This is a genomic window from Aureimonas altamirensis, from assembly GCF_001463885.1.
Classification (GTDB): Bacteria; Pseudomonadota; Alphaproteobacteria; order Rhizobiales; family Rhizobiaceae; genus Aureimonas; species Aureimonas altamirensis.
The window spans coordinates 1-56,422 of sequence record NZ_BBWQ01000009.1 but is presented as its reverse complement, the minus strand read 5'-3'; the positions used below and the strand labels follow the sequence as shown (position 1 = coordinate 56,422).

49 protein-coding genes and 1 riboswitch (1 of these 50 cut by a window edge) are annotated in these 56,422 nt (G+C 65.6%); of the genes, 23 read left to right on the top strand and 26 right to left on the bottom strand.

Features of this window, described 5'->3' with window-relative positions:
• The 6 genes in view from AUL31_RS05390 to AUL31_RS05365 are tightly spaced (at most 28 nt apart) and all read right to left on the bottom strand, a layout consistent with a single transcriptional unit that may run on beyond the window.
• A protein-coding gene (locus AUL31_RS05390) for an ABC transporter ATP-binding protein (protein ID WP_060602510.1) crosses the window boundary here: on the bottom strand, positions 1 to 690 show its start. Its footprint begins 819 nt before the window's first position; 690 of the gene's 1,509 nt are visible here — the first part of the coding sequence; the start codon lies at positions 688 to 690; its stop codon lies beyond the left edge, outside the window.
• The gene (gene biuH, locus AUL31_RS05385; protein WP_060602508.1) at positions 687 to 1,388 is read right to left on the bottom strand and encodes a biuret amidohydrolase; all 702 of its coding nucleotides are present in this window, start codon (positions 1,386 to 1,388) and stop codon (positions 687 to 689) included. The genes AUL31_RS05390 and biuH overlap by 4 nt, the downstream gene beginning before the upstream one ends.
• A 13-nt stretch (positions 1,389 to 1,401) precedes the next feature.
• A complete protein-coding gene (locus AUL31_RS05380; protein WP_060602505.1) occupies positions 1,402 to 2,418 on the bottom strand; it encodes a formamidase in 1,017 nt (338 codons plus the stop codon).
• 11 nt (positions 2,419 to 2,429) lie between these two features.
• Positions 2,430 to 3,353, bottom strand: coding sequence for an ABC transporter permease (locus AUL31_RS05375; protein ID WP_060602502.1), 924 nt, complete (start codon positions 3,351 to 3,353; stop codon positions 2,430 to 2,432).
• A complete protein-coding gene (locus tag AUL31_RS05370) occupies positions 3,350 to 4,447 on the bottom strand; it encodes an ABC transporter permease (protein ID WP_244489327.1) in 1,098 nt (365 codons plus the stop codon). The genes AUL31_RS05375 and AUL31_RS05370 overlap by 4 nt, the downstream gene beginning before the upstream one ends.
• 28 nt (positions 4,448 to 4,475) lie before the next feature.
• Complete coding sequence (locus AUL31_RS05365) at positions 4,476 to 5,588, bottom strand: BMP family ABC transporter substrate-binding protein (RefSeq protein ID WP_060602497.1); 1,113 nt, start codon at positions 5,586 to 5,588, stop codon at positions 4,476 to 4,478.
• Between the two features lie 290 nt (positions 5,589 to 5,878).
• On the opposite strand from AUL31_RS05365, the gene AUL31_RS05360 reads away from it, so the two are divergent.
• Positions 5,879 to 7,243: an MFS transporter gene (locus AUL31_RS05360; RefSeq protein WP_082646800.1), complete on the top strand. Its 1,365-nt coding sequence runs from the start codon at positions 5,879 to 5,881 to the stop codon at positions 7,241 to 7,243.
• 43 nt (positions 7,244 to 7,286) lie between these two features.
• Here the strand turns inward: AUL31_RS05360 and AUL31_RS05355 are convergent, their stop codons facing one another.
• The 4 genes from AUL31_RS05355 to AUL31_RS05340 form a co-directional block, all read right to left on the bottom strand.
• On the bottom strand, positions 7,287 to 7,595 hold the full coding sequence (locus tag AUL31_RS05355) for a GNAT family N-acetyltransferase (RefSeq protein ID WP_060602494.1): 309 nt from the start codon (positions 7,593 to 7,595) through the stop codon (positions 7,287 to 7,289).
• Positions 7,596 to 7,760: 165 nt separating this feature from the next.
• On the bottom strand, positions 7,761 to 9,284 hold the full coding sequence (locus AUL31_RS05350; RefSeq protein WP_082646799.1) for an argininosuccinate lyase: 1,524 nt from the start codon (positions 9,282 to 9,284) through the stop codon (positions 7,761 to 7,763).
• A gap of 24 nt (positions 9,285 to 9,308) precedes the next feature.
• Positions 9,309 to 10,217 carry a 3'-5' exonuclease gene (locus AUL31_RS05345; RefSeq protein ID WP_060602492.1) on the bottom strand — a complete coding sequence of 303 codons (909 nt, stop codon included), beginning with the start codon at positions 10,215 to 10,217 and terminating at the stop codon, positions 9,309 to 9,311.
• Positions 10,218 to 10,268: 51 nt separating this feature from the next.
• Positions 10,269 to 12,206 carry a TonB-dependent receptor plug domain-containing protein gene (locus AUL31_RS05340; RefSeq protein ID WP_060602487.1) on the bottom strand — a complete coding sequence of 646 codons (1,938 nt, stop codon included), beginning with the start codon at positions 12,204 to 12,206 and terminating at the stop codon, positions 10,269 to 10,271.
• A gap of 46 nt (positions 12,207 to 12,252) precedes the next feature.
• Positions 12,253 to 12,449: riboswitch (cobalamin riboswitch) on the bottom strand.
• Positions 12,450 to 12,571: 122 nt separating this feature from the next.
• Between AUL31_RS05340 and AUL31_RS05335 the strand changes: the two genes are divergently transcribed.
• Both AUL31_RS05335 and AUL31_RS05330 read left to right on the top strand, forming a co-directional pair.
• Positions 12,572 to 13,828, top strand: a complete 1,257-nt coding sequence (locus tag AUL31_RS05335; RefSeq protein ID WP_060602485.1) for a glycosyltransferase family protein — start codon at positions 12,572 to 12,574, stop codon at positions 13,826 to 13,828.
• Positions 13,829 to 13,835: 7 nt separating this feature from the next.
• Complete coding sequence (locus tag AUL31_RS05330; protein ID WP_060602482.1) at positions 13,836 to 15,077, top strand: glycosyltransferase family 4 protein; 1,242 nt, start codon at positions 13,836 to 13,838, stop codon at positions 15,075 to 15,077.
• Here the strand turns inward: AUL31_RS05330 and AUL31_RS05325 are convergent.
• From AUL31_RS05325 to AUL31_RS05305, 5 genes are all read right to left on the bottom strand, one after another.
• Complete coding sequence (locus tag AUL31_RS05325; RefSeq protein WP_039194021.1) at positions 15,050 to 15,259, bottom strand: hypothetical protein; 210 nt, start codon at positions 15,257 to 15,259, stop codon at positions 15,050 to 15,052. The genes AUL31_RS05330 and AUL31_RS05325 overlap by 28 nt on opposite strands.
• A gap of 145 nt (positions 15,260 to 15,404) precedes the next feature.
• Positions 15,405 to 16,277, bottom strand: coding sequence for a glutathione-dependent disulfide-bond oxidoreductase (gene yghU / locus AUL31_RS05320; protein WP_060602478.1), 873 nt, complete (start codon positions 16,275 to 16,277; stop codon positions 15,405 to 15,407).
• Positions 16,278 to 16,306: 29 nt separating this feature from the next.
• Complete coding sequence (locus AUL31_RS05315; RefSeq protein ID WP_060602475.1) at positions 16,307 to 17,641, bottom strand: nucleotide sugar dehydrogenase; 1,335 nt, start codon at positions 17,639 to 17,641, stop codon at positions 16,307 to 16,309.
• Positions 17,638 to 19,515 carry a glycosyltransferase gene (locus tag AUL31_RS20580; RefSeq protein WP_060602472.1) on the bottom strand — a complete coding sequence of 626 codons (1,878 nt, stop codon included), beginning with the start codon at positions 19,513 to 19,515 and terminating at the stop codon, positions 17,638 to 17,640. The genes AUL31_RS05315 and AUL31_RS20580 overlap by 4 nt, the downstream gene beginning before the upstream one ends.
• A complete protein-coding gene (locus tag AUL31_RS05305) occupies positions 19,503 to 20,573 on the bottom strand; it encodes a glycosyltransferase family 4 protein (RefSeq protein WP_159439789.1) in 1,071 nt (356 codons plus the stop codon). The genes AUL31_RS20580 and AUL31_RS05305 overlap by 13 nt, the downstream gene beginning before the upstream one ends.
• Before the next feature lie 135 nt (positions 20,574 to 20,708).
• Here AUL31_RS05305 and AUL31_RS05300 point away from each other — a divergent pair, with 135 nt between their 5' ends.
• The 5 genes from AUL31_RS05300 (at position 20,709) to AUL31_RS05280 (ending at position 27,487) form a co-directional block, all read left to right on the top strand.
• Positions 20,709 to 23,450 (top strand): ABC transporter transmembrane domain-containing protein, encoded by a 2,742-nt coding sequence (locus AUL31_RS05300; protein ID WP_073469030.1) that lies wholly within the window; start codon positions 20,709 to 20,711, stop codon positions 23,448 to 23,450.
• Positions 23,447 to 23,914, top strand: coding sequence for a cyclic nucleotide-binding domain-containing protein (locus tag AUL31_RS05295; protein ID WP_060602461.1), 468 nt, complete (start codon positions 23,447 to 23,449; stop codon positions 23,912 to 23,914). Before AUL31_RS05300 ends, AUL31_RS05295 begins: the two co-directional genes overlap by 4 nt.
• A gap of 10 nt (positions 23,915 to 23,924) precedes the next feature.
• Positions 23,925 to 24,800 (top strand): MBL fold metallo-hydrolase, encoded by an 876-nt coding sequence (locus AUL31_RS05290; protein ID WP_060602457.1) that lies wholly within the window; start codon positions 23,925 to 23,927, stop codon positions 24,798 to 24,800.
• Positions 24,797 to 26,035 (top strand): adenylate/guanylate cyclase domain-containing protein, encoded by a 1,239-nt coding sequence (locus AUL31_RS05285; protein WP_060602452.1) that lies wholly within the window; start codon positions 24,797 to 24,799, stop codon positions 26,033 to 26,035. The genes AUL31_RS05290 and AUL31_RS05285 overlap by 4 nt, the downstream gene beginning before the upstream one ends.
• A gap of 111 nt (positions 26,036 to 26,146) precedes the next feature.
• A complete protein-coding gene (locus tag AUL31_RS05280) occupies positions 26,147 to 27,487 on the top strand; it encodes a UDP-glucose dehydrogenase family protein (RefSeq protein ID WP_060602450.1) in 1,341 nt (446 codons plus the stop codon).
• Here the strand turns inward: AUL31_RS05280 and AUL31_RS05275 are convergent.
• Positions 27,478 to 28,482: an NAD-dependent epimerase/dehydratase family protein gene (locus tag AUL31_RS05275; RefSeq protein WP_060602931.1), complete on the bottom strand. Its 1,005-nt coding sequence runs from the start codon at positions 28,480 to 28,482 to the stop codon at positions 27,478 to 27,480. The two genes, AUL31_RS05280 and AUL31_RS05275, sit on opposite strands and share 10 nt — an antisense overlap.
• Here AUL31_RS05275 and AUL31_RS19900 point away from each other — a divergent pair.
• The 7 genes from AUL31_RS19900 (at position 28,481) to AUL31_RS05240 (ending at position 38,452) form a co-directional block, all read left to right on the top strand.
• A complete protein-coding gene (locus AUL31_RS19900; RefSeq protein WP_073469028.1) occupies positions 28,481 to 29,125 on the top strand; it encodes a histidine phosphatase family protein in 645 nt (214 codons plus the stop codon). The genes AUL31_RS05275 and AUL31_RS19900 overlap by 2 nt on opposite strands.
• A 42-nt stretch (positions 29,126 to 29,167) precedes the next feature.
• Positions 29,168 to 31,804: a dipeptide ABC transporter ATP-binding protein gene (locus AUL31_RS05265; RefSeq protein ID WP_073469026.1), complete on the top strand. Its 2,637-nt coding sequence runs from the start codon at positions 29,168 to 29,170 to the stop codon at positions 31,802 to 31,804.
• Positions 31,804 to 33,018, top strand: coding sequence for an FkbM family methyltransferase (locus AUL31_RS05260; protein WP_060602444.1), 1,215 nt, complete (start codon positions 31,804 to 31,806; stop codon positions 33,016 to 33,018). The genes AUL31_RS05265 and AUL31_RS05260 overlap by 1 nt, the downstream gene beginning before the upstream one ends.
• A 16-nt stretch (positions 33,019 to 33,034) precedes the next feature.
• Positions 33,035 to 34,951, top strand: a complete 1,917-nt coding sequence (locus AUL31_RS05255) for an ABC transporter substrate-binding protein (protein ID WP_060602440.1) — start codon at positions 33,035 to 33,037, stop codon at positions 34,949 to 34,951.
• A 6-nt stretch (positions 34,952 to 34,957) separates the two neighbouring features.
• Complete coding sequence (locus tag AUL31_RS05250) at positions 34,958 to 35,956, top strand: ABC transporter permease (protein ID WP_060602437.1); 999 nt, start codon at positions 34,958 to 34,960, stop codon at positions 35,954 to 35,956.
• The gene (locus AUL31_RS05245) at positions 35,953 to 37,116 is read left to right on the top strand and encodes an ABC transporter permease (RefSeq protein WP_060602434.1); all 1,164 of its coding nucleotides are present in this window, start codon (positions 35,953 to 35,955) and stop codon (positions 37,114 to 37,116) included. The genes AUL31_RS05250 and AUL31_RS05245 overlap by 4 nt, the downstream gene beginning before the upstream one ends.
• Positions 37,117 to 37,384: 268 nt before the next feature.
• Positions 37,385 to 38,452 carry a YeeE/YedE family protein gene (locus AUL31_RS05240; protein WP_409359941.1) on the top strand — a complete coding sequence of 356 codons (1,068 nt, stop codon included), beginning with the start codon at positions 37,385 to 37,387 and terminating at the stop codon, positions 38,450 to 38,452.
• A gap of 17 nt (positions 38,453 to 38,469) precedes the next feature.
• On the opposite strand, the gene AUL31_RS05235 is transcribed toward AUL31_RS05240, so the two are convergent.
• From AUL31_RS05235 to AUL31_RS05225, 3 genes are all read right to left on the bottom strand, one after another.
• Positions 38,470 to 38,790 (bottom strand): type II toxin-antitoxin system YafQ family toxin, encoded by a 321-nt coding sequence (locus tag AUL31_RS05235; protein ID WP_060602430.1) that lies wholly within the window; start codon positions 38,788 to 38,790, stop codon positions 38,470 to 38,472.
• On the bottom strand, positions 38,762 to 39,040 hold the full coding sequence (locus tag AUL31_RS05230; RefSeq protein ID WP_060602925.1) for a type II toxin-antitoxin system RelB/DinJ family antitoxin: 279 nt from the start codon (positions 39,038 to 39,040) through the stop codon (positions 38,762 to 38,764). Before AUL31_RS05230 ends, AUL31_RS05235 begins: the two co-directional genes overlap by 29 nt.
• A 94-nt stretch (positions 39,041 to 39,134) precedes the next feature.
• On the bottom strand, positions 39,135 to 39,869 hold the full coding sequence (locus AUL31_RS05225) for a sulfite exporter TauE/SafE family protein (protein WP_060602922.1): 735 nt from the start codon (positions 39,867 to 39,869) through the stop codon (positions 39,135 to 39,137).
• 98 nt (positions 39,870 to 39,967) lie between these two features.
• Between AUL31_RS05225 and AUL31_RS05220 the strand changes: the two genes are divergently transcribed.
• Complete coding sequence (locus AUL31_RS05220) at positions 39,968 to 41,389, top strand: MFS transporter (RefSeq protein WP_060602427.1); 1,422 nt, start codon at positions 39,968 to 39,970, stop codon at positions 41,387 to 41,389.
• On the opposite strand, the gene AUL31_RS05215 is transcribed toward AUL31_RS05220, so the two are convergent.
• On the bottom strand, positions 41,343 to 42,224 hold the full coding sequence (locus tag AUL31_RS05215) for a LysR family transcriptional regulator (RefSeq protein WP_060602421.1): 882 nt from the start codon (positions 42,222 to 42,224) through the stop codon (positions 41,343 to 41,345). The genes AUL31_RS05220 and AUL31_RS05215 overlap by 47 nt on opposite strands.
• A gap of 92 nt (positions 42,225 to 42,316) precedes the next feature.
• Here AUL31_RS05215 and AUL31_RS05210 point away from each other — a divergent pair, with 92 nt between their 5' ends.
• From AUL31_RS05210 to AUL31_RS05200, 3 genes are read left to right on the top strand one after another with little or no spacing between them, the layout of a single operon-like run.
• The gene (locus AUL31_RS05210; protein ID WP_060602418.1) at positions 42,317 to 43,483 is read left to right on the top strand and encodes a mandelate racemase/muconate lactonizing enzyme family protein; all 1,167 of its coding nucleotides are present in this window, start codon (positions 42,317 to 42,319) and stop codon (positions 43,481 to 43,483) included.
• Between the two features lie 34 nt (positions 43,484 to 43,517).
• Positions 43,518 to 44,492: a tripartite tricarboxylate transporter substrate-binding protein gene (locus AUL31_RS05205; protein WP_060602415.1), complete on the top strand. Its 975-nt coding sequence runs from the start codon at positions 43,518 to 43,520 to the stop codon at positions 44,490 to 44,492.
• Between the two features lie 22 nt (positions 44,493 to 44,514).
• Positions 44,515 to 45,594 carry a tartrate dehydrogenase gene (locus AUL31_RS05200; RefSeq protein WP_060602410.1) on the top strand — a complete coding sequence of 360 codons (1,080 nt, stop codon included), beginning with the start codon at positions 44,515 to 44,517 and terminating at the stop codon, positions 45,592 to 45,594.
• Between the two features lie 7 nt (positions 45,595 to 45,601).
• Here AUL31_RS05200 and AUL31_RS05195 read toward each other — a convergent pair whose 3' ends face one another.
• The 5 genes from AUL31_RS05195 to AUL31_RS05170 all read right to left on the bottom strand — a co-directional run bounded on the left by AUL31_RS05195 (position 45,602) and on the right by AUL31_RS05170 (position 50,829).
• Positions 45,602 to 46,366, bottom strand: coding sequence for a bestrophin-like domain (locus tag AUL31_RS05195; RefSeq protein WP_060602407.1), 765 nt, complete (start codon positions 46,364 to 46,366; stop codon positions 45,602 to 45,604).
• A 61-nt stretch (positions 46,367 to 46,427) separates the two neighbouring features.
• On the bottom strand, positions 46,428 to 48,482 hold the full coding sequence (locus tag AUL31_RS19895; RefSeq protein ID WP_244489324.1) for a bifunctional sugar-binding transcriptional regulator/dihydroxyacetone kinase subunit DhaK: 2,055 nt from the start codon (positions 48,480 to 48,482) through the stop codon (positions 46,428 to 46,430).
• A complete protein-coding gene (dhaL, locus tag AUL31_RS05180) occupies positions 48,479 to 49,150 on the bottom strand; it encodes a dihydroxyacetone kinase subunit DhaL (protein ID WP_060602402.1) in 672 nt (223 codons plus the stop codon). The genes AUL31_RS19895 and dhaL (AUL31_RS05180) overlap by 4 nt, the downstream gene beginning before the upstream one ends.
• Before the next feature lie 39 nt (positions 49,151 to 49,189).
• Positions 49,190 to 49,825: a dihydroxyacetone kinase subunit DhaL gene (gene dhaL / locus AUL31_RS05175; RefSeq protein WP_060602912.1), complete on the bottom strand. Its 636-nt coding sequence runs from the start codon at positions 49,823 to 49,825 to the stop codon at positions 49,190 to 49,192.
• A gap of 11 nt (positions 49,826 to 49,836) precedes the next feature.
• Entirely contained in the window at positions 49,837 to 50,829 is a 993-nt protein-coding gene (locus AUL31_RS05170) for a dihydroxyacetone kinase subunit DhaK (protein WP_060602400.1), read from the bottom strand.
• Positions 50,830 to 51,022: 193 nt separating this feature from the next.
• Between AUL31_RS05170 and AUL31_RS05165 the strand changes: the two genes are divergently transcribed.
• From AUL31_RS05165 to AUL31_RS05150, 4 genes are all read left to right on the top strand, one after another.
• Positions 51,023 to 52,006 carry an ABC transporter permease gene (locus AUL31_RS05165; protein ID WP_060602396.1) on the top strand — a complete coding sequence of 328 codons (984 nt, stop codon included), beginning with the start codon at positions 51,023 to 51,025 and terminating at the stop codon, positions 52,004 to 52,006.
• Between the two features lie 70 nt (positions 52,007 to 52,076).
• Positions 52,077 to 53,069, top strand: a complete 993-nt coding sequence (locus AUL31_RS05160; RefSeq protein ID WP_060602393.1) for a substrate-binding domain-containing protein — start codon at positions 52,077 to 52,079, stop codon at positions 53,067 to 53,069.
• Between the two features lie 74 nt (positions 53,070 to 53,143).
• Complete coding sequence (locus tag AUL31_RS05155; RefSeq protein WP_060602390.1) at positions 53,144 to 54,721, top strand: sugar ABC transporter ATP-binding protein; 1,578 nt, start codon at positions 53,144 to 53,146, stop codon at positions 54,719 to 54,721.
• 5 nt (positions 54,722 to 54,726) lie between these two features.
• Complete coding sequence (locus AUL31_RS05150) at positions 54,727 to 55,743, top strand: ABC transporter permease (protein ID WP_060602386.1); 1,017 nt, start codon at positions 54,727 to 54,729, stop codon at positions 55,741 to 55,743.
• Positions 55,744 to 55,800: 57 nt separating this feature from the next.
• Here the strand turns inward: AUL31_RS05150 and AUL31_RS05145 are convergent.
• Positions 55,801 to 56,422 (bottom strand): hypothetical protein (locus AUL31_RS05145; RefSeq protein WP_060602382.1); only part of this gene is annotated, 622 nt, incomplete at its 5' end.

The window sequence follows — 56,422 nt, the reverse complement described above, 5'->3', positions numbered from 1 at the left end:
CGCCACCGACAAGGCATCGACGCGGCCATGCCCGGCCAGCCGGCCCCGGCGCAGCACCGTCACCTCGTCGCAGAAGCCCGTGACCTCCGGAAACTTGTGGCTGATCAGAAGAACGCCCAACCCCTCTTCGGTGGCGCGGCGACGCAGAAACCCCAAAACGTCGCTTGCCTCGCCCGGCGTCAGCACGGATGTCGGCTCGTCGAGCACCAGGACCCGGGAGCCGAGATACAATTCCTTCAGGATTTCGGTCTTCTGCCGTTCACCCGCCGACAGGCGATGCACGGGCACGTCCATCGGCACTTTCAGCGGCATGTCGGCCATGAAGGCGGCCAGCTTTGCCCGCTCCTTGCGCCAATCCACAATGGCGGGCACATCCGGGCCGGCCATCACCAGATTCTCCAGAACGGTCATGGCCGGCACCAGGGTAAAATGCTGGTACACCATGCCGATGCCGAGGCGGCGCGCATCGCGCGGGCTGGCCACCTCGACCTCGCGGTCGTCCATCAGGACGCTGCCCTCGTCGGCGCGATAATAGCCGAGAACGCATTTGACGAGGGTGGATTTGCCGGCGCCGTTCTCGCCCAGAAGGGCGTGGAACGTGCCGCGCCGCAGGCGCAGCGATACGCTATCCAGCGCCGTGAAGGCGCCGAAGCGCTTGGTCAGCCCCACCACCTCGAGCAGCGTCGTCAACGCAGGGCCTCCAGCAGCGCGTCGCTGTGGGCCACGGCGCCGAAGACACCGCCTTGCATGGTCACCATGCGGATGGCCGCGTCGTGGTTGCTTCTGTCGGTGGCGCCGCAGCAATCTTCCAGGATCACACATTCGTAGCCGCGGTCGTTTGCTTCGCGCATGGTCGTATGCACGCAGACATCGGTGGTGATGCCCGTCAGCACGATGTTGCGGATGCCGCGCTGGTTCAGGATCAGCTCCAGATCCGTGGCGCAGAAGGAGCCCTTGCCCGGCTTGTCGATGACGACTTCGCCCGGCAAGGGCGCAAGCTCGGGGATGATTTCCCATCCCGGCTCGCCGCGCACCAGGATGCGCCCGCAGGGCCCCGGGTCGCCGATACCGGCGCCGATATTGCGCGAGCGCCAACGCTTGTTGGCCGGCAGGTCGGCAAGGTCCGGCCGGTGCCCCTCGCGCGTGTGGATGATGTGGTAGCCGCCTGCCCGCATGGCCGCCATGACCCGTGCGATGGGCTCGATGGGCGCGCGCGTCAGCGACAGGTCGTAGCCCATGGCATCGACATATCCGCCCTTGCCGCAAAAATCGGTCTGCATGTCGATGACGATCAGCGCCGTATTATCCGGGCGCAGGCTTGCGTCGTAGGGCCAGGCATAGGGCTGCGAGGCGATGGTGCCCGCGGTGGTGCTCGATGTCGTGTCCATTGCGGTAGCCTCCTTATTCCGCCGCTTCGCGGGCCGGGCCGCCATAGCGGCGCGTCGGCGCGGCAAAGCCGAAGCCGGTTCCGTCCGTCACCTTCACGTCGTCTTCCCACGGCAGGCGATAGGTGCCCGCGGCAAGGTCGTGCATGTATGTGTAGGGGCAATCGCCGGCACCGCCGGCCACGGCGACATAGCCGCGATGGCCGAGCTGGTAGATGTTGTTTTCCACGCCCCAGTTGCGCCTTGCCTCGCGCACGAGGTCGGGCCGCACCTCGGCCGTGATGATCTCGTCCACCCGGCCGGTCGTGCCATGGGCGATGACCGTGCCGTCGAAATTGACGATCATGCCCTCGCCCATGGAATCGAAGCTTCCGTCCGATCCGCACATGCAGACATTGGCGGTGACCATGAGATTGCAGAAAGCGTTGGCTTGGTTGGTGAACCGCCAGCTCTCCCGGATCGGCGCGGTGTAACCGGCCGTCCGCAGCATGATCTCGGCCCCCTTGTAGGCGCATTCGCGCGCCATTTCCGGAAACATGCCGTCATGACAGATGATGAGAGCCAGCTTGGCGCCCCGGGGCCCGTCGATGACGGGAATGCCGAGGTTTCCGGGCTCCCAAGGCTCCACCGGCACCCATGGGTGGAGCTTGCGGTAATTCAGCCGGATTTCGCCGGTGTCGTCGATGACAAGCCCGGTATTGTAGGGCATGCCGCCGGGGTTCAGCTCCATGATGGAGAAGCAGCCCCAGATGGAGTTGTCGCGGCAGGCCTGCCGGAAGGCGGCAACCTCCGGCCCGTCGATACGGCACATGATGTCCGGGTTGGTGTCCATCGAAAGCCCGTGCAACGCGTATTCGGGAAACACGACAAGATCCATCGTGCCGAGGTTGCGCCGGGCCTTTGCCACCATGTCGACGATGCGCTGCGTCTGCGCGGCCAGATCGTCCTTCGTCACCACGGTCGGCAATTGCAGTTGCACGCAGCCGATGACGACGCCGTTTTCCGATTTGTTGAGTCCTCCAAGGCCGTTCATGCCTGGTCTCCCTATCTGGTGATCGAAAGTTCGCGCGGGGCGCCGTCGAGGGCGCGGTCCGGCGAGGAAGTGAAGATGAGAATGGCGAGGGTGAGCACGTAAGGCGCCGCATAGAACAGGTAGTAGCCCTGCGTGACGCCGATGGACTGAAGCGCCGGGCCCAGCGCCCCGGCGCCGCCGAAGATCAGCGCTGCGCCGAGGCACGCCACGGGCCGCCACCTGGCGAAGATAACCAGCGCAACGGCGATCAGCCCCTGGCCGGATGAGATGCCCTCGTTCCAGCTTCCGGGGTAGTAGAGCGACAGATAGGCGCCGGCGACGCCGGCCATGAAGCCGCCGAAGGCCGTTGCCCCGATGCGCACCGGCAGGATCGGATAGCCCATCGCCCGGGCGGCGTCGCTGCTGTCGCCCACCATGCGCAGCACCAGACCCAGCCGCGTGCGGCGAAAGACGAAGGCAATCACGAAGGCCAGCGCGATACCGATCAGGAACAGCGGGTTCACCTGCAGCGCCGCGCGCAGTTGCGGGCTGCCGGCCCAGAAGCCGAGGTCGATGGATGGCAGCATGGGCGCCGCCGGCTGGATCAGCGGCTTGCCGAGGAAGAACGCCAGCCCGGTGCCGAAAAGCATCAGCGCAATGCCCACGGCAATGTCGTTGACCCGCGGCAGCGAGCATAGAGCGCCGTGAAGCAGGCCGAACAGCGTTCCGGCAAGCCCGGCCGCCAGCACTCCTGTCCAGGGCGAACCCGTCAGGAGCGAGCCGCCGTAGCCGGCCATGGCCCCGAAGACGAGTGTGCCTTCCAGGCCGAGATTGATGCGGCCGCTTTTCTCGGTCACGCATTCGCCGAGACTGACGAACAGGAATGGGGTGGAAACGCGGATTGCGCCGCCAAGAACCGCAATCAGCACACCCCACAGGCCGAGATCGCCGCTCATCGTCCGGCCTCCGTGGATGCGGCCCGGCGGGGTACCAGCCGGCCGGACAGGGTTTCGGAGGCCAGCATGGCGATGAACAGGATGCCCTGAAGCACCAGCATGGTCGCGTCGGGAAGCTGCATTCGGCGTTGAACCAGCCCACCGGCCGCGTCGATACCGCCGATCAGGATGGCCATCGGAATGATGGCAAGCGGGTTCTGTCGGGCCAGAAAGGCGACGAGGATGCCGGTATAGCCATAGCCGGCAATCAGCGCCGCATTGGCATTTCCGTGGATGGCAGCAACGTCGATCATGCCGGCGATGCCGGCCGCTGCCCCGCCCGCCATGCAGAACAGCACGATAAGCCGTCCGACGGGCAGGCCCTGTACGGCAGCGGCGCGCGGATTGCCGCCGGCGATGCGCGCCGCAAAACCGAAGCTCGTGCGCCCGATGACGAATGCCGAAACAAGGCAGGCCAGCGTTCCGACGACGAAGCCCCAATGCACGTCCAGTCCCGGCATCGCGCCGATGCGGAACTCGGCAGGCAAAGGCAGGGTCGACGGCTTGTTGAGGCTGGCGGGGTCGCGCAGCGGCCCTTCCACCATGTGGTTGAACAGCGCGATGGCGATATAGGCAAAGAGCAGGCTGGCGATCGTTTCATTCACGCCACGCCGCACGCGCAACAGGCCGACGCAGCCGATCCACAGGCCACCGGCCAGCGCTCCGGCCGTGGCCATCAGGGCAATCGCCGGCAAGGCCGGCATTCCGGAAAGGGCCGCCCCGGTGACGGCGGCGGCAAGGCCGCCCAGCACGAAGGCGCCCTCGCCGCCGATGACGATCAAGCCGAGCTGGGCCGGTAAGGCCACGCACAGGGCCGTCAGCAGCAGCGGCGCAGCACGTTGCAGCGTATTGGACACGGAAAACTGCGTGCCGAAACCGCCACGCCAGACCAGTTGGTAGAACTCGATCGGCGATTTGCCGAAGGCCAGCAGGAACAGGCCGAACAGAAGCAGCCCGGCCAGGAGTGCCAGCAGAGGCAGCAACACCGCCTCCACCCGTGCGGCCTGCCGCTCCGGCAAGGCAAAGCCGCGCCTTGCGGCCGTCGCGCTCTGCATGATGCTCGTCATCGCCGTGCCCCTGCCGTCAGGAGGTCGAGCCGACGACGCCTTCGACCAGATAGTCCATGCTTTCCAGCTCGATCGCCGTTTCCGGATAGTCAGTGCCTGCCGCGACGATCTCGTTGCCGCGATTGTCCTTCAGCGGACCCTTGATGATGGCGTAGCCGCCCTTCATCATCTCGTCGCGCACGGCGTCGGCCTGACGCCGCGCCGCATCGCCCACCATTGCGCCGTAGGGGCTGGATTTGACGAAGCCTTCGGCAAGGCCGCCCCGTACGAAGTTGGGCAGCGGCTCTCCGGCCATGGCCTTCTCGACGAAGGATCGGTAGACATTCGCCCAGTTCCACTCCGCGCCGGTCAGATAATGCTCCGGCGCCAGCGCCGCCTGGCTGGTGTGGTAGCCGCAGACGAAGACGCCGCGCGCGGCGGCGGCCTGCGTCAGCACCTTCGGCCCATCGACATGGCAGGTGATAACGTCCACGCCCTGGTCGGCCAGCGCGTTGACGGCCTCTGCCTCCTTCACCGGCATCGACCAGTCACCGGTAAAGATCACCTGGGTCTGAATGGAGGGGTCGACGCTGCGCGCACCAAGGGTAAACGAGTTGATGTTCAGCAGCACCTGCGGAATGGGCTTTGCGGCGATGAAGCCGAGCTTCTTCGATTTGGTCTGGTGCCCGGCAACGATGCCGGACAGATACTGCGCCATGCCGATATAGCCGAAATACGAGCCGGCGTTCGTGGGGTCGCTCTCGCTCCACAATCCACCGCAATGGCGGAACTGGACATCGGGGTTGGCCTCGGCCGCCTGCAGCACGAAGGGCTTGTAGTAACCGAAGGATGTCGGAAACAGGAGCTGCGCGCCGTCCAGCTCGATCATCGACTGCATCGACCGCACGACGGCGTCGCTTTCCGGTACGTTCTCTTCTTCCAGCACCGTTACGCCGGCAATGTCCTTCACCGCTGCGGCGCCCTCGGCATGCGCCTGGTTGTATCCGAAGTCGTCGCGCGGCCCGACATAGAGAAAGCCGACCGTCATGTCGGCGGCAAAGGCGGGCGCGATCCGGCCAAGCGCCGGCATCAGCGCCATCGAGCCGGCAGCGGTCAGAAGGCGGCGGCGATTGAGGATGAAGGATGACATGGGGCTCTCCGGCGGGTTTCGATCTCTCGCCCAGGATTGCATGCAATGCGCGTGCCAAAACCGCTCACTGTCGCTATAACAATGACTTAGGAACATCCATGTCCGTTGATCGGATTGCATAATGCCTATTTTATAGGCGGAATGTCGATAAATGTGCTGCCGCGCGCGGATAATTCGCGCGGCTTAGCAACAGCGATTGACTCGCGGAACCTGCGGCGCCTAAACGCCAACCTCAAGAGATCGTGAGCAAATGGTGTCATCTGCTCACGATAAACGGAGGTTTGTTTTACATGACGGTCAGCAAGGATGCCGAAGGGGCGGTCGCAGGCGATCGCCGTCCGGCTGCACGGGGAAAGGCGCCATCCGGCGCAACCAAGGTTCGATACTTCGTATTGTTCATGTGTTTCGTCGGCCTGACGATCAACTATCTGGACCGCGCCAATATGAGCGTCGCCTTGCCGTTCATCGACGACGAGCTCGGCCTTAACCTGACGAACACGGAAAAGGGGCTGATCCTCGGCGCGTTCTTCTGGGCCTATGACGGGATGATGCTGCTGGCCGGCTGGCTGACGGACAAGCTGGGTGCACGCAAGAGCTTTTCGCTGGCCGCCGTCTGGTGGTCGGTGTTCACCGCGCTCACGCCGCTGGCCAACAGCTTCTGGAGCTTTTTCGCGGTACGCTTCATGCTGGGCGCAGGCGAAGCCCCTGCCTACCCGTCATCCACCAAGGCGGCATCGCGCTGGTTTCCCACCAGCGAGCGCGCCTTCGCCACGGCCGTCATCGATTCCGGCTCGCGCGTCGGCACGGTGCTGGCCCTGCCCATCGTAACCGCCATCATGGCTTTCGCCACATGGCATTACTCCTTCATCATTCTGGGCGCGGTCGGCATTATCTGGGCCCTGGTCTGGTACGTGACCTACCGCGATCCGGAGGAGCAGCCCCGCGCCAACGCGCTGGAGCTCCAATACATCGCCGACAATGGCGGGCGCTCGGAAAAGAACGATGACGCAGCGGCGCTTGCCGTGCGTTGGGGCGATCTGTTCCGCTACCGGACCGTCTGGGGCATGATGATCGGCTTCTTCTGCCTGAACTTCGTGATCTACTTCTTCCTGACCTGGTTTCCCAGCTACCTGAGGACGGCGCGTGGGCTGAACCTCGCAGAACTCGGCCTGTACGGCATGTTGCCGGGCCTTGCCGCCGTCGTCACCGCATGGGGCGCCGGCCTTCTGGCCGACAGGGCGATCCGCAACGGCGCCGATGTGACGCTGGTGCGCAAGACGGTCATGGTGGGCGGCATGCTGGGCGGCGCCGCTATCCTGCCTGCGGCGCTGGTGGAGTCGCTCGCCGCGGCACTGTTCTTTCTGGCGGTATCCTACAGCAGCCTCGCCATCGCAGCCACCGGCATCTGGTCCTTGCCGGCGGACATCGCGCCCAGTTCCAGGCATGTCGCCTCCATCGGCGGCATCCAGAACTTCGCCTCCAACATTGCGGGCATCATCAGCCCGTTCCTGTTCGGGTGGCTGCTCGACATGTTCGGCGGCAGCTACACGCCGTCCTTCCTGATGGCGGCGGTCATGGCCCTTGTCGGCGCGTTTTCCTACGCCTTCGTCGTCGGGCGTGCGGAGCCCCTGCCCGCTCTGGCCCCGCGCCATTGACCCGGTTGGCGTCCGGCCCGTCGGGCCGGACGCGGCATCCCGATCAGGACTTGCGCAGAACGTCCTGCCACTCCGGATGGCGGGCGATCTGCGCCTTCGCAAAGGGGCATAGCGGCAGGATGGTAATTCCCTCGCGGCGTGCGTCCTCTACTGCGCGTTGCACCAGCCGCTGCCCCACATGACGGCCACGAAGGGCATCGGGAACGCCCGTATGGTCGATGATGATCATCGTTTCGCCTGCGCGGCTGTAGGTCATTTCCGCCTCGACGCCATCGACGACAAGGACGTACCGCCCCTTGGAGGGCCCATCCTGCCGTTCGATCTGCCCGGCCTCAGCCCTATCCTCGCTCATGGTGTCTCCTTCGCTTTGCCTAAATTCGGGTGCTGACCGCCAAGATATGAAGCCGCCCCGGCCCCGGAAAGAGCCGCGATCCGCTACGCAGCGTCCCATGGCGGGGAACGGCCTGCTTGTGCCGGACCGTCCCACCTTCCGCTGACCGCAATCGACCGGCAGTCGCTACCGGGTCAGCAGCGACTGGAAATCCGCATCCAGCTTGCCGAGGGCGGCGTCTATATGGGCCCTCTGCTCGGCAGCCCAGCTTTCCTGCCCATCCAGCCGTGCCGTCGCTTCGTCCAGCATGCGCTTCATCTCTTCCGGCTGCGGACCTCCGGACGTCGCACGGCCCCGTACGATGGCGACGGGGTCCAGCGCGGCGCGGAACTCGGCCTCGCTCAACGGGAGTTCCTGCGCAAAATCGGTATCCTTGACCGTTTCCGCGTAGATTTTCCTTGCCTTCTCATAGGGAAAGTCGAGGGGCCCGATGCCCTCGGCCCTGGCATAGGTGACGATCTCGGACGCGACATGGTGGCCTTCGCGGAACGGCAGTCCGTGATCGCGCATCAGTATATCGGCGATTTCCTGCGAGGCGGTCCAGTCGGCGTTGAGCTCTTCCAGCGCGCGCTCCGGGCTGATCACCAGCGCCTTCAACACCTTGTCGAGATCGGCAAGCGTCTTTACGCCGGCATCGACCATCTCCGAATTGGCCTCGACATCCTTGGGGTCGGGCATGCCGGGGGTGATGTTGTGAGCCTGGATCATCGGTCCGATGGCCAGCGTAATGGCCGTCGATGCCTGGCTGCGGGTGTTGTTGAGCAGGCCGGGATTGCGCTTCTGCGGCATCGCCGATGAAACGTAGGTGTTGCCGCCACCTTCCTGCAGCAAAATCCATGGCCGTGTCTGCGCATACTGGGTCATGACATCTTCGACGAAATTGCCGCTGTGCAGGGCAATCGCGGTCACGATGGAGCCGATCTCCACCGGCTGATCCATGGATGCGATCTGCGAAGCGTCGTAGGCATTGTCCACCACGCCGGCAAAGCCGAGATAATCCGCCATCCGCTGCCGGTTCAGCGGCCAGCCCGTGCCGTTCAGTACCGTCGTGCCCATGGCAGAGCGGTCCACCCGCGCATAGGCCTCCCGGATGCGGTCCGCATCGCGTGCGAAGCCGGCGGCGTGGCCCAGAAGGTAATGGCCATAGCTGTTGGGCTGTGCCGCGACACCATTGGTGTAGTTGGGAACGATCGTGTCGGCATGCGTGGCCGCAAGATCGACCAGCGTGCGGGAGGTGACATTGAGTTGCGTGGCAAGGTCCAGCAGCCTGTCGCGCAGGATGGCCGCCCGGTAGGTTGCGTGCATGTCCTGGCTGGAACGGCCGGCATGCAGCAGCGTCACCTCTACCCCGCCCTCCTCTATAAGCAGCGGCTCGAAGGTAATGACGGTGGCAGGGCGCTTTGCCCCCGGCTCGTTACCGGCCTTGATGACGCTGTCGATCGCCTTTGCGATCCCAGGCGTCTTCTCCTTGTCGAGCAGGCCTTCCTGGGTGTTGATGACGGCGGTCGCCTTGTTGATCTGTCCCAGCCAGAAAAACTCGTCGCGCACGCCATCCTGTGCCGATGCGGGGCCGCACAGTATCGCGGCAAGGCCTGTGACGCAGCCAAGCGCATACAGTGGCCGCAGGCCCCGATCCCAAACTTCGACCATGACTTCCTCCCATGATGCCGCGTTTCAGGCGGCCTTGAACCTGTCCAGCGCCGTCAGGGTGACGGTTACCGGGTCGGCTTCCTCGCGCCGGTAGATCTCCTGGCGCAGAAACGACAGCTCCGAATCGTAGGCCCCCTCGTCGACCTCGACCCACCAGCATTTCGGGCGGCCGTCGCTGCCATCGGACCAGCGATAGCCGCGACGCTTCAAGACATCCTTCAGGTCGAAGGGAGTATGCTCGGCATAGATGCGCCGGCGGGTGCGGCCGCTGGAGTCCAGAAGATGGGCGAAGGCGCTGCGCCCATCCGCCCCGGCAGGGCGCGCCAGCACTTCCAGAAGCGCGTGGCAATCATCCACCGCGCGATGGCCATCGTGGAACAGGCCGCATTGCGACAGAAGATAGGACAGCTTGCTGCCCTCGAAACCGAGGTCGCGCCAGGGGATCTCGGCATGCGAGCAGGCCCATGCCTTGACTTCGAAGCAGGCGGACAACCCCTCGCAGAAACGCCGGTCGAAGGCGGCATTATGGGCGATCACAAGGTCCGCCGTGTCGGTCAGCCGCTCCAGGGCGGCAAGGTCGATCTGCTGCCCCGCCACCATGGCATCGGTGATACCCGTCAGTTGCGTGATCTCGGGCGGAATCGGCACGGAGGGCTGCTGCAGGCCGCCGAACACGCCGACGACGTCGCCGATCGTGCCATGGTCATCATAGGTGAAGGCAACGGCCCCCACCTCGATCACTTCGTCTATGCCATGGCGAAGGCCGGTCGTTTCGGTGTCGATCAGCAGGGCGACATGAGGAAACGAGCTATCTTCGCGCGCCACCACAGGGCGCGGCATGAGCTTGCGCAGAATGCGGAACCGGCCCGTCGCCTCCAGCCGGCGCGCCATGCGCTCCTCTTCGTCGAAGCTGAACAGATCGAGTTGGTCCATGCGAAATTCCTGCGTGCGTCAAACATCAACTACCCGCAAGGATGGGCTGCGTCAAAAGCTGAGCTTCACGCCGGCGACGGCCAGACGCCCCATGCCGCCATAGCCGTAGACATCCTCGTAGCGCTCGTCGAACAGGTTTTCGACCCGGGCGAAGGCTTCCGCGTGGTCGTTGAAGCGATACGATCCGGCCAGGTTCACCAGCGTATAGGAGTCGAGCTCGACGCGTGACTGGTTGTAGAAGGCATCGAAGGCGATATCCTGCTGTCCGCCGGTATAGACGATGCCGAGGTTGAGCGCCGCCGCACCGTCCAGGAAACTGTAGCCTATGTCGAGGCTGGCGACGTTTTCCGGCCGGCGCGCCAGGGTGATGCCGTCCGCATCTTCCCCATCGAGGAAGGTGTAGGCCGCGCGCACGGTCAGCCCATCCATAAGGTAAGCCGTCGCCCCCAGCTCGATGCCATGGATGCTGGAAGTGCCGTCCAAATTGATGGACGTGGTGCCCGCACCCTGGATCAGGTCGGTGATGCGCTGGTCGAAATAGGTCGCTTCCACCGACAGCGCATCGCGCACGATCCACTGGTCCACGCCGATGTCCCAGCCCTTTGCCCTTTCCGGTTTCAGGCCGGGGTTGCCGCGATAGGTGCCGTCATAGCCGAACAGTTCGAACAAGGACGGGTTCTTGATACCGGTGCCGTACGAGCCGCGCAGTTTGGTGCCGGTCCGCGACAAATCGTAGGCCGCGGTGCCGCGCCATGTGGTTGCGTCGGCGAAACGATCGTTCATATCGTGGCGGACCGCCCCGGTTAGGAAGAGCGCGTCCGCGATACCGAGTTGATACTGGCCCACCAGACCGGTCTGGCCGGTCGAGCGGTCGAAGCTGGAGTAGGCACCGTCCACATCGGCGGATTCTTCCTCGTGTTCGGCAAGGACGGTGAACGTATGGTCCAGCCGCGCAGCCTCCTGCGTGATAAAGACGTTGGACTGATAATCCACCTTGGTCCGGTCGCCGACATACGCGTCGGTGCGCACGCCATTGGTAAGATAGCGCAGCGTCGAATGGCTGCGGCTGATGCCGGCCACATGCTGCCAGCGCCCATCCAGCGTATCCAGCCGCGCCTGCACACGTCCGTACATCTGCCGGCCGCGTGTCGCGGCGTCCGCGTCGGCCGGCAGGCCGTCGGCAAATCCATCCGCGTCGGCCCGATAGTCCGTCACACGGCCAACCATGTCGAACCGCAGATCCTCGGTGGCATCGAAGCCGAACTTGGCGAAGCCCGTGACGTTGTCGTAGCCGTCGCGCTCGGGGTTGCCGCGCCATTGCGACGCGCTCGATTCGCCATCCGTGCGGTAGCCGCCCAGGCTGCCGAAGAAGTCGGCGTTGCCCGCAGCGCCGCCGATGGAAACGAGCCCACTGGCGGTGCCCAGGCTTCCGCCTTCCATCCGGGCCGAGGCGGACGTCTTGCCTTCGCCCTTGCGGGTGACGATGTTGATGACGCCGCCGATGGCGTCCGACCCAAAAAGCGCACTCTGCGGACCGCGCAGCACCTCGATCCGCTCCACATCGTCGGCAAGCAGGTTGGCGAAATCGTACTCGCCGCCACTGGCGGGGTCGTTCACCTCGATGCCGTCGATGAGCACCAGCGTCTGGTTGCCCTCGGCCCCGCGCAGGCGAACCTGCGTCAGGCCGCCCGCGCCGCCCGTGCGGCTCAGCCCCACCCCCGGAACCGTGCGCAACGCATCGGCCACGAAGCGCACCTGCCGCCGCTCCAGTTCGGCCCTGTCGATGACGGTGACGGCGCTGCCGACGGCGCGCGCCGGCGTCGACGTGCGGTTGGCCGTGACGATGACGGGGTCCAGTGCGATTGCCGCCGGCAGCATGGTGGACTGCGCCCTGGCGGCGGACGAAATGGCGAGAAGGGCCGAGCCTGTCAGGCAGGCGGCAAGGCGGATGGACAAGGCAACCTCGTTACGATCGTTTTCCGGTTGCATCGAACGAGGTCCAACCCTGTCGAGGCACCCCGCCCGACATGTTCGCGTGCAACCACGGCTGACGGCAGGTCTCCTGGCTCGCGGGTCTTTCCGCCGTGCCGCCTTCCCGGGGCGCGTGGCCCCAGTGGCATGATGGCAAGGCAGTCTCCGCCTACAGTTGCGGGGGCAGCCGCAGCATGGCCGGATGGCGCACTGCGTTCCCTTTGAAGCCCCTTGCGGGGCACCGTCGCGTGGGACAATAGAGACGGCACGCCAGCCCCACAAGCATCCACAGGGCAAGGGTGGACCGACTTTCCGGTTGTGCTGCAGCAACGCAACTGTAACAAGGAGGTTAGGGGCCGGTCCGGTCAGCGCGGAGTGCAAGGATGGCGCAACATTTTCGGCAAGACCGTCCGACGGGGCGTGGCGGACCGAGAATCCTGATCTACAGCCACGACACGTTCGGCCTCGGCCATCTTCGGCGCTGCCGCGCCATCGCCAACCGGCTGGCCGGGTCGATGGACGACGCCTCGATCGTCATCATTTCCGGCTCTCCCATCATCGGCCGCTTCGACTTCGAAGACGGCGTCGACTACGTACGCGTGCCGGGCGTGGTGAAGCTGCCGAATGGCGGGTACACAACCTCCAATCTGCGCCTGTCGCTGGACGAGACCGTGCAGATCCGCCGCTCCGTCATCATGGCGACGGCGCGCAGCCTGAACCCCGACCTCATCATCGTCGACAAGGAGCCCGCCGGCTTCCGCGACGAGTTGCTGCCGACGCTGGAACACCTGAAGGCGACGGGCGCGCGCATCGTGCTGGGCCTGCGCGACGTTCTGGACGATGCCGCGGTGATCGTGCCCGAATGGGAGCGCAAGGGCGCCACCGAGGCGCTGTCTGCCTTCTACGACAACGTCTGGGTCTACGGCCTTCCCGAAATCCACGAGCCGCTGGCTCCCTTCGCGCTGCCCGAGCGGCTGCAGAACGAGATCATCTATACCGGCTATCTCCGGCGCGACCTGCCCCAGGTTTCCGCGACGGCGGCCTACCCATCCATCATGCGCAAACCCTATGTGCTCGTTACGACGGGCGGTGGTGGCGACGGCGAAGGGCTGATCGACTGGACCCTTTCGGCCTACGAGGCCGACCGGTCCCTGCCCCTCGGCGCTTTGATCGTGTTCGGCCCCTTCGTGCCGCCCGAGCAGCGCGCCGCCTTCATGGAGCGTGTGGCCCGCCTGCCCGACGTGGAGGCGATCACCTTCGATTCCCGGATCGAGCATTTGATCGCCAACTCCGAAGGCGTCATCGCCATGGGTGGCTACAACACCTTCTGCGAGATCCTGTCCTTCGACAAACGATCCGTCATCGTGCCGCGCCGCACGCCGCGCATGGAACAGACCATCCGCGCCGAGCGCGCCGCCGAACTGGGACTCATCTCGTGCCTGGACGGTGCCGGGCTGGAAGACGGCGCCCACCGCAACCCGCATCTGATGGCAGAAGCCATCCGCGCCCTACCCGGACGCCCGAAACCTTCGGAAAAGACCCTGCCAAGGCTGCTTGATGGACTCGATACGATCGACGCAACGGTGCGAGGCTGGTTCTCCAGCCCCTCTGAAGAAACGGCCCGAACCGCAAGTCGGTAGGATCGCCGTGGTCCTGAAGGGCTATCCACGGCTTTCGGAAACCTTCATCGCGCAGGAAATACTGGGGCTTGAGCGCCTGGGCTTTCGCCTGGACATCTGGTCGCTGCGCCGCCCGACGGACCGCGCGCGCCATCCGATGCACGAGCAGATCGTGGCGCCTGTCGCCTACCTGCCCGAGTATCTGAAAGACGATCCGCTGCGCGTCTTGCGCGGCGTGCTGGCTTTGCCACGCCAGAAGGGCTTTGGCGGCTTTGTCCGCACGGCGCTTGCCGACCTTCGCCGAGACCCGAGCCCCAACCGGATGCGGCGCATAGGACAGGCAGCGGTTCTGGCACGGGAACTGGCGCCGGAGATCACGCTGATCTACGCGCATTTCCTGCATACGCCCGCTTCCGTCGCCCGCTACGCGGCGCAGCTTCGCCGACTGCCCTTCAGCTTTTCCGCGCATGCCAAGGATATCTGGACGACGCCGGACTGGGAAAAGCGCGAAAAGATCGCCGACAGCATCTGGGGCACCACCTGCACGCGGCAGGGCCACGACGAGCTGGTGCGCCTGTCACCGGACGGCGACAAGGGCCGCGTGCGCCTTGTCTATCACGGGCTGGATCTTGGTCGCTTTCCGGCGCCGCCCGTGCGCGAAGGCGGCGGCAACGGACAAGGCGCTCCGGTCAAACTGGTCAGCATCGGGCGTCTGGTGGCCAAGAAGGGCTATGACGATCTGTTGCAGGCTCTTGCCTTGCTGCCCGCCGGGCTGAACTGGCACCTGACGCAGATCGGTGGCGGAGAGCTGGCAAAGCCGCTTGCCGAAACGGCACAGCGGCTGGGCCTTGCCAGCCGGATCGACTGGTTGGGCGCGCGCCCTCAAGGACAGGTCATCGAGGCGCTGCGCGCGGCCGACCTGTTCGTGCTGGCATGCCGCGAAGGCGATGGCGGAGACCGCGACGGCCTGCCCAACGTCTTGATGGAGGCGGCCACGCAGGGCCTGCCCATCCTGTCGACAGACTTTGCCGGCGTGCCCGAATTCGTGACCGATGGTGTGGAGGGGCTGCTGGTGCCGCCACGCAACCCGGCGGCGCTGGCCAAGGGGCTGTCGCGGCTGATCGGGCAGCCTGCATTGCGTTTGCAATTGGGGGCGGCGGCCCTTGCCCGTGTGACGGGCGACTTTTCCGCCGATGCCGGCATCGGCAGGATCGCCGCGCATCTATCGCAAGGCGATGTCGATCAGCGGGCGGAAACGCGGGTCAGATAGGCTTCGGCCAGACGCGCATTCTCGCACTCGTCGGCGCGGTGGTGGCCAGCCACGCAGGAGGCCGTAACCTCGGCCCGCATCGGCTCGTTGGCCACCAGGCTGGCGACGCTTTCCGGAGGCGATTTCAGGAAGAGAAGGCACAGGACACCCGCGCCGATTGCCAGGCGGCAGCCTGTTTTCATTACCGTTGCAGAACCAGTCATCGTATCTTTTCGATCGCCAGATGTTGCTTGCGGCGGGCTATATGTCACCACTTTTTAACCATTGCAAGCCCCCCGGGCGGCGGAGCCTTTCCGGGCCTGAACCAGGCCCGGAAAGCGTTTTAGATCAAAGCTTTGCGCGTGCGGCCAATACGGCGTCGATATCCGAGGCGGCATGCCTTTCCCGCAATCCCGGCCCCTTTTCGCCGTCATTGCTGTTCACGATCCGGCCGCGCTGGACACCGGGCCGCGCCCCGATCTCATCCACCCAGCGGCGCAGATTTGTATAGGCGTCCACACCCAGGAAACGGCCGGCCTTGTAAGCCTCGTTGTTCATGAGTGCACCCAGCCACGGCCATGCCGCGATATCGGCAATAGTGTAGGATTCCCCTCCCAGATACTGCGCCTCGCCAAGCCGCCTGTCGGCGACATCCAGCAGCCGCTTGGTTTCCATGGCGTATCGGTTGATGGGGTATTCCTGGGGGAAAGGTGCATAGGCGTAGAAATGGCCGAAGCCCCCGCCGATGAACGGCGCCGAACCCTGCAGCCAGAACAGCCAGTTCAGCGCCTCGGTGCGCTCGGGGCCAAAGGCCGGCAGGAACTTGCCGAACTTGTCGGCAAGATGCAGCAGGATCGCCCCGGATTCGAAAACGCGAACCGGTGTTTCACCCATGTAGTCCACAAGCGCCGGGATTTTGGAGTTGGGATTTACCGCAACGAAGCCGCTGGAAAACTGGTCTCCCTTGCCGATATCGATCATCCAGGCGTCGTATTCGGCACCGCTTTCGCCGGCGGCCAGCAGCTCTTCCAGCATGATGCCAGCCTTCTGGCCGTTGGGCGTTGCAAGGGAGTAGAGCTGCAAGGCATGGCTGCCGCGCGGAAGCTCGGCCTCGTGGCGCGCGCCGGCGGTGGGGCGATTGATGGACGACCAGCGCCCCGCGTCCCCGGCGGGCGGGCTCCAGACCTCGGGCGGGATATATCCGGCGTTTTCGTCGCTCATTGCTTTATCGTCCTTCCGTTCGTCGGTCTTCAGGCCTTGACGACGCGGCTCATGTCCGCGCCGGCCTTTTCAAAGGCGTTCCGCGTATCGATGCCCAGCTTCATCACCGAGGCGATCCGCGCATAATCGATGCCGCCATGGTCTGTCGCCACAAGCACAGCGTCATAGGACGCGATGCCGTGATCGTTGAGCAACCTTGAGGCGCGCCCCGCAAGATGGGGATGCTCCCGCGTCTTCGGCAACACCGGGACATGCGGATCGTGATAATCGACACGCGCGCCGCGCTCTTCCAGAAGGTCGATCAGGCGCAGCGATGCGCTTTCGCGCGTATCCTCCACGTCGCGCTTGTAGGCGACCCCGAGCACCAGGATCGACGCGCCGTTGAGGCCGCGCCCGAAATGCCTGTCCAGCGCCTCGGCGGTGGCCCGCACCACATGGCGCGGCATATCGGTGTTGATCTCTCCGGCCAGTTCGATGAACCGGGTGGCGATCTCGTATTCCCGTGCCTTCCACGTCAGGTAGAAGGGGTCGATGGGGATGCAGTGCCCGCCGAGCCCGGGGCCGGGATAAAAGGGCATGAATCCGAAGGGCTTGGTCTTCGCGGCCTCGATCACTTCCCAGATGTCGATGCCCATTGCGCCGTAGACGAGCTTGAGCTCGTTCATCAGGGCGATATTGACCGAGCGGAAGATGTTCTCCGTCAGCTTGACCGCTTCCGCCACGCCCGGCGAGGAAACCGGCACCACCGACTGCATCGCCGCCCCGTACAGGGCGCTTGCCAGCCGCAGCGCCTCCGGCCCGTCGCCACCCACCACCTTCGGTATATCGCGCGTTCCGTAATCCCGGTTGCCGGGGTCTTCCCGCTCCGGCGAGAAGGCCAGGAAGAAGTCCTGCCCCGACAGCATGCCGCCCTTTTCGAGAATGGGCTTGACCAGCTCGAGCGTCGTTCCGGGCCATGTGGTGGATTCCAGCACGATCAACTGGCCCGGCCGCAGCGATTTCGTGATCTGGCGGACCGACTGTTCGACGAAAGACAGGTCCGGCTCGCGGTGGCGCGTCAGCGGGGTGGGCACGCAGATCAGGATCGCGTCCGCCTCGCCCGCTCTGGCAAAGTCTACCGTCGCTTCGAAGCGTCCCTCGCTCAACGCCTCGCCGAGCGCTTCGCCGGGAATATGCGTGAAGCCGCTTTCACCCCGGTTCAGAAGCGCGACACGGTCCGGGTTTATGTCGAAGCCGAGCACCGGAAAGCCCGCCCGGCACATGGCCAGCGCCAAGGGCAGTCCGACATAGCCGAGCCCGATGATGCCCACTGTCGCGCGGCGCGCTTTCAGAGCCTGCGCAAGCGCACCCGCACTATCCGTCATCGCCTGCTCCATAGGCCGTGCGCCGGGCGAAACCGCACGGCGGGGTGCCCGGCCAAAAGGGCCAGCAACCTGTCGACGAAGCGCCATGTCGCTCCGTCATGAATGAGATGATGGGTCAGAAGTCCCACCGGTTCGCCCGCTTCGGCCAGTGCCGCTACCTGCGAGGCAAGCGATGCCGGATCGCCCAGCCGCTTGCCCCCGAGCCAATCCACCGGGTCTATATGGGTATTGTGCACGCAAAGCCCGGCAAGCTGCGCCGACGCGCGAAGGCCGAATGTCGAAAGACCTTCGAAACCAATATCATGGAGCGCCGTGATAATGTTCTGGTCGATCCTGTTCCAGGGCGGAACCATGACCGGCAGGGCCTTGTCGCCGAAGGCGTCGCGGTGGTGGGCGAGCCCTTCCGAAAGCGGCGCCACGAATGTATCCGCCGGCGCATAACCCAGCTCCTGCCGCTTTGCGCCGGCCGGCGCATTATTGCGATGCTCCAGGCCATGCATCAGCACATCGACCCCGGCCTCGCCCCGCAAAAGCTGCGGCAAAGCCGGCTGGATCAGGAAGGGACTGACGGCCAGCGCCAGCGGCACATCGTGCCTTTGCCGCAGGGCCAGCAGGCGGCGGAGCTGCGGCGTATCGTCGGCCGCGTCATCGTCGCGCCACCAGACGTCCATGACGCCCCCTTGCGCATGGAGGGCATCGAGCCTGCCCGACAAAGCCGCAAAAGACGCCTCCGCCGCATCGCGCCCATGCACCGCCACCTCGGCGATCCGCACCGACTGCCGGGCGCCGTCCGGCGGCGCACCTGGCGCCCTGCGTGGCAGCTCCACAAGGCCTGTGCGCACGCAGGCCAGAAGGGCTTGGCCATTCAAGCCCGCAGCATCCAGCAGCATGGCGACGCCATCCGCGGCCAAGGCTTCGGCACGCAAACGTTGCTCCTGCTCGCCCCCGTCTTCGAATGGCACCAGAACGGCCGGCGTTCCGGCAGCGGCCAGATCGGCGGCCGTATTGTACCCGGCCTGACTGACGGACAGTCGGGCCGCAGCCAGCAGCGCCGGGAAATCCGGCCGCGCCCGCTCGACCCGCGCATTGGACGGTGCGCCGGCCACAAGACCCTGCATGTCGCCTTCGCTGACGCCGGCCCCGACAAGGATATGCCAGGCAAGGTCCGGCGCGGCGTGCGCCGCCTCGATGGCAGCACGGAACAGCGGCAACGCCGCCGCACTGCCGCCGCCCGAAACCAGTATTGCGCCGTCTTCACCGGTCGCAGCCGCCGCTTTGCGCGCTCTTGCGACGTATCCCGTATAGGAAAGGAAGGGCTCCAGCCGGTCACTGACCGGCCAGGAGCGGGACAAGGGTGTCCGTGCGGCATCGCCGTGCACCAGCACTCCATCGTAATGCTCTACGATGCAGGCTTCCGCGCGTTCCGCCTTTCGCGGCTTCGATGGAGGGTTCAGGATATCGCGGATCGAGGCCAGCAGCACGGGACGAGGCAGAGCACCGTCCACATAATCAAGCAAAGCCTGAAATTCTCGCCGCAACGCATTGCGGCCGAAAGGAAATGTCTCGGTTACGATGCAGTCCGGCTTGAAGTCGGCGGCGTATCGTACGAGGTGTCTGGCGCGGTCTTCCAGATAGGCCGGGGTAACGGGCTCGTCCTTATCATCGCGCAGGTTCACGAAGTCCGCGCCCAGGGCGTGGACTGCCGGCAATTGTGCGGTCCGCACGCCCTTTCCCGGCAGGTGGTGGGGGTGCGGCCGGCCGCCCGACACCAGCAGCACGTCATGCCCTGCATCGGCGAAGGCTTCGGCAAGGGCGGCCGCCCGCGCGAGATGTCCGACGCCGAGAAGGTGGGTAACGGCAATCAGGACACGCAAGACCGGCTCCCATGCCCCGCAAAGCGTTGCAGGCAATCCGACACCAGCGATGCGGCGGCCTGGATGTCGTGGCGACGGCGCGCCAACTGTGCCGCGCCGCGCCCAAGCGCGGCCAACCGCGCCGGGTGAGACAAAAGTTGACTAAGGGTTTGCGCATAGGCGGCCGTGTCGCCGGAAGTGACGAGATGGCCGCTCACGCCGTCGGCAACCACTTCCCCGACGCCGCCATACGCCATGGCAAGGCTGGGACAGCCGCTGGCGGCGGCCTCCAGATAGGCCATGCCGAAGGCTTCGTTGACGCCGGGCCAGACCATAAGGTCGCTCCGGCGGTACAGTGCGCCGAGCATGGCGGCGTCCCCCTGGCCCAGAAAAGCCACCCTGTCGCCGAATGGCCGGAACAGGTCCTCGACCTGCGCTCGCGCGGGCCCGTCACCGGCGATCTCAAGATGCCAGCCGTCCGGCACATGCCGCAGCGCTTCGGCCAGCAGGCCATAGGAGGCAAGCTTGTCGCCCGGCCGCATCATGGCTGCAGCGGCCAGCCGAACCGGTGTTGCGATGTGCCAGCCGGCCCTGCACGGCCATTGCGACGTCTCGATGAAGGGCGGGAGGGCAAGAATGTCCCGCGCGCCGACGGCCTCCAGCCCGGCGCGGTCTTGGCCGTTCAGCATCAGATGAAGATCGGCGGCACGGTTGGCCTCGTCCGCCAAGGCCGAGAAGCGCGCATATCGCCCACTGCCCCGCTTGCCGGCGCTGGAGCCTTCGGCAATCACGTAGGGAATGCCGAAATGGGCAGCGATGCGGGGGCCGATCAGGTCCGGCGCCTTGTAGTAATTGTGATAGGTGAACCAGACGGCAGGGGCCGGCCCGGCCACGAGGCGCTGCACCTCACGCTCGGCACCGGCCAAGATGTCGTCCTGCGCATCGGCCGCGCCGACACCGTCGCGGCTGCAAAAGCTGGTCGCCAGCACGGGCGATGCCCCGGCCAGCTCCAGCGCACGCAGCCACAGGCGCGCCATGGTCCGGTCGCCCGAGGGCACCGGATGGTCCGGATCCTTCATTGGTGCATGAAAGGCGACCGGACCGTTTCGAGACGCTGATAAACGCATGCTCGCACTTCGCACAAGAAACCACTACCTGTCGTACTTCTCCGCTGCTAGCGTTGGCAAGGCAGCTCGGCAGGTAACGAACCGTTCATGGCGCCATCCCTTTACAGCTACCTATGGAAGCACACGAAACGCCAGCAGCTCTGGATGCTGGTGATCGTCATCGTTTCGGTGGTGCCGCTTTATCTGTCGCTCAACCTGCCCAAGCTCATCATCAACGGCCCCATTCAGGGCTCGGGCTTCGAGAATGGCAGTACCGATACCTATTTCCGCTGGAGCCTGCCGGATTTCCTGCCCTCCTTCGGCGGGGCGGATGTCTACTCCGGCCTGGAGCTGGAGCGGCTGGAGGCGCTCTACATCCTGTCGGCGCTGTTCCTGGGCCTCGTCATCGTCAATGGCGCGTTCAAATACTATCTGAACATCTACAAGGGCCGGCTGGGCGAGCGGATGCTGCGTCGTCTGCGCTTCGAGATGGTGGACCGGGTGCTGCGCTTCCCCATGCGGCGGCTGCGGCGGGTACGCCCGGCCGAGATCGCCAGCATGGTCAAGGACGAGTTGGAGCCGATCGGCGGCTTCATCGGCGATGCCGTCATCCAGCCGATCTACCTGATGAGCCAGATCCTGACGGCGATGGTGTTCATCTTCGTCCAGAGCTTCACGCTAGGTCTCGTGGCGCTGGCCGTGATGGGCCTGCAGGTTGTGGTGATTCCACGCATGCGCCGCCGGCTGCTGATACTCGGCAGGCAACGCCAGCTTGCCGCACGGCGCCTTGCCGGCACCGTGGGCGAAATCGTGGAGGGCATGCCGGCCATCCGCACCAACGACGTGTCCAACTTCGTGCGGGCCCGCATCTCCGACGAATTGGGACACATCTTCCTGATCCGCTTCGATATCTACCAGTGGAAGTTTTTCGTCAAATTTCTCAATAACTTCCTGTCACAGGCCACCCCGTTCATCTTCTATCTGTTCGGCGGCTATTTCGCCATTACGGGGCAGATGGACATCGGTGCGCTGGTGGCCACCATTGCCGCCTACCGCGAGCTTCCCTCACCGCTGAAAGACCTGATCGACTGGGACCTGACGCGTCTGGACGTCAACGTCAAATACGAACAGGTGATGGACCAGTTCTATGTGGACGGGCTTTTGAACCCGCGCTCGCAGGCGCAGGTCGACGGAGAGGTACCGCACCTTACCGGCCCCCTGCGCCTTGAGGGCGTAACCATCCGCGACGAAACCGGCATCTCGCTGGCCACCGCCATCGACCTTGCCCTGCCGCTGACCCAGCAGGTCGCGGCAACCGGCCCTGTCGGCGACGGCGCGGAAAGCGTGGCCGAGGCCCTGGCGCTCCTGTCGCAGCCTTCGGAAGGCGCGGTCACCGATGGCGGACGGGCCCTGGCGGACCTGCCGGAGCGCATCACCGGACGGCGCATCGCCTTTGTCGACACCACGACCTACTTCCCGCAATCCAGCCTCAGGGCCGCCCTCTTCTACCCGCTGATGCACCGGCTGGAAGACAAGCTCCCACCGGCCGTCAGCCGACGAGAGCAGCTTGCGCGCGCCGAATCCATCGCATCGGGCAACAGTGTGGAGACGCCCGAAGGCGATTGGGTGGACCATACCGCCATCGGCGCCAGCCACGAGGAAAGGCTGGCCGCGATCAGGGAGGTTCTGGACATCACGCAGTTGACGCGCGACATCAAGCGCATCGGCCTCGGCTCGACCGTGCCGGACGCGCTTGTGTCCGCTGCGGAAGGGCCCATTCTGCGGGCCCGCGCCGATTTCAGCGCGCGGCTGCAGGAGCGTGGGCTTGCCAAGGCGGTCCAGCTTTTCACGCCGGATGCCTTTCTTTCCGATGCGACCATCATCGAAAACATCGTCTTCGGCGCGATGCGCGGCGAAGAATCCATGGCCGTCCAGCTTATCGCACTGTCCGAGGTGCGCGACATCATCCTGTCCACGGGTCTCGATGCCCCATTGGCCGAAATGGGGCGCAAGATGGCCGAGACGCTGGTGGAGGTGTTCGGTGGAATGGGCGAAGGCAACCCCTTGTTCCGGCGCATGTCCATCGGCTCTGCCGAAGAAATCGAGGCGCTCCGCGCCCTCCTTGCGCGCATCGAAGGGCGCCCCACCGGGGCGGCCGAGCTGGACGACCGGCGACAGCTCATCCGGCTGGCGCTCGGCTATGCCGAACCGCGCTACAGGCTGGGCCTTCTCGATGCCGGCTTGAAGCAGCGCATCATCGAGGCGCGCCGCGCGCTGCATGCGGGGGCGTCGGAAACGCTGCTGGCGGAGGTGGATCTTTACGAGCCGGGCGAGTTCAACCCGTCGGCCACGATCCGCGACAATATCGTGTTCGGCCGCGTCGGCGAGGTTACGTCCGCCACGAGCGACGCGCTGGATGAAATCCTGGTCGACGTCATCAATGGCAACGGCCTGTCGGACATCGTGCTGGAAGCGGCGCTGGATTTCGACATCGGGTCGGGCGCCAAGCGACTGACGGTCAGCCAGCAGCAGCGCCTGTCGCTGGCGCGCGCCATCCTGAAGGCGCCGGACTACCTTGTCGCCAACCGCTGCCTGTCTTCGCTGGACGGCAATCTGCAGCAGAAGATCGTTCAGGCCACCTTGGCGCGCGGCCGTGACGCCAAGCGGCCCTTCGGCGTATTCTGGGTGGTCGGCAACCTTGCCGTCACCAGCCAGTTCGAGCGGCTGATAAGCTTCAAGGGCGGACGCGTGGTGGAGGACAAGGCCCTTGCCGAGGATGCGGCATTGGGCCAATCTCCAGTAGAGGCCCTACGCGGAGAGCCGCGTCAAGCAAGGGGAGCCACCCCATGAGCCTGTTGACGGACGAAGTCGAAGTTCTTCGACGCAGCCCCATGTTTGCCGGCGTGGAAACGCCGCAGTTGAAGCTGCTTGCCTATACCGGCGAGATGGTCCGCTTCGACGCCGGGGAAGTCCTGTTTCGACAGGGAGACCCTGGCGACAGCGCCTATGTGATCCTGTCCGGAGAGGTTGTCGTGCTGGCAGAGTCGCCCATCGGCCCTATCCAGCTTGCCCGCCTTGGGCAGCATGAGATCGTCGGAGAAATCGGCATTCTGTGCGACGTCTCCCGCACCGCCACGGTGCAGGCGGCAACGTCGCTGCGCACCCTGCGCATCGCCAAGGACTGCCTTGCCGAGATGCTGGAAAGCTTCCCCGGCATGGCGCTTGCCATGCTGCGCGAGCTGGCGCAGCGCCTGTCCCGCACGTCCGCCGAGCTGGTGATGCTGCGCGGCGAAGGCGAGCGGCCGGACATGTAAAGCAGGTACCATGACATCCAGACAGCGGATCGGGGCCTTCGACGGATTGCGCCTCACCATATTCGGTGCGCGCGGAACGATCCCCTCCGCGCCTGACGACCCAAGCGAATTCGGCGCCCGTAGCTGCTGCGTGCTGGTGGAGGCCGACGGCCGGCCGCTTGTGTTCGATGCCGGTTCGGGCATCGTGGAATGCGGACGGGCCTTGGCGGCCGACGGCTGGAACGACGTGGACCTGTTCTTCGGCCACATGCATTACGACCACATCATCGGCCTGCCCTACTTCATGCCGATGTACGATCCGGCAGCCTCGGTCCGCATCCATGCAGGGCACATGTTGGATGGCGCCTCGTGCGAGGCGCTTGTACGCGACTTCATGCGCGCGCCCTTCCACCCCGTCGGCATCGAGGCGCTGAAAGCGCGGCTGAGCTTCATGACCTTCAAGCCGGGGGACAGGCTGCAACCGACGCCGCGCACCACGATCGCCACCTACAGGCTGACCCACCCCAACGGCGCCGTCGCCTATCGCATCGAGCATGGGGGGCGCTGCCTCGTCTATGCCACCGACCATGAACACACGCCCGGCACCGTCGACGAGGCGCTCACCGACTTCGTCCGGAATGCCGATCTTCTGGTCTACGACACGACGTATTCGGATGCCGAGATGGAGCGCTTTCGCGGCTACGGCCATTCCTCGCACGAGGAAGGGGTACGCCTTTGCAAGCGGGCCGGCGTTGGCCAGCTCGTGCTTTTCCATCACTCGTTCAAGCATTCAGACGCCGTCCTGCGCGAAACGGAAGCAGCCTGCCGCGCGGTCTTCCCCGGCACGACGGCGGCACGCATCGGGCAGGTGTTCGAACTTCCCGCCCGCACTGGCGCATCCGCATGAGCATCGACCGCAAAAGCCTGCACGAGCTGGGCGAATGGATGGTCGGCGAGATGCTGGCCGATGCGCCGCTGAAATCGGTGGTGCCCGAACTGGCACGCCGCCTGACGGCGCTGGGCGTACCGGTCGACCGCTGCCGGCTGACCTGGCCGACGCTTCACCCCCTGTTCGAAGCCGAGACATTGCTGTGGACGACCGAATTCGGCGTCACCAGCCAACGCTTCGACCGCGAGCGCGTGGACGATACGGCCTGGCAGCAGAGCACCGTCAAATGGATGCTGGAGAATGGCTCCAACCTTCTGCGCGCGCGGCTCGACGGACCGACCCCCAACCCGACATTTCCACTGTACGACGAGTTGCGCGCCGAGGCTTTCGTGGACTTCGTTGCCCTGCGGACGCAACTCTTCGCCGACGGCTCCATGCTGCGGCAGGGCAGTTCGGACCTCGATTTCGGGCTCTACGTCGCCTGGGCGACAAAGGATCCGGCCGGTTTTTCGGACGACGCCGCCGAGCTTCTGGAGCATATCCAGCGCTATGTCGCCATGGTGTGCAAGTCGCTGGCGCTGCCCCGTCTGATCTTCGGCGTCGCCAACACCTATCTCGGCCCCACCATCGCGCGCGAGGTGCTGGGCGGGCGCATAACCTTGGGTAGCGGCAGCCAGGTGCGAGCCCTGATCTGGTATTCGGACCTGCGCGATTCCACCGCGCTGGCTGAATCGATGGGCAGCGAGCCCTATCTGGCATTGCTGAACGACTACTTCGACAGCACGGGACGCGCCGTGGTGGAGGCCGGCGGGGAAATCCTCGCCTTTATCGGCGATGCCGTCATGGCGATCTTTCCGATTTCGGAAGCCGCCTTCAGCGAAAGCCAGGCATCGCTTCTGGGCATGCAGGCCGCGGACGCCGCCCTCGAGGTGGCAGAGCACGTCAATGCAAGGCGCATCACCAAGGGCCAGCCGCCCATCCACTTCGGCATCGCCATGTGTGTCGGCGAAGTCCGGCTCGGCAATATCGGCATTCGCCAACGCCTGTCCTTTTCGGTCATCGGCCCCAGCGCCAACGAGGTCGAGCGCATGGAAAAGATGACGAAGACCCTGCGCGTTCGCGTCTTGGCCACCGAAGAGATCGCCCAGGCCGCCCCGCAGCGATGGCAAGCCATGGGGCCTGTGCCGTTGCGCGGCTTCCGCGACTCCGTCCCGTTATTCGCGCTCGTGCCGGAGCGAACCACCACCGGTTGAGCTCTCTCGTCGCCGTTTCGGAAACGGACCGTAGCCCGCCGGCATCATACAACTGCAATTGACGCGACTTATGGTTTGCCTGCCTATGATCCGGCAGAAAGGTGGGCAGTCATGCGCATAGCTATGATCGGTTGTGGTTACGTCGGGCTCGTTTCCGGCGCATGCCTTGCGGATTTCGGACATGACGTGACCGCCGTCGACCGGGATTCCGCACGCATCCAGGCGCTGGAAGCCGGCATCATGCCGATCTTCGAGCCCGGGCTGGACCAGCTCGTGGCAACCAACGTTTCCGCCGGCCGCCTGCGATTCTCACAGGATATGCAAGCGTCGGTTGCAGACGCCGATGTCGTCTTCATTGCGGTCGGCACCCCTTCCAGGCGCGGCGACGGCCATGCTGACATCAGCTTCGTGGAAGCAGCGGTTGAAGGCATTGCCCGGCATCTCAAGCCGGGCGCGGTCGTGGCCACCAAGTCCACCGTGCCGGTGGGCACCGGAGACAGGATCGCCGTTCAACTGTCCCGTCTGGCGCCGGCACGCCCCGTTTCCGTTGTTTCCAACCCGGAGTTCCTGCGCCAGGGCGCGGCCATCGAGGATTTCTGCCGCCCGGACCGGATCGTCGTCGGCACCGAAGACGCGCACGGACGGGCGGTCTTGGAGGCCGTCTACGGCCCGCTGTCGATCAACCGGGCGCCGCTTCTGTTCACCGGCCGGCGCGATGCCGAGCTGGTGAAATATGCCGGCAACGCCTTTCTGGCGATGAAGATCGAGTTCATCAACGAAATGGCCGATCTGTGCGAGAGGATTGGTGCGGACGTGCAGGAGGTTGCGCGCGGCATCGGGCTGGACAACAGGATCGGCCCGAAGTTCCTGCATGCCGGCCCCGGCTATGGCGGCTCGTGCTTCCCCAAGGATACGCAGGCGCTTCTGGAAACGGCGCGCGCCCATGGCACGCCGCTGGCGCTCGTGGAGGCCACCGTTGCGGGCAATCTGGCGCGCAAGGAAGGGCTTGCCGCCCGCGTCGCCCATGCCTTCGGCGGCAGCGTGGAGGGCCTGCGCGTGGCGCTGCTGGGCCTGTCCTTCAAGCCGAATACCGACGACATGCGCGAAGCCCCGTCCATCCATCTTGCGCAGGCCCTGCAGGCCGCAGGGGCGGAGGTTACGGCAACCGACCCGCGCGCCATGGACAATGCGCGCGCCCTGTTGCCGGGCGTACGGCTGGTGGAGGATGCCTACGAGGCGGCAAAAGGCGCCGACGCGGTGGTTCTGGTGACAGAGTGGAACGCCTACCGCGCGCTTGATCTGGCAGCCCTGTCGACCCGCATGCGCGGCAATGTCTTCATCGACCTGCGCAACGTCTACAGCCATGCGGCGATGGCCGAGCACGGGCTGATCCACCATGGGGTGGGACGCGGCCCGGCGGCAAGCGCCCTGCCCCTGCAGCGTCAGGCGTAGCGGAAACCTTGCGCGCGATACCATTCGACGAATTTCGGGATGCCATCCGCAATCGGCGTTTGCGGTGCGTACCCGGTCAGGCTGCGGAGCAGCCGCGTATCGGCAAAAGTGGCATCGGAATCGCCCGCCGGCAGCGCACGATACAGCTTCTGCGCCGTCACGCCGGCCGCCTTCTCGATTTCTGCGACGAAGTCCATCAGCCCCACCGGCTGGCCTCCGCCCGCATTGACGACGCGATAGGGCGCGACAGCGCTCAGCGTATCGCCTTCGACGCGGCCCTCCGCACCGGGGACGGCGTCCATCAGGCGGGCCATCGCCTCTACGAGGTCGTCTATGTAGGTGAAGTCCCGCAGACTGCAGCCGTTATTGTTGATCTCCAGCGGCTCGCCGGACAGGATGCGCCGGGCGAAGATGTAATAGGCCATGTCGGGACGCCCCCACGGCCCGTAAACGGTGAAGAAGCGTACCGCCGTGGTGGGTATGGCATACAGATGGGCATAGGAATGCGCCATCAGCTCGCCCGCGCCCTTGCTGGCGGCATAGATGGTGAGCGGCTCGGCGGTCCGGACGCGCTCGTCGAAGGGCATGGTCGTGCTGGCGCCGTAGATGCTGCTGGTGGATGCGAGCACCAGATGCGCGGGCGTATGGGCGCGACAGGCTTCCAGCATGTTGAACGTGCCGACGATGTTGGCCCCCACATAGGCCTGCGGATGCGAGAGCGAGTGCCGCACCCCGGCCTGCGCCGCCAGATGGAAGACGATTTCGGGCTGCTCCATCTCGAAAAGCGAAACAAGCTCCGCCGCGTTCTCGACATCCAAGTCGACGAAGCGAAAGCCGTTGCGGCCTTCGATCTCGGCCAGCCGGGCGCGTTTCAGCGCGGGGTCGTAATAGGGCGACAGATTGTCGAGCCCCGTCACCGCGTGCCCCGCGTCCAGCAGCCGGCGGGCCAGATGGAACCCGATGAAACCGGCGCAACCGGTGATGAGAATACGCATGAACGGTCCCGCGCGGATGGTGGCGATGCTTCCCGATAGCGCGGCCACGAACAAAGGCATAGGGCGGCGCCGTCGCTTTCTGGTTTTGCGCCACGCCCCCACCGCCTGGAATGCGGCGGGCCGTATACAGGGCCGGACCGATTGTCCGCTGTCGCCCGAAGGGGTGGAACGCGCCCGGGCCTGGCAGGTGCCGGCAAGCTTTCGCCACGTCCCCTGTTTCAGCAGCCCATTGCGGCGCTGCCTAGACACGGCACGCGCGATGGGCCTGTCGCCCCTTGTCGACGACAGGCTGGTGGAGATGGACTGGGGAACGCTCGAAGGGGCAACGCTTGCCGCCATGCGCGCCGAAGGCGGCGCGGAGTTTGCCCGCCGCGAGGCCGCCGGCCTCGATTTCCGGCCACCGGGCGGCGAAACGCCGCGCGAAGCCGGCGCGCGCGCCTTGGCGGTCTTGTCCGAAGCAACCTCCGACGCCGTCATCGTGACGCACAAGGGCGTCATGCGCGCGCTGCTGGCCCTGGCGACGGGCTGGGACATGGTGGGCAAGCCGCCGATCCGCTTTCCGGCAGAGGGCCACGCGCTGATCCTGGAATGGCAGGAGGGCGTTCTGTACCTGCAACCAGACAGTGTGGATATGCGCAACTGAAGCGCGCTATGCTGGATCGCCGATCGTTTCCGCCAAGGGCCTATGGACGACCTTCTCAAGATTGAAGACCTGATCGTCGATTTTCATGCGCCATCCGGCCGGGTGCGCGCCGTGGGCGGCGTATCCTTCCGCGTGCCGCGGGGCGGCACGGTTGCGCTGGTGGGCGAATCGGGCTCCGGCAAATCGGTCACGGCGCACGCCATCATGGGCCTTCTACCGGGCGCGGCCCGCATGGAGGCCGGGCGCATCCTGTTCGATGACGGCCTGTCCAGGCCTCTCGACCTTGCCGCCATGCCGCCGCTGTCGAACAGTTTCACGGCGCTGCGCGGCGCGCGCATATCCATGATCTTCCAAGAGCCTTCGACCTCCTTCTCGGCCTTCCACACCATCGGCGCGCAGATCGTCGAAGCGCTGATGCTGCATGAGAAGGTCGATGCGGCACAGGCCCGCAAACGGGCGATCGACGCTCTGGCGGCCGTGGGCTTCCGGCAGCCGGAACGGCAGATCGACGCCTATCCCTTCGAACTGTCCGGCGGCCTGAACCAGCGCGCGATGATAGCGATGGCCACCATAACCCGCCCGGCCCTGTTGATTGCCGATGAGCCGACGACCGCCCTGGACGTGACGGTACAGGCCGAGATTTTGCGCCTGCTGCGCGATCTGCAGCGCGACCATGGCACGGCCATCCTGTTGATCGCGCACGATCTTGGCGTTGTCGCCAACCTCGCCGACGAGATGGTGGTGATGCACCATGGACGGGTGATGGAAAGCGGCATGGCCGACGAGCTTTTCGCCCAGCCGCGCCACCCTTACCTGAAGGCGCTGGTGGGCGCGGTACCGCGTATCGGCATGCCGCGCGACGAACGGCTGAAACCGCTGCGCGACATTCCGGTTTCGCTGCCGGCCACCGCCCGGCCGCCGGCCGCCGCCCAGGCGGTGCTGCTGCGGGCCGAAGGCCTGCAGAAGCGCTTTGCCGGGCGCAAGGCGGGACTGTGGCCCGGCAGCAAGAGCGAGCCCGCGCCGCTGGCGGTCAACGACGTATCCTTCGAAATCCGGCGCGGCGAGTGCCTCGGCCTTGTGGGAGAAAGCGGCAGCGGCAAGACCACCGTTACGCGCATCCTGGCGCGCAGCATCGAGGCGGATGCCGGAAGCATCCGCATGGCAGGCCCGGACGGTAACGACATCGATGTGCTGGCGCTTGAGGGAGAAGCCTTGCGCCAATGGCGACGGCGCATCCAGTTCGTGTTCCAGAACCCCTATTCGGCGCTCAATCCACGCATGACCGTCGGCTCCATCGTTGCCGAGCCGCTGAAGATCCACGGCATCGGCACGCCGGCCAGCCGACAGGACAAGGCGCTGGACCTGCTGCGGCTGGTGGGCCTGGACGAAAGCCACATGGCCCGATACCCGCACAGCTTTTCCGGCGGGCAGCGGCAGCGCATCGGCATCGCCCGCGCGCTGGCATTGGAGCCGGAATTGCTGGTGCTGGACGAGCCGGTCTCAGCACTGGACGTATCCGTGCAGGCGCAGATCCTGAACCTGTTGCGCGACCTGAAGGACAGGCTCGGCATCACCTGCCTGTTCATCTCGCACAATCTGGCGGTGGTGGACTATCTGGCCGACCGCATCGCCGTGATGTCGGGCGGGCGGCTGGTGGAAACGGCGCCGCGCGCCGCCCTCTTCGCCGATCCGCGCCACCCCTATACGCGGTCGCTGATCCGCGCCGTGCCGGAGCCGGACCCCAACAACCGGCTGGATCTGGATGCCATCGGCCTGACGCAATCGGGGCCGTCGCAATGGGGGCCTGATTTCCTGCCCGACGCTACGGGCGCAGAGCCGGGCATGGTGACGGTGGGCCCGGACCATGCCGTGCGCGCGCATCATGTACCGACGGATGCAGAGCTTGGCGGACGCAGCCCGGCCGAACACGAGGAGATCGCGCGCGCCATCGCCACCGATCCGAAGGGCGAGGCGACGGTGCATCTGGATTTCGAGAATGGCACGCTGGACGGCTGGAGCACGCGGCGCCTCGTCGGCCCATGGTCGGCCCGGGCAGACACGTCGCGCGCCCGCACCGGGCGCTTTTCGTGCCGCTTCGAGCTTCGGCCGCAGGATACCGTCAGCCAGGGCAACCGCGCCGAGTTGCGCGATTGGTGGAACGCGCCCCCCGGCGCCGAGTGCTGGTATGGCTTCTCCACATTCCTGCCGGTCGATTTCGCGCCGCCCCCGGACACCTCCATCGTGCTGGCGCAATGGCATGACCAGGCCCGGCTGGGCGAGCCATCCGGCAAGCCGCCCATAGCCCTGCGCTATCGGGGCGGTGTGCTGCGCTTTACCGGTGCCGCCGGCGCCATCGCATCGCCGACACCGGAGATCGTCCATCTGTTCGGGGAAACGGCGGCGACGGCCGGCACATGGATGGACTTTATCCTGCGCGTCCAATGGCCCAGCGGCGGCGACGGCGCCGTGGAATGCTTCGTGAACGGCGAAAGCCTGTTCCGGTTCAACGGGACGCTTGGCTACCGCAACCAGACCCTTGGCCCTTACTTCAAGCTCGGCCTGTATGCGAGCGGCCCCTTTACCGATCCGCTCATTGCCTGGCACGACAATTACAGCCGCGGCGGCACCTATGCCGCCGTGGACCCATCCATCCATCATACAGAACGGGAATCCGCCTGATGCGCCTTGCGGCCAACGACGCCGCTTTGGCGGCGGCGGGACCTTTCATAACCGTCGAGGCGGTACCTGTCCCGGAGGCGGCGGCATTCGGCATGCGCCTTGCCATCCTTGCAAAGGCAGCAAGGGAGCGCGGCTGCGAATGGCTGTTCCATACGCCGCCGCAGGAGACACCGTCCCCGGAGGCGCTGGACAGGGCCGCATTGGCGAGCCTGCATTACGACATCATCTTCGGGGCGCTGGCTACGGGGGCCCCGCCTGCCCTTTGGCGGCCGTCGCGCCTGGCCTTCGACGAGGCGGCGCGGCTGCCCCACGCGCTGCTCAACTGGTGGGTGGGCGAGACGGTGTTGGCCCGCACCGATACGATCTGCCGGCTTGCCGAGGCCGGCCATCTCGACGACGTTGACAAGGTCGCCACCCTGTTCGCGCTGTGGCTCCATGCGCGCACCGTCAAGCTGGCGCAACCCCTGAGCGAGCGGCCTGCCGAGCCGGAGCCGCTGAGCGCCATTGAACGCACCGCCATCCTGGCGCGTCTTCACCTGGACCCGGCAAGGCTTACCGTCGACTGGGGCGACAGCCGGTATTTTCTGCCCTATACGGGCCGGAATGCCGGCATCGAACGAGAGCAGACGCGCGGACTGTTCTTTGAGGCTGACGAGCTGGCGTGGCTCGGACGCCGGCTTGGGCCGGGGCGCGTGATCGCCGATATCGGGGCCAACACCGGCAACCACACGATCTTCTTTGCCGGGCCGATGCAGGCGGCCCGCGTCATTCCGTTCGAGCCCCTGCCCGAGGCAGCCGACATGCTGGCACGCGCGGTGGCGTGGAACCGGCTTGCCAATGTGGATCTTTCGATGCTGCATCATGGCGTCGGCGCACGGCCGGTCGTTATGCGTGCCGAAAAATCGGAGCGCGGCGGGCTTGGGGCAACCCGGCTGGTGGAGGATGTTGCCGGCGACATAAAGGTTCAACCACTCGATGCCCTCTTGACCGGGCCGGTGGACTTTCTGAAGATCGATGTCGAGGCGATGGAGATGGACGTCCTGTCCGGCGCAAGGGGCGTGATCGCACGCAACCGCCCCGCCATCTTCATCGAGGTGGCCGAGACCACGGCGGAGGCTTTCCGCCTCTGGCTCGGCGAAAACGATTACGGTGTCGAGCGCGTCTTTTCCGACAAGGGGCACACCAACCTTCTGGTATTGCCTCGTGCTGCCTGAGCGGAGATTGCATCGCATGCGGCTGCCCGCGATCCTCCTTTTTCTGGCCGCCATGGCCGCGCCGGCCCTGGCGCAGGATTGGCGTGAGCCGCCTGCCTTGGCCCAGCGGGTTGCGGATGGCAGCCTTCCGCCCGTCTCGGAGCGGATTCCCGTTGAGCCGCTGGTCTACGATCCGCGCGCCCATGGCGGCGAGATCGGCTCTTATGGCGGCACGCTGCGGCTGATCGAAGGCCAGGCCAAGGATACGCGGCGCATGGTCGTGTACGGCTACGCCCGCCTTGTCGGCTACACGCCCGAGGGCACCCTGGCACCGGACATCGCCAGGGCCGTGGAGGTGGAGGACGGTCGCATCTTCACCTTCCGCCTGCGGCCGGGGCACCGCTGGTCGGACGGCGCACCCTTCACCGCCGACGATTTCCGCTACTACTGGGAAGACATCGCCAACAATGTCGAACTTGCCCCCTATGGCCCGCCGCGCGAGCTGCTGGTAGACGGCAAGCCGCCGCGCGTCACCTTTCCCGATGCCGTGACCGTGCGCTACGAATGGGATGCGCCGAACCCCTATTTCCTGCCGGCGATCGCTGGCGCGCAACCGCTCTACATCTTCCGCCCGGCCCATTACCTGAAGCAGTTTCATGCCCGCTACGCAGAGCCGGAGCAGTTAGAACGCGCCGTAGCCGAAGCCGGCCAGCGCAACTGGGTCGCGCTGCATTTCAAGTTCGACCAGGCCTACAAGAACAGCAATCCCGACATGCCCTCGCTGGAGCCGTGGGTTCTGAGGACGTATCCGCCATCGGATCGGTTCATCTTCGCCCGCAATCCGTTTTTCCATCGCGTCGACCCGGACGGACATCAGCTTCCCTATATCGACGAGGTGGCGATGAGCATCGCCGCCCCGCGCCTGATCCCCGCCAAGACGGGCGCCGGCGAGGCGGACCTGCAGGCCAGCTATCTGGGGCTCGCCAATTTCGCCTTCCTGAACCGGGCCGAAAAGATCGAGGATTTCGAAGTGCGGCGCTGGCAAAGCGGACGCGGCTCGCGGCTGGTGCTGTTTCCCAACCTCAACGCGCAGGACGCGGTCTGGGCCGACCTCTTCCGGCAGGCGGATTTCCGCCGCGCCTTGTCGCTGTCCATCAACCGCGAAGACATCAACAAGGCCATCTATTACGGGCTGGGGCGGCCGGGCATCGATACGGTGGAGCCGCAATCGCCCCTTTACGACGCGCGCACGGCCAACCTTTATGCGGGCTACGACCCCGCCTATGCGCAAAGGCTTCTGGACGGGCTGGGCCTCGACAAGCGCGGACCCGGAGGGGTTCGCCTTCTGCCCGACGGGCGGCCGATGATCATCGTGGTCGAGACGGCCGGCGAGGATACCGAGCAGGTCGACGTGCTGGAGCTGGTGGCCGAAGATTTGGGCAAGATCGGCATCACGCTCATCACCCGCACCGGCGAGCGCGAAACCATGGAGCGCCGGATATCGGCAGGCCTGACGCTGATGTCGGTATGGACGGGCCTCGAGAATGCCCTGCCCATCGCGAAATCAGACCCGGCCGAGCTTGCACCCACCAACTCGCGCCAGCCGGAATGGCCCGCCTGGGGTGCCTGGTACGAAACCAAGGGCTCGTCGGGAGCGGAGCCCGACATGCCCGCCGCGCGGCAGCTTCTGGCGCTCAACGCCGAGTGGAGCGAAACGACTGACGAAGCCCGCAAGGCCGAGATCTGGCGCGAGATGCTGCGCATCAACGCCGACGAGGCGCTGCGGATCGGCATCGTTTCCAATATCGACCAGATCGTCGTCGTATCCGACCGGCTGAAGAACGTTCCGCAACGGGGTATCTACAACTGGAATCCCGGCGCCTTCTTCGGCATGTACCGGCCGGACAGCTTCTTCCTGACGCGGCCCGCGCAGGTGGCCGAAGGGCGGGGCTGAGCGCCGATGCTGTCATACATTGCGCGAAGGCTGGCAACGATGGCAGGCACGCTCCTGGCCATCAGCGTCATCGTGTTCGTCATCATCCAGTTGCCGCCGGGCGATTACCTCACCACCACCATCGCCGAAATGCAGGCATCGGGCGAAACGGTGGACCAGGACAGGATCGAGTTCCTGCGCCAGCAGTACGGCCTCGACAAGCCCATGCCGCTTCAATACCTGACCTGGGTGGGCGGGTTGCTGCATGGCGATCTCGGCTATTCCTTCGAATACGGCATGCCCGTCAGCGACGTCGTCGGTGACCGCCTCTTCCTGTCGCTGGTGCTGAACTTCGCCACCATCCTGTTCATCTATGCCGTGTCCTTTCCCATCGGCATCTATGTGGCCACCCGCCCATACGGCCTTGCCGACCATGGGCTCTCGTTTCTCGGCTATCTCGGCCTGGCAACACCGAACTTCCTGCTGGCGCTGATCCTGTTGTATCTGTCGAACCGATATTTCGGGCTGTCGATCGGCGGATTGACGGACCCGGAATATGTCGATGCGCCCTGGAGCACGGCCAAGGCGGGATCGCTGCTGGCGCATCTGGTGGTGCCGGTGGTCGTCATCGGCACGGCGGGCACTGCCGGAATGATCCGCCGCCTGCGCGCCAATCTGATGGACGAGCTGCACCGCCCTTATGTGGTCGCCGCGCGGGCACGCGGCGTGCCCGAGGGGCGGCTGCTGCGCCGCTATCCGCTGCGCGCCGTGCTGAACCCCTTCATCTCGGATATCGGCACGCTGCTGCCCCAGGTGGTCTCGGGTTCGGTCATCGTTTCGGCGGTGATGTCGTTGCCCACCACGGGGCCGATGCTTTTATCCGCTCTGCGAAGCCAGGACATGTATCTCGCAGGCTCCTTCCTGATGTTCCTGGCGCTTCTGACCGTCGTCGGCATGTTCCTGTCCGATATCCTGCTGGCCATGGTGGACCCGCGTGTCCGCCTGCAGGCGGAACGCAAGGCATGAGCGGGCGCCTGCCGCACTTCGTCTCCACCGAGCCGTTCGACCCTGGCCGCACACAGGCGCTGGGCACCATGCGGTCGGAGCGGTTCATGCGCGCGTCGCAGGGGCAGCTTGTCTGGTGGCGCTTCTGCCGCCACCGGCTGGCGCTGTTCTCGCTTGTCTTCCTGGGCTTCGCCTACGCGTCCATCCTGATTTCCGAGTTCCTGGCGCCCTATCCGCTGGCCGCACGCCATACCGATTTCATCTTCATGCCGCCGCAGCCGGTGCATCTTTTCCATGAGGGCAGTCTCATCGGCCCCTTCACCTACCGCATGGTGGGAACGCTGGACATGGAGACGCTCGAGCGCAGCTATGCCGAAGAGCGCACCACCCCGATGCCGCTCCGCTTTTTCTGCCGGGGCGAGCCCTATTCCTTCTGGGGCCTCGTCGAGGGCAACCTGCATCTCGTCTGCCCGCCGGACGGCGGCACGCTGTTCCTGATGGGCACCGACAGGCTGGGGCGGGACATGCTGTCGCGCGTTCTTTACGGCGCGCGCATATCGCTCACCATCGGCCTTGTCGGCGTTGCCCTGTCCTTCGTGCTCGGCCTGTTTTTCGGAGGCATGGCCGGGTATTTCGGCGGCAGGATAGACTATTGGGTCCAGCGGGTGACGGAGGTGCTCCGCTCCATTCCGGAGCTTCCGCTTTGGCTGGCCCTGTCGGCCGCGCTCCCGGTCACGTGGAGCCCGCTTCTTGTCTATTTCGGCATCACGCTCATTCTTGCCCTGCTGGATTGGCCATCGCTGGCGCGCGCCGTGCGCTCCAAGCTGCTATCCCTGCGCGAGGAAGATTTTACCGCCGCCGCCGTCACCATGGGAGCAAGGCCGGCGCGCATCATCGGGCGGCATCTCATACCCAATTTCATGAGCCATCTGATCGCCTCGGCATCCCTGTCCATTCCCACCATGATCCTCGCCGAGACGGCGCTCAGCTTCCTCGGCCTCGGATTGCGCCCGCCGATCACAAGCTGGGGTGTCCTGTTGACGGAAGCACAGAACATCGAGGCCGTGGCGCTGTATCCATGGCTACTGTTCCCGATGCTGCCGGTCATCGCGGTGGTGCTGGCCTTCTCGTTTCTCGGAGATGGCCTGCGCGACGCGCTGGACCCGCATGCCCAGGTGTAGACGATAGAACACCATGCCGCGTCAGGCCTCAAATACGATAAGCCATGCTTCGTAATTGCGCTGTGCCGGGTCTATCTACGGCGTCAAACGCAGCCATTCCGCATATCGAGGTTCGCCATGTCCACCATCGCCGCACCACGTTCCGGCGCCACGGCCCCATCCCCGGGTCTTCGGGGCGCTCGCCGCTCTTGCCATCGGCACGGTCGCACTGGCCCTGGCCTTCGGCCCCAGGCAGGGCGCACTGTTCCTGACGGGCGGCGCACTCGGAATGGCGCTCTATCACGCGGCCTTCGGCTTTACCTCGGCATGGCGGGTCTTCATCCTGGAAGGGCGCGGCCGGGGCCTGAGGGCCCAGATGGTGCTTCTGGCCGTCGCCGTGCTCCTGTTCTTTCCTGTCCTCGCCTCCGGCACGCTCTTCGGCGAAGAGGTGCGCGGTAACGTTTCGCCGCTGTCCACCTCGGTCATCGTCGGGGCTTTCATGTTCGGCATCGGCATGCAGATGGGCGGCGGCTGCGCGTCCGGCACGCTCTTCACCGCGGGTGGAGGCAATGCCCGGATGCTCGTGACGCTGCTGTTCTTCATCATCGGCTCGGTGCTGGCGACCATCAATTTCGACTGGTGGGTCGCGCTTCCGTCGTTCCAGCCGGTGACGCTGGTTTCGCTCGGGGCGCCTGTCGGGATCGCGGTTTCGCTGGCCCTTTTCGCCGCCATCGCCGCCCTGACGGTGGTGATCGAAAAGCGCCGCAACGGCGGCAAGCTTGAACAGGCGCCGCCCTCGCCGCGCCACGGCTTGCAGCGCTATCTGCGCGGGCCCTGGCCGCTGGTGTTCGGTGCGGTTGCGCTGGCCATCCTCAACTTCGTCACGCTGGCGCTGGCCGGGCGTCCCTGGGGCATCACGTCCGCCTTTGCGCTGTGGGGCGCTAAGGCAGCGCAACTCGTCGGCATCGACCCGACGGCATGGGCCTATTGGCAGATGCCGGGTAATGCCCGCGCCTTGTCGGAAAGCGTCTTTGCCGACATCACCTCGGTCATGAATTTCGGCATCATCGCCGGCGCCATGCTGGCTGCGGCGCTGGCAGGCCGCTTCGCGCCGTCGCTGCGCATTCCGCTGCGCTCGCTCGTGGCGGCGGTCATCGGCGGGCTGCTTCTGGGATACGGCGCGCGCATCGCCTATGGCTGCAATATCGGGGCCTACTTCTCGGGCATCGCGTCCGGCAGCCTGCATGGCTGGCTTTGGGCGGTCGCGGCATTCGCCGGTAACATCGTCGGCGTGAAGCTGCGCCCTTTCTTCTTTGCAGAACGGCGCGGCGCGGTCGCCGGCGGCGACGGCGCTTGAAGGTCAGAGCGCGTCGATTACTCGAACAGCTCAGCGTGGGTACCGGCGCGCACGAAGATCACGCTGTTGCCGTCCACCCGATACACCAGAAGGAAATCCCCGCCGATATGACATTCCCGGTGGTCCGCCCAGTCCCCCTTCAGGGCGTGGTCAAGCCATTCCTGGCCGAGCGGTTCGTCGTTCGCTATCAGAAGAAGCATGGCCTCCTTGATCTGGCGCATGTTGTAGCGGCCAGAACGGGTCAGCCGCTCCCAATCCTTTACGAAGCTTTTTGTATAGTCGGCCGATCTTGGCAGCGAAGCCCGCTTGCTACTTGCGGTTTTCTTCGTCGAGGCCATCAAACAATTCCTGACCGCTGCTGAAGCGTGCCTTACGGGCCTTCGCCAAAGCGCGCGATTCCGTGATTGCGGCGCGCGTTTCGGCGTTCGGTACCTTCAATTCGAAGGGCAAGGCCTTGTCCTTTGCGACGCGGGTCAACGTCATCCGCACGACATCGGACACGGTCAGCCCCATTTCGGCCAGCACGGCCGCTGCCTCGTCTTTCAAGCGCTCGTCGATGCGAGCGCGCACAAATGCACGAGAAGCCATGATCAGCCTCCTTTCCATGTGCTGAATGTAGCTCACATGAGGCACATTTCAACGGATCCGCCCTACTCGTCCCGTGGCATTACTGGGCCGAACGTCAGGAGAAGAGCGCGTCGGCCACCAGTTTCAGCGACACCAGAAACAGCGTGGCCTGCACGAACAGGTAGAAGCCGCGCTCCGGCAGCCGCCGCACCAGCCACCAACCGGCAACCGTGCCGAAAAGCGCGACCGGCAGCAGCATCGCCGCAAACTCCAGATTGCGCAGGGTGAACTGCCCAAGCGCCGTGTAAGGCACCAGCTTCATGGCGTTGACGGCCGCGAAGGTGATGGTCGTCGTGCCGGCGAAGACCGTCTTTTCCAGCCGCTGCGGCAGGACATAAACCTGGAAGGGCGGCGCGCCCGCATGGGAGACGAAGCTGGTGAAGCCGATGACCGCACCCCAGACGACGCCTCGCGGCACATCGGCCGGGCGCGGCGGCACCGTGCGTTTGCGCTTCAGGAACATGTCCACGCAGAAGACAAGGCCGATCAACCCGATCAGCAGCGTCACCATGCGCGCATCGGCGATGCTGGCGGTTGCCCATCCGACGCCGATGCCGAGCCCGGCCGCCGGGATCAGGATGGCCAGGTTGCGGCCGGAAAAGCGATGCCGGTACAGGTAGACGCCGACCATGTCGCTGGCCACATAGATCGGCGCCAGAAGGGCCGTTGCCTGCAAGGGCGGCATGGTCAGGGCCAGCACGGGCACACCCAGCATGCCGACCATCGACAGTCCGCCCTTGGACAGCCCGACAAGGAACGCCGCCAGCGTGGCCGCGATGATGAAGCCCATGTCGATCGTCTCGGGCACGTCGTCCTCGAATCGCGATTGCGCACTATTTTCGGTACTTCTATCGCAAAACCCGCATGGCGGGGTGCAAGAGGGCGCGCATGGCCGGGACATCCGCATTCACCGCCGTGGAATGGCGTATCCTCGCCGCGACGATCCTCGGCTCCAGCCTGACCTTCATCGATGGCACCGTCGTCAACGTCGCGCTGCCTGCCATCGGCGCCAGCCTCGACGCTGGCTTCAGCGCCCTGCAATGGGTGGTCAGCGGCTATCTTCTGACCCTGGCAAGCCTGATGCTGCCGGCCGGCACGCTGGGCGACCGGCTCGGCTATGCCCGCAGCTTCAGGCTCGGTCTCGTCCTGTTTTCCCTGGCATCCCTGCTCTGCGCCTTTGCATTCGCCGCCGGATGGCTGATTGCCGCGCGGCTGTTTCAGGGCATGGCCGCCGCGGTGCTGGTGCCGGCCAGCCTGGCGCTTCTGGCCCAGAATTTTCGTGGCGAAGCGCGGGGGCGCGCCATCGGCATCTGGGCGGCATCTAGCGCCATAACCACCGCCATCGCGCCCGTGCTCGGCGGGTTTCTCGTCGACGTGGCCGGCTGGCGGGTCGTCTTCCTGATAAATCTGCCGCTGGCGGCCGCTGCATGGGTGCTGGCCCGCCCGGCAAGCGGCAATGACGCAGCCAAGGATGCCGGCCCCGTCGATCTTGCCGGGGCGGCCCTTGCCACGGCAAGCCTGGGGCTGATGAGCCTCGGCCTGGTGCGGATGGGCGAAGGGGCACTGGCGCAAGGCGGCATGCTGCTGGCCCTGTCGATGCCGTTTCTTGCCGGTTTCGTCGCGTGGCAGTTTCGCTGCCCCAACCCGATGATGCCTCCGGACCTGTTCGCCAGCCGGGTGTTTTCCGGCGTCAATCTGCAAACCGTGCTTCTGTATGCGGCGTTTTCCGGCGGCTTGCTGATGGTGCCGCTGTCGCTGATCGAGGGGCATGGTTTCGACGCGCTGGAAGCCGGTGCGGCCCTGCTTCCCATATCGATCATCATGGGCTTGTTCTCCAGCATGTCGGGCCGCTACGCGGCGAAGGCCGGGCCCGCGCTTTCCCTGACGCTCGGACCGCTTCTGGCCGCTGCCGGCTTCACGCTTATCGGTGTCAGCGCGCCGCAGGCCGGCTACTGGCTCGGCTATCTGCCGGGTTTGATCGTCCTGGGCTGCGGCATGACGATGGCCGTGCCGCCATTGACGACGGCGGTGCTCGACGCCGTTCCGGACGGGCGCAGCGGCACCGCATCCAGCATCAACAATGTGGCGGCACGGACCGGGGGTCTTCTGGCCGTCGCCGCGCTGGGCTTCGCCTTTGGGGGCGCTGCCACCGACAGTCTTGGCGATGCCGGCATCGGCCGTGCCACGGCATCGGCCATGTTTGGCGCGGCCATCCTGTCGGCGTTGTCGGCCATCGCCGGCTACCTCGCCACGCGCGGCGGCGTCAGCCCAAAAGAACGCGTTTCCACACCCGTTCCGCCGCGGCGCTGAGAACGCCCTGCCGGAAAATGCAGATGTTGATGTCGATCTCCGGCAGGTCGCCCGCCATCCGCACGAGCCTGCGCTCCGCAAGGTCCGCGGCCACCAGTTGCAGCGGCAGCCACGCATAGCCGGCGCCGCCCACCGCCGCGCCACGCAGGGCGGCGGCCAGATGCGAGGTAAAGGCCGGGCTTTTTCCATCGGTCACGAAGACCGAAGGCACACAGGCGGCCGCGATACGGCCAAGCCCGGATTCGGTGCTGTAGGCGAGCTGGGCGATCTCACGCCCTTCCAGCTCCGGCGCGTGGACGGCCACCATCCTGTCCTTGCCGATGACGCGATGCTGGAGCCGGCCATCGAAGGGGTCGTCGACGGACGGGTGATGATGGCAGATCAGAAACTCGGCGGCCTGCCGCCGCATCATCTCGGCACATGTTGCCATGTTTGCCGCATTCAACTGGATAGGCCCCAGCTCGAACCCCTCGCCCATGCGCCGGATCCAATCGGGAAAGAACACGAAGGACAGCGTCTGCGTGGCGGCGAAAGGCACCGCCGACGTTGTTGGGCCGGCAGCCTCTCGCGCCCTGCGGGCAATATGGGCGATGCGACGTTGCAGGTCCGGCGCAAGCTCGGCAAAGGCCTCGCCGGCCGGTGTCAGCGACACGCCGTGCGGCAGACGCTGGAACAGCGATGCCCCCACAAACGCCTCCAGCGCGCGAATCCGCCGGCTGAAGGCGGGTTGGGTCACGTTGCGTCGGGCCGCCGCGCGCGAGAAGCCGCCCTCTTCCACCACCGCCATGAAGTCTTCGAGCCAGATGCCGTCCACGCCGCCCCCATGCTTGCCCATGCCGTAACGGCATGGGGACCGCCGATCATGGCATTGGATCGACGCGGGATCAAAGCCGTATCCATGCCGCAGGAAAAAGGAGCAGTTCGCCCATGCGTATCGTTGATATCCGGGAAAAGACGGTGTCCATCGCCTCTCCCATCGCCAACGCCTATATCGACTTCTCGAAAATGACCTGCTCGGTGGTGGCCGTCGTGACGGATGTCATGCGCGAGGGCAAGCCAGTGATCGGCTACGGCTTCAACTCCAATGGGCGCTACGGGCAAGGCGCGCTGATGCGCGAGCGTTTCATTCCGCGGCTACTGGAAGCCGACCCGAAGACCCTGGTGGACGCCGGCAACGACAATCTGGACCCTTTCGCCATCTGGCGCACGCTGATGCAGAACGAAAAGCCCGGCGGCCACGGCGAGCGGTCGGTTGCTGTCGGCACGATCGACATGGCGGTCTGGGATGCGGTCGCCAAGATCGCCGGTGTGCCGCTGTGGCGCCTTCTGGCCGACCGGTATCGCGGCGGTGTCGCCGACGAGAAGGTTTGGGTCTATGCGGCCGGTGGCTACTACTACCCGGGCAAGGACGACGAGAAGCTCAAGGATGAGATGAGATCCTATCTCGACCGGGGCTACGAGGTCGTCAAGATGAAGATCGGCGCCGTCCCCCTCGATGAGGATATCCGGCGCATCGAATCCGTCTTGTCGGTTGTCGGCAGCGGGGCCCGCCTGGCCGTCGACGCCAATGGCCGCTTCGACCTTCAGACGGCCATCGCCTACGCGGAGGCGCTCAGCCCATACGGCCTGTTCTGGTACGAGGAAGCGGGCGATCCCCTGGATTATGCGCTGCAGGCCGAACTTGCGAACCATTACACGGGGTCGATGGCAACGGGCGAGAACCTGTTTTCCCATCAGGATGCGCGCAATCTTCTGCGGCATGGCGGCATGCGGCCCGACCGGGATTTCCTGCAATTCGATTGCGCCCTGTCCTACGGCCTCGTCGAGTATCTGCGCACGCTGGATGTCATGGAAGAGCTCGGCTGGTCCAGCCGCCGCGTCGTGCCACATGGCGGGCACCAGATGTCGCTGAACATCGCCGCCGGCCTGCATCTCGGCGGCAATGAGTCCTATCCGGATGTGTTCCAGCCCTTCGGCGGCTTTGCCGACGGCATCGCCGTGGAAGGCGGCCTGGTTGGCCTTCCTCACATCCCCGGCGTAGGCTTCGAGGCGAAATCGGCGCTCTATCGCGTCATGCGGGAGGTTGCAGAGTAAGCCTGAAGAAATTTACGCAACGGGAGGAAAAATAATGAAAAAATACGTTTCCGCAATGGCTGCGCTTTTCAGCACGGTATCGGTTTGCGCCATGGCGCAATCCTATCCCGACAAGGCAATCACCATGATCGTGCCCTTCTCGGCGGGCGGGCCCACCGACACGGTCGCCCGGCTCACGGCCGAGGCGATGTCGCAGGAGCTAGGGCAGCAGGTGGTGGTGCAGAATGTCGGCGGTGCCGGCGGCACGCTGGGCGCCGGACAGGCGGCGCAGGCCGCACCGGATGGCTACACCATCCTCGTGCATCATATCGGCATGTCCACGGCGCCAACGCTGTATGCCAACCTTCCCTACGATGCCGTCGAAAGCTTCGAGCCGATCGGCCTCGTCACCAATGCGCCGATGACGATCATCGGGCGCAAGGACATGGCGGAAGGCTCGTTGCAGGAGCTTGTCGCGGCGATCAAGGCGGACCCGCAGGCCTACACGCTGGCCAATGCGGGCGTCGGGGCGGCGTCGCATCTGTGCAGCATGCTGTTCATGTCTGCCATCGATACGGAAATGACGACCGTGCCGTATCAGGGCAATGGGCCGATCATGACGGATCTCCTGGGCGGCCATATCGATCTGACCTGCGACCAGACCACCAACACGACGCAGCCGATCCTGGATGGGCAGGTAAAGGCCTATGCCGTCACGACGCCGGGCCGCGTCGGGCAGTTGCCCGACGTGCCGACGGCGACGGAAGCCGGCCTGGACGACTTCGTCATTACGGTCTGGCATGGCGTCTACGCCCCGAAGGGAATCGAGCCGCAGGTGCGCGACGCGCTGGTTGCGGCGTTGCAGAAGGGGCTGACGCACGAGAAACTGGTGCAGCGGTTCACCGATCTCGGCACCGCGCCCGTAACGCAGGCGGACGCGACGCCGCAGGCGCTGCAAACGCAACTGGCCTCGCAGATCGAGTTCTGGCGCCCCTTCATCGAGCGCGCCGGACTGGCCGGCGGACAATAGCCCATAGGACGGGGACCTTAAGATGAGCAGCAATGGAAACGCCTACCGGATCGCGGTCATAGCGGGCGACGGCATCGGCAAGGAAGTCATGCCGGAAGGCATCCGCGCGCTGGAGGCGGCCGCCAGGGCATTCGACCTCGACCTGCGCTTCGACGTGTTCGACTTCGCTTCGTATGATTACTACGAGAAGCACGGCACGATGCTGCCGGAAGACTGGAAGGCCCAGATCGGGTCGCACGATGCGATCTTCTTCGGCGCGGTGGGCTGGCCGGAGAAGATACCCGACCATGTGTCGCTTTGGGGCTCGCTGCTGCAGTTCCGCCGCGAGTTCGACCAGTATGTGAATTTGCGCCCGGTACGCCTGATGCCGGGCGTGCCCTGCCCGCTGGCCGGCCGCAAGCCCGGCGACATCGACTTCTATGTCGTGCGCGAGAACACCGAGGGCGAATATTCGTCCATCGGCGGCAAGATGTTCCCCGGCACCGAGCGCGAGGTTGTTCTCCAGGAAACGGTGATGACCCGCCACGGTGTGGACCGCATCCTGCGCTATGCCTTCGACCTGGCCCGGACACGGCCGGCAAAGCACCTGACCTCGGCCACCAAATCCAACGGCATTTCCATTTCCATGCCGTACTGGGACGAGCGCGTGGAAGAGATGGCGAAAGCCTACGAGGACGTGCGCTGGGACAAATATCACATCGATATCCTGACGGCGCACTTCGTGCTGAACCCGGACAGGTTCGACGTCGTCGTCGCCTCCAACCTCTTCGGCGATATCCTGTCCGATCTCGGCCCGGCCTGCACGGGCACCATCGGCATCGCCCCATCGGCCAACATCAACCCGGACGGCGATTTCCCGTCGCTGTTCGAGCCGGTACATGGATCGGCGCCGGACATTGCCGGAAAGGGCATAGCAAACCCGGTCGGCCAGATCTGGACCGCCGCGATGATGCTGGAGCATCTGGGAGAGGCCAGCGCCTCTAAGGCCATCGTGGAGGCGATCGAGCGCGTTCTGGCCAGCCCGTCCGGCCGCACGCGCGACCTAGGGGGCCAGGCCGATACGGTGGCCGCCGGCAAGGCTATCGCCGCCGAGATCGGCTGAGCGCCCGTCAGGGTCTCTGCTGGTGCAGCAGGGCACGTTCCAGGGGCACGGGCGCGATGGCGGTCGTACCCTCGAAGGGCGTGTTCAAGTCGAGGATCAGGTAGATCGTTCCGGCTATGCAGGCCGGACAGATGATCAGGAACAGCACCGATACGATATTGCGCGGCGCGAACAGCCCGAACGACATGAAGATCAGCGTCAGCCAGACGGCAACGACGACGATCATGACCGGGTTGACCGACGAGTAGCTCTCGATCCCGATCTTCCAGCGATCCTGCTGCACCTTGCGATACATGGCCACGGCCGCGCCGCGATCCTGCGCGGCGTCGGCGGTGTCGCCCGGCAGGTCGGAAATGGCCGTTCCGATGGCGGACAATGCCTGCTCGACATCGGTTTCCTCCGCGCCCGGCATCAGGCTGCGGCGCGCGGGCCACGCCTCGGCAAGCGACAGCACCGTAAAGTGCTGCAGGTCGGCGCGCACGGCGTCGGCCCCGGCGCCATAGTCGCGCAGGGCCCCGTCCAGATTGACGAGGTCGGTTGCGTATTGCTGTACGTCGCGCTCGGTCAGATTGTAGCTGGACATGACCGACGAGACGGTAAGCCCGAGGATCAGCGCGCTCATGGCCGACACCATGCCGATGCCGAGCTTCACCACGTCGCGGGTTTCAGCCGATATGTGGTGCGGCCGCAGCGACGGCCCCACCGCCATGGCTGACATGGCGCCGACGACGACGATCGTGAAAATCAGCAACGATGTCGAAAACGGCTCCACCGGCTTGCTCTCCCTGTACCACCTGGCTCAACCACAGGATCAACACGACAGGGAGCCGAACTCAAGCTTGTGTCGCCCATTCCAGCGCGGCCGAACGGCACGGATCTTTCAGGAGATCGGCAAGCTGATCGTCGAGATGCATGATGGACAGCGATACACCCGCCATATCCAGCGAGGTGTAATAGGGCCCGACCAGGCTCATCGCCACGCTCAGCCCCTTGGCCTTCAGACGCTCGCGCACACGGCGATAGACGATGTAGAGTTCCATCGTCGGCGTGCCGCCAAGAGAGTTCACCAGCACGGCCACGCGGTCGCCTTCGGTGGCAGGCATCTCGGACAGGATCCGGTCGAGCATCAGGTCTGCCGCGGCATCGGCCGTTGCCAAAGGCTGCCGCGCAATGCCGGGCTCGCCGTGGACGCCGACGCCGATCTCCATGTCCTCCGATCCGATGACGAAACTCGGGCGGCGTGTTTCCGGAAGCGAGCCGGGCTCCAGCGCGATACCCATCGTGTAGGTTCTGGCATTGGCGCGCCGGGCAATCGATTCGCAGGCATCCAGCGGCAGGCGCCTTTCAGCGGCCGCGCCAGCCACCTTGAAGACGAATACGTTGCCGGCCACGCCGCGCCGTGCCGCGCGCGACTCGGCCGGAGACGAGGCGACGTCGTCCGTCGTGACGATCGACCGGACGGTGATGCCCTCCGCCGCAGCAAGCTCTGCCGCCATGTCAAAGTTCATGACATCGCCTGAAAAATTGCCGTAGATGTACAGCACCCCCGCGCCCGCATCGACGGCGCGCGTCGCCGCCAGGATCGGGTCCGGTGGCGGCGCGGAAAAGACATTGCCGATAGCGGCGGCATCGGCCAGGCCGGGTCCGACATAACCCCAGAACCCCGGCTCGTGCCCCGACCCGCCCCCCACCACGATCCCGACCTTGCCGGGTTGCGGCAGGTCCGTGCGGGCAATGGCGCGCGGCGCACCGACGACGGGAGCGAAGATATCGCCATGTGCCGCCGCTGCCCCCGCCAGCATCTCATCGATGGCGTCATGCGGATCGTTCAGCAGTTTCTTGACCCGGGTGCGCGCTGCCAAAGGCGTCTGCGCCGGCGGCGCAGAGCGGCGCGGCGTATCGTGGAAGCCCTCTGCCGTCAGAATGCCACGCCCGGTCGAAGCGTCGGTAACCAGCACGCTGACGAAGCCGCCCCGCAAGGCGGCCAGTATGGCCGGGACCTTGTCGACACCGCCGGCAACGGCGATGCGCTGCGGAATCCGCCTGAGCGCATCGAGGTCCACCCCGACGGTGCGTCCGTCCAATGGCCCGGCCACGGCTTCACCGCGCGTCGAGATGAAGCGGCCGGCAATACTGCCGATGGCATCCTGATAGTGGAGATGCTGTGTCACGCCTTCGAAGAAGCCGCTCGTATGGATGGTGCTTTCCGGCCGCAAAGAAGAGATGCCCAGCACGATGCGGTTTGCCTCCGACAGAACGTCCATCTGCTCGGCCAGGACGGCTTCGCCCACCAGCATGTCGCGCACGGTGGCGCTGGATACGATGGCCGGCGCCGATAACGGAATGCAGCGTGCGCCGAGTGCCTCGGCAAGCCGGGAGGCGCAGGCCTCCGGCGTCCAGGGGATCTTGGCGGTCGTGCCGCCGGTGGCCTGCACCACCCTGATATCGGCCAGGCCGGGCGCCTGCATCGACTGCGCCAGGGCAAGCATCGTCCTGCCCCATGTGACGGCGATCGTATCGCCGGACCGCACATGGAACGACAAAGCCTGCGCTCCGGCAGCGCCGAGCCGCGCGATCAACGATCGCTCCCCGCCGTCCGTGGGGATGACGAGGCAGTCCTGCAGCCCGAAATGTTCCTTCAGGGCCTGGGCAAGGGACAATGCGCGGAACTTGACGGGCTCGATTTCGATGTTGACGAGGCCGCGTGTGCGTGCGTCGGCCAGATAGGCGTTCACGGATGCGCGCGATACGCCCATCGCCGAGGCGATATCGCCCTGGGTCATTCCCTCTTCGTAATACAACCAGGCCGCCCACAGCAGCGCATCGTCGCCGAAGCGCAGCGGCATCGCGCCCGGCTCTCCCTGCGCCTTTCCGGCAATACGCGTCATCGAGCGGCCTCGCCCTTGCGCTGCAGGATCAACGCCAGTCCGTCACGAAGCCCTTCGATGACGATGACGGCGGATGCGGCGCCGGGGTCCAGATGTCCGAGGCTGCGCTCGCCCAGGCGCGCGGCGCGGCCCTTGGAGGCAACCATGGCCCTTGTGGAATCGCGCCCCTCGATGGCCGCTTCCAGCGCGGCGTCGAGTGCGCGCAGCGGCAAAGCCCCTGCGGCCAGGGCGGATTCAACGGCGCGGGCCGCAGGCCCCCATGCGTCCATCATGGTCTTGTCGCCGGCGGCGGCCTTGCCGCGCTGGCGGATGCCATCCGCCATGGCCGGTACGAGATTGGCTATGTCGCTGTCCGACAGGCTTTCGGCGTCTTCAAACCCTTGCCCTGCCCGCAGCAGCGCGCTGGCATACAACGGCCCGGCCGTTGCCCCGACGGCGCTGAGAAAGGACCGCGCCGCAATCGGAAACAAGGCGCCGGCTGGCGTGCCGCCGGCCGCCGCATCGCGGGTGGCACGGACGATGGCGGCAAACCCCTCGGCCATGGACGTGCCATGGTCCGCATCGCCGATTGCGCCGTCCAGCTCTCCCAGCCAGCCGCGCGCTTCCGACAGCCGCGTGGAGACCACGCGGAAGATATCGACCAGATCTGCCGATTCTATCCTGCCCATGGCGCAGTTTCCGCCGGAAATCGGCCCATGCGCAAGCCGTCAGCCAAGCCGGCGGGCGATCGCGCCGCCAAATGTCGACAGGATCAGGCAGCAGGATGTGGCGCCGGCGTCCAGGACACCGCGAGACCGCTCTCCCAGCCGGCTGGCGCGGCCGATCTTGGCAACCAGATCCAGGGTGGAATCGCGCCCCGTCTCGGCTGCCGCGCTCATGGCATCCAGCGCCGGGGCAAATCCTTCGCCCTTGTGCGCGTCGAAAGCAGCGACGGCGGGCACGAGCGTATCCATCAACGTCTTGTCGCCCACCTCGGCGCCGCCCACCCCGCGCACCCCGTCCAGCCCGGCATGGAGCATGGCCGAAAATGTCTCGGCATCGATGGTGTCGCGGCCCTTCAGCACCGCTGCCATGTCTTCGAACATCAGGCCGTAGAGGGGCCCCATCGAGCCGCCGATCTCCGACATCAGGACATCCGAAAGCGTTGCCAGCGCCTCTTCCAGGCTGACCTCCTGGCCATGGATGCGCTCGGCCGCACGGCCAAACCCCTTGGCCATATTCACGCCGTGGTCTCCATCGCCGATCTTGCCGTCGATCTCGGACAGATAGGCCTTGTTGGCCACGATGACGGCCGCGATCTCTTCAACGATCACGCCGTGGCCGGCATTGTCGATAGCATCCATCATCCTGGTCCTTACAAAGCCGGAGAGGCAGTTTCCATGTCGAGAAGGCGCTTCAACTCATCGTCCAGCACCATCACCGTCAACGTCGCGCCCACCATCTCCAAAGAGGTGAAGTAGTTGCCGACAAAGGCCTTGTGGACGGACAGGCCCCGCCCGGAAAGCCCCTTCTCCACCCGGTCGTAGAGAACATAAAGCTCGTTTATGGGTGTGGCACCGAGGCCCGACACAAGCACGGCAACCTCGCCGCCTTCCGCTACCGCGTGCTCCGCCATGACGATGCCCAGCATTTCGTCGGCCACCTCGTCGGCGGTGCGAAGGGCTTCCACCTTGGTTCCGGGTTCCCCGTGGTGGCCGATGCCGACCTCCATCGTGCCGGGCTCGATGCTGAAATTGGGATGCCCAACCGCCGGCAGGGTGCACGGCCCAAGGCCAACGCCGACCGAGCGGCATGCGTCGACCGCCTTCTGGGCCGCTGCCTGCACCTCGGCCAGCGCCGCGCCCTCGGCCGCGCGCGCACCGCCGATCTTCCACATGAAGATCTCGCCCGCAACGCCGCGCCGCTTGTCACGCTCAGCCAGCGGTGCGGAAAGGACGTCGTCGTTGGCAACCACGGTCGCCACCTCGATACCGTCCTTGCCCACCATGCGCATCGCCATTTTGACGTTCATGTTGTCGCCGGCATAATTGCCGTACAGGACGGCAACCCCGGCGCCCCCATCCGCGGCCCGGATGGCGTCCGCAAAGCTTTTCGCCGTGGGCGAAGAAAAGAGCTCGCCCACCGCCACCGCATCGACGAGGTTGCGCCCGGTATAGCCGATGAAGGCCGGCTCGTGGCCCGAGCCACCGCCAGTGACGATACCGACCCGCCCCGGCTGTGCCGCGTCGACGGAAAGCACCACCCGCGGATTCTCCGGATGCAGACGCACCAGGTTCCGGTGCGCCTTGACGAAGCCGGCTACCGTTTCGTCGACGAGATCGTCCGGGTTGTTGATGAAACGCTGCATGGGCCTGACCTCTCCCTGCGCCGGCCCGACATGGCGGCGCCTCCCTCATCTATCGGCTCATAGAGGATTTGCACACGTCTGTCATTATTCAAAAACGATTGACATATGTCATCGACGGCTTAGTGTGGCGCTGCACGTCAGGGAGGCGCCTGCAGCAAGTCCGCTGCCGGTTCGACGGCAGGGAGGCTTACGCATGGGCGAGCAGTTCGACCGCCAGTTCACATTTCTGGTTGCGGTCAATGCGCTCATCGTCGTTGCGGCGCTTGCGCTCGTCGGCCCCTCCTACACAAGCCTTTTCAATTTCCAGTCGATGGGCGCGCAGGTGCCCGAGCTGGGGCTTCTGGCCCTCGGCGTGATGCTGGCGATGGTGTCCGGCAATGGCGGCATCGACCTGTCGGGGATCGCGCTGGCCAACCTTGCGGGCATCGTAGCGGCGCTGCTGGCGCCCTTCATTGCGCCGCCGGACGCGGCGCCCCTTGCCTACACCTGGGTTTTCTTCGGTCTTGCGCTGGCCACCGGCATTGCCGGCGGGATCGTCAACGGCCTGCTTGTCGGCTATGCCGGCCTGACGCCCATCATCGCCACTCTGGGCACGCAGCTTCTGTTCACCGGCATTGCCGTCGGGCTGACGGGCGGTTCGGCGCAGACGCTGGGCTTCATCCTTCCCATGGACGATTTCGGCAACATGCCGGTACTCGGCGTGCCGCTGCCATTCGCGCTGTTCATCGCCGTCGCCGCCCTGCTTGCCATCGCCTTGCGCTTCAGCGCCTTCGGCAAGCGGCTGTTCCTGATGGGCAGCAACCCGGTCGCGGCATTCTATGCGGGTATCCCGGTGCGGCGGATGCTGTTCGGCACCTATCTCCTGTCCAGCATTCTCGCGGGCGTGGCTGGGTTCGTGATTGCGGCCCGCACGTCCAGCGTCAAATGGGATTACGGCACGTCCTATGTGCTCATCGCCATCCTGATCGTGGTGATGGCGGGGGTGCGTCCATCGGGCGGATACGGCCGCGTGGTCTGCGTCGTGCTGTCGGCCATCGCCCTGCAGATGCTGTCCAGCCTTTTCAACTTCATGGGTATTTCAAACTTTTTCCGCGACTGCGCGTGGGGGCTGCTTCTGCTGCTGTTCCTGGCATCGGCGCGGATAGACCTGCGCCCCTTCATGCGCGTGCGGGCCTGAAACCGAGTTGCCCCGCGCGGACCCTCCCGCGCGAGTGCTGAGCGATCGAGGGATTGTGGAGGAAACGGGAATGCGAATCTTGACTGCCCTTCTGGGCACCGCCGCCCTGGGCTTGGCCATGGCTTCGCCACTTGCGGCGCAGGAAAAGACGGTCGTCACCGTGGTGAAGGTGACCGGCGAAAACTGGTTCACCCGCATGGAAGAAGGCGTGAAGGCCTACGGCGACGAGCATGAGGGCATCGCCACGCGCCAGGTTGGCCCCGCCAAGGCGGACGCGGCGCAGCAGGCCGCCATCATCCAGGATCTGATCGCGCAGGGAGTCGACGCCATTGCCGTGGTGCCGATGGACCCGTCCTCGCTGGAAGGCGTTCTGCGCCGCGCGACGCAGCGGGGCATCAAGGTGATCACGCACGAGGCCGACAATCTGCAGAACACGGAAGTGGACCTGGAGGCGTTCGACAACGCCGAGTTCGGCGCCCACTTCAACGAGCAGCTTGCCGAATGCATGGGCCACGAAGGCAAGTGGACGTCGTTCGTTGGCTCGCTGGGCAGCCTGACGCACGTGCAGTGGGCCGATGGCGGCGCCAAGAATGCCGAGAAGTACGACAAGATGGAACTCGTCTCGGCCAAGAACGAATCCTTCAACGACGCCAACCGCGCCTATGAGCTTGCCCGCGAGATCCTGCGCGCGCATCCCGACATCAAGGGCTTCCAGGGCGGTTCGGCCATCGACGTCATCGGCATCGGCCGCGCCGTCGAGGAAGCCGGCATCGCCGACAAGACGTGCGTCTACGGCCTGGGCCTGCCCAAGGATACCGGCCCCTATCTGGAAACCGGTGCGGTCGACGGCATCGCCTTCTGGGACCCCAAGGATGCCGGCTACGTGATGAACATCCTGGCCGCCAAGGTGCTGGCCGGCGAAGAGATCACCGATGGCATGGATCTCGGCGTTCCCGGCTACGACAAGGTCAGCGTCACGGACGGTCCGGGTGAAGGCGTGATCGTGCGTGGCCAGGCCTGGGTGGATGTCACCAAGGACAACTACAAAGACTATCCGTTCTGAGATCGACAGAACAGACGAAGCCGCGGGACGGGCTGTTGCCCGTCCCGCCCAGAGCGGATTACAGGAACACGGCAATGGCGCGCGACGGCAATTCCGCAGGCGAGACGAACGACGGCTCGGCGTTTCTGGAGGTCAGCAACCTCCACAAGCGTTACGGCGGCGTTCACGCGCTGCGCGGCGTCAGCTTTAGCATCGACCGTGGACAGACATACCATCTGCTGGGCGAAAATGGCTGCGGCAAGTCCACCCTCATCCGCATCCTGTCGGGCGCACAGTCCGCGACCGAGGGCAGCCTTGTCATCGACGGCGTCACACGCGATCGGTTGAACCCCATTGCCGCGCTGAAGGCCGGCATCGAGACGGTCTACCAGGACCTGTCCCTTCTGCCGAACCTGTCGGTTGAAGAAAATGTCGCGCTGAACCAGCAGCTCGTGGAAGGGGATGGGCGTCTTTTCCGGGGTGTTTCCGGCGCACGCTTGCGAGCGACGGCGCGCGCCGCGCTGGCCAAGGTGGACCTGCCCACCGACACCGCATTCCTGAAAAGCCGGATAGAAGAGCTGCCCATCGCCACACGCCAGCTCGTCGCCATTGCGCGGGCCATAGCCGGGCGCGCCGGTCTGGTGATCATGGACGAGCCGACCACCTCGCTGACGCGCCGGGAGGTTGAAAACCTGATCGCAGTGGTGCGTCGCCTGCATGCGGACGGTGTCTCGGTGCTGTTCGTCACCCACAAGCTGGACGAGTGCAAGGCCATCGGCGGCCAGGCCATCGTGATGCGCGACGGCGCGATCGTGCGCCAGTGCGACATCGCCGGCGTCTCCAAGCGCGAGCTGGCCGCCCTGATGACCGGCCGCGACATCGACGAAGGCCGCTACCGGACGCAACCCCGCATCGGCCAGCCGCTGCTGGAAACACGGGCGCTCGGAAAGAAGGCGGCTTTCGGCGAGGTCTCGCTGACTGTGGCCGAAGGGGAGATACTCGGCATCACCGGCCTGCTGGATTCGGGACGCAACGAGCTGGCCAGGGCCCTTGCCGGGGTTTCTCCCGCCGACAGCGGCGAGATCCGCATTGCCGGCAGCGCCGTCACGCTGGCGACGCCCTCGCAGGCCAACCGGGCGGGCATCGGCTATGTGCCCGAGGACCGGCTGACGGAGGGCCTCTTTCTTGAAAAGCCCATCGAGGACAACCTCGTCATGGCCGTTCTGCGCAGGCTGCGGGGCCGTCTCGGCCTGGTCGACAGGCGCAAGAGCGCCGAAGTCGCCAACGGGCTGATGCAGGACCTGAAAGTTGCCGCACCCAATATCCGGCGTCCTGTGCAGTCGCTTTCGGGCGGCAACCAGCAACGGATTTTGATCGGGCGCTGGCTGGCGATCCAGCCGCGACTGCTGATCCTCCACGGGCCGACTGTCGGGGTGGATGTCGGTTCCAAGGATACGATCTTCCGCATCATCCAATCCCTTGCCGACGGCGGCATGGCCGTCATCATCATCAGCGACGACCTTCCGGAACTGCTTCAGAACTGCGACCGGATCGCCGTCATGCAGAAGGGCCGTATCGTTTCCACCGACGCGGCGACCGACCTTGACGAGGCCGCCCTGTACGAACGGATGGGCGCTGCATTGCAGCTCGGCACGAACCGCAACAGGGCCTGACACGAATGACCACCGATACGATCGCCGCTGCCACGCCCAGCCTTCCGGGCCGCATCCTCGGCCTATTCCGCCGGCACCCCGAAGCCTTCGCTGCGCTTCTGATCGTCGTCATCTGCATTGCCGTCGGCACGATAAACCCGGCCTTCTGGCAGCTTGCCAATCTGTTCGACATATTGCGGGCATCCGTCGTGCGCGGGCTCTTTGCCCTCGGCGTCCTCATGGTGCTCGCGGCCGGTGGGCTGGACGTCTCCTTCTCGGCCATCGCGGCCTTTGTCATGTATGCGGTGACCAAGGCGGTCACGCTGTTTGCGCCGGATACCGGCATGGTCGTGATCTTCTGTATCGCGGCGCTGGGCGGCGCGCTTCTCGGCGCGGTCAACGGCGTTCTCGTCAACGCACTCAAGGCGCCATCGCTGATCGTCACCATCGGCACGCAATACGCCTATCGCGGCTTTCTGCTGACATTCATCGGCACCGCTTTGTTCATGAACATTCCGGCGGCGATGGACAGGTTCGGTCAGGCCAGCCTGATGACGCGCACGGCCGAAAACGGCTTCACCGTGCAATTGCCGGCCTTCGTGCTGGTGCTGGCGGCAGCCGCCCTCGCCACCTGGGCCATCCTGCGCTTCACCCTGATCGGGCGCGCCGTCTATGCCGTGGGCGGCAGGCCCGACATTGCGGAGCGGCTGGGCTACAAGGTGACGACCGTCCAGCTTTTCGTCTTCGCCTGGGCCGGAATGCTGGCCGGTATCGGCGGCATCATCCACGTGTCCAGCAACCGCCTGGCCAATCCGTTCGACCTTGCCGGCATCGAGCTCTCGGTCATCGCGGCGGTCATCCTCGGCGGCGCGCGGATAACCGGCGGCTCCGGCACCGTGCTCGGCACGCTGCTGGGCGTGGTTCTGATTACGCTGGTCAGCAACGTCCTGATCATGGTGGGCATTCCAAGCACCTGGCAGACGGCCATTCTGGGCCTGTTCATCGTATCGGCCGGCGTCTTCTTCGTGCTTCAGCGCCGCTAGACCTTAGCGCCTCATCCCGCAAGAGCGTGCGCCCGGCTTTAAGGCCGGGCCGGACGTCTAGACTTTCAGGTCGGATTCCCCGGTGTCGATATAGGGCGCCCAGAAGGCGATGCTTTCCGCTATGGCGGGGATCACGCGCCGGTCGTCCGGCTCGCGCTCCTTGAACGACAGTTCCAGGCAGATTTCGTTGTCGCTCGCGCCCCCTTCGCGCAGAGCCTCCAGCAGCGGCTCCGGCTTGATGCGCCCATTGGCATTATGCTCTGCCGTGAAGGGGCGATGGCCGCTCTTGTCCATCTTGGACTGCTTGATGTGGATGATGGGCGATACGGTCGGTACGGCGCGTGCCCAGGCATAGGGGTCGGTATCGTCCGTGTTCGGCGAGGTCACGTCGCCATGGTCGATATCGGCCATCATGAACATGGGAATGGCCATTCCAGCAGCCGACAGCCGGTTTTGCAGCGTCAGGCATTCGGCGATGGTGTGCCCGAACTCGCGGCCAACCGACATCGGCTCCCAGTAGACATAGTCCAGCCCCGCCGCCTTGGCGTGTTCGGCAACTTCGGCCCAGCAGTCGATGGCAATGGCCGTCAGCTCTTCCCGCCGCGCCGGATCGTCATAGTCGCGGAAGGTGAAGATGGCGAACTGGGTGCCAACCGAAACCCCGCCGAGATCGGCGGTG

What these genes read in the sequence shown, in the direction of transcription:
- AUL31_RS19900 (WP_073469028.1), top strand. Translation starts at nt 28,481, where the DNA reads ATGAACGGTCCCGCGCGGATGGTGGCGATGCTTCCCGATAGCGCGGCC.
- AUL31_RS05235 (WP_060602430.1), bottom strand. Translation starts at nt 38,790, where the DNA reads ATGGCCTCGACGAAGAAAACCGCAAGTAGCAAGCGGGCTTCGCTGCCA.
- AUL31_RS05200 (WP_060602410.1), top strand. Translation starts at nt 44,515, where the DNA reads ATGAGCAGCAATGGAAACGCCTACCGGATCGCGGTCATAGCGGGCGAC.
- AUL31_RS05225 (WP_060602922.1), bottom strand. Translation starts at nt 39,869, where the DNA reads ATGGGCTTCATCATCGCGGCCACGCTGGCGGCGTTCCTTGTCGGGCTG.
- biuH (WP_060602508.1), bottom strand. Translation starts at nt 1,388, where the DNA reads ATGGACACGACATCGAGCACCACCGCGGGCACCATCGCCTCGCAGCCC.
- AUL31_RS05335 (WP_060602485.1), top strand. Translation starts at nt 12,572, where the DNA reads ATGGCGCAACATTTTCGGCAAGACCGTCCGACGGGGCGTGGCGGACCG.
- AUL31_RS05170 (WP_060602400.1), bottom strand. Translation starts at nt 50,829, where the DNA reads ATGCAGCGTTTCATCAACAACCCGGACGATCTCGTCGACGAAACGGTA.
- AUL31_RS05260 (WP_060602444.1), top strand. Translation starts at nt 31,804, where the DNA reads ATGCGCCTTGCGGCCAACGACGCCGCTTTGGCGGCGGCGGGACCTTTC.
- AUL31_RS05300 (WP_073469030.1), top strand. Translation starts at nt 20,709, where the DNA reads ATGGCGCCATCCCTTTACAGCTACCTATGGAAGCACACGAAACGCCAG.
- AUL31_RS05165 (WP_060602396.1), top strand. Translation starts at nt 51,023, where the DNA reads ATGGGCGAGCAGTTCGACCGCCAGTTCACATTTCTGGTTGCGGTCAAT.
- dhaL (WP_060602402.1), bottom strand. Translation starts at nt 49,150, where the DNA reads ATGGGCAGGATAGAATCGGCAGATCTGGTCGATATCTTCCGCGTGGTC.
- AUL31_RS05375 (WP_060602502.1), bottom strand. Translation starts at nt 3,353, where the DNA reads ATGAGCGGCGATCTCGGCCTGTGGGGTGTGCTGATTGCGGTTCTTGGC.
- AUL31_RS05240 (WP_409359941.1), top strand. Translation starts at nt 37,385, where the DNA reads ATGGCGCTCTATCACGCGGCCTTCGGCTTTACCTCGGCATGGCGGGTC.
- AUL31_RS05255 (WP_060602440.1), top strand. Translation starts at nt 33,035, where the DNA reads ATGCGGCTGCCCGCGATCCTCCTTTTTCTGGCCGCCATGGCCGCGCCG.
- AUL31_RS05290 (WP_060602457.1), top strand. Translation starts at nt 23,925, where the DNA reads ATGACATCCAGACAGCGGATCGGGGCCTTCGACGGATTGCGCCTCACC.
- AUL31_RS05380 (WP_060602505.1), bottom strand. Translation starts at nt 2,418, where the DNA reads ATGAACGGCCTTGGAGGACTCAACAAATCGGAAAACGGCGTCGTCATC.
- AUL31_RS05315 (WP_060602475.1), bottom strand. Translation starts at nt 17,641, where the DNA reads ATGACGGATAGTGCGGGTGCGCTTGCGCAGGCTCTGAAAGCGCGCCGC.
- AUL31_RS05280 (WP_060602450.1), top strand. Translation starts at nt 26,147, where the DNA reads ATGCGCATAGCTATGATCGGTTGTGGTTACGTCGGGCTCGTTTCCGGC.
- dhaL (WP_060602912.1), bottom strand. Translation starts at nt 49,825, where the DNA reads ATGGATGCTATCGACAATGCCGGCCACGGCGTGATCGTTGAAGAGATC.
- AUL31_RS05220 (WP_060602427.1), top strand. Translation starts at nt 39,968, where the DNA reads ATGGCCGGGACATCCGCATTCACCGCCGTGGAATGGCGTATCCTCGCC.
- AUL31_RS05230 (WP_060602925.1), bottom strand. Translation starts at nt 39,040, where the DNA reads ATGGCTTCTCGTGCATTTGTGCGCGCTCGCATCGACGAGCGCTTGAAA.
- AUL31_RS05160 (WP_060602393.1), top strand. Translation starts at nt 52,077, where the DNA reads ATGCGAATCTTGACTGCCCTTCTGGGCACCGCCGCCCTGGGCTTGGCC.
- AUL31_RS05210 (WP_060602418.1), top strand. Translation starts at nt 42,317, where the DNA reads ATGCGTATCGTTGATATCCGGGAAAAGACGGTGTCCATCGCCTCTCCC.
- AUL31_RS05265 (WP_073469026.1), top strand. Translation starts at nt 29,168, where the DNA reads ATGGACGACCTTCTCAAGATTGAAGACCTGATCGTCGATTTTCATGCG.
- AUL31_RS05295 (WP_060602461.1), top strand. Translation starts at nt 23,447, where the DNA reads ATGAGCCTGTTGACGGACGAAGTCGAAGTTCTTCGACGCAGCCCCATG.
- AUL31_RS05205 (WP_060602415.1), top strand. Translation starts at nt 43,518, where the DNA reads ATGAAAAAATACGTTTCCGCAATGGCTGCGCTTTTCAGCACGGTATCG.
- AUL31_RS05305 (WP_159439789.1), bottom strand. Translation starts at nt 20,573, where the DNA reads ATGAAGGATCCGGACCATCCGGTGCCCTCGGGCGACCGGACCATGGCG.
- AUL31_RS05340 (WP_060602487.1), bottom strand. Translation starts at nt 12,206, where the DNA reads ATGCAACCGGAAAACGATCGTAACGAGGTTGCCTTGTCCATCCGCCTT.
- AUL31_RS05350 (WP_082646799.1), bottom strand. Translation starts at nt 9,284, where the DNA reads ATGGTCGAAGTTTGGGATCGGGGCCTGCGGCCACTGTATGCGCTTGGC.
- AUL31_RS05355 (WP_060602494.1), bottom strand. Translation starts at nt 7,595, where the DNA reads ATGAGCGAGGATAGGGCTGAGGCCGGGCAGATCGAACGGCAGGATGGG.
- AUL31_RS05250 (WP_060602437.1), top strand. Translation starts at nt 34,958, where the DNA reads ATGCTGTCATACATTGCGCGAAGGCTGGCAACGATGGCAGGCACGCTC.
- AUL31_RS05285 (WP_060602452.1), top strand. Translation starts at nt 24,797, where the DNA reads ATGAGCATCGACCGCAAAAGCCTGCACGAGCTGGGCGAATGGATGGTC.
- AUL31_RS05345 (WP_060602492.1), bottom strand. Translation starts at nt 10,217, where the DNA reads ATGGACCAACTCGATCTGTTCAGCTTCGACGAAGAGGAGCGCATGGCG.
- AUL31_RS05215 (WP_060602421.1), bottom strand. Translation starts at nt 42,224, where the DNA reads ATGGGCAAGCATGGGGGCGGCGTGGACGGCATCTGGCTCGAAGACTTC.
- AUL31_RS05325 (WP_039194021.1), bottom strand. Translation starts at nt 15,259, where the DNA reads ATGAAAACAGGCTGCCGCCTGGCAATCGGCGCGGGTGTCCTGTGCCTT.
- AUL31_RS05155 (WP_060602390.1), top strand. Translation starts at nt 53,144, where the DNA reads ATGGCGCGCGACGGCAATTCCGCAGGCGAGACGAACGACGGCTCGGCG.
- yghU (WP_060602478.1), bottom strand. Translation starts at nt 16,277, where the DNA reads ATGAGCGACGAAAACGCCGGATATATCCCGCCCGAGGTCTGGAGCCCG.
- AUL31_RS05370 (WP_244489327.1), bottom strand. Translation starts at nt 4,447, where the DNA reads ATGCAGAGCGCGACGGCCGCAAGGCGCGGCTTTGCCTTGCCGGAGCGG.
- AUL31_RS05150 (WP_060602386.1), top strand. Translation starts at nt 54,727, where the DNA reads ATGACCACCGATACGATCGCCGCTGCCACGCCCAGCCTTCCGGGCCGC.
- AUL31_RS05275 (WP_060602931.1), bottom strand. Translation starts at nt 28,482, where the DNA reads ATGCGTATTCTCATCACCGGTTGCGCCGGTTTCATCGGGTTCCATCTG.
- AUL31_RS05245 (WP_060602434.1), top strand. Translation starts at nt 35,953, where the DNA reads ATGAGCGGGCGCCTGCCGCACTTCGTCTCCACCGAGCCGTTCGACCCT.
- AUL31_RS19895 (WP_244489324.1), bottom strand. Translation starts at nt 48,482, where the DNA reads ATGACGCGTATTGCCGGAAAGGCGCAGGGAGAGCCGGGCGCGATGCCG.
- AUL31_RS05365 (WP_060602497.1), bottom strand. Translation starts at nt 5,588, where the DNA reads ATGTCATCCTTCATCCTCAATCGCCGCCGCCTTCTGACCGCTGCCGGC.
- AUL31_RS05360 (WP_082646800.1), top strand. Translation starts at nt 5,879, where the DNA reads ATGACGGTCAGCAAGGATGCCGAAGGGGCGGTCGCAGGCGATCGCCGT.